Annotated in this window: 47 protein-coding genes, 3 tRNA genes and 1 pseudogene (1 of these 51 only partly in view); 24 read left to right on the forward strand and 27 right to left on the reverse strand. The window is 67.9% G+C overall.

Features of this window, described 5'->3' with window-relative positions; translation table 11 throughout:
* The 3 genes and pseudogenes from PHQ87_RS00005 to PHQ87_RS00015 all read right to left on the reverse strand — a co-directional run.
* Positions 1 to 509 (reverse strand): annotated as a pseudogene (locus tag PHQ87_RS00005) (serine--tRNA ligase); the annotation flags it as partial.
* 64 nt (positions 510 to 573) lie between these two features.
* Positions 574 to 1530 (reverse strand): 4-hydroxy-3-methylbut-2-enyl diphosphate reductase, encoded by a 957-nt coding sequence (ispH, locus tag PHQ87_RS00010; RefSeq protein WP_300229903.1) that lies wholly within the window; start codon positions 1528 to 1530, stop codon positions 574 to 576.
* Positions 1530 to 1976: an FKBP-type peptidyl-prolyl cis-trans isomerase gene (locus PHQ87_RS00015; protein WP_300229905.1), complete on the reverse strand. Its 447-nt coding sequence runs from the start codon at positions 1974 to 1976 to the stop codon at positions 1530 to 1532. The genes ispH and PHQ87_RS00015 overlap by 1 nt, the downstream gene beginning before the upstream one ends.
* Positions 1977 to 2134: 158 nt before the next feature.
* On the opposite strand from PHQ87_RS00015, the gene radC reads away from it, so the two are divergent.
* Entirely contained in the window at positions 2135 to 2800 is a 666-nt protein-coding gene (radC, locus tag PHQ87_RS00020; protein ID WP_300230016.1) for a DNA repair protein RadC, read from the forward strand.
* A gap of 48 nt (positions 2801 to 2848) precedes the next feature.
* On the forward strand, positions 2849 to 3523 hold the full coding sequence (locus PHQ87_RS00025; protein ID WP_300229907.1) for a Smr/MutS family protein: 675 nt from the start codon (positions 2849 to 2851) through the stop codon (positions 3521 to 3523).
* Here the strand turns inward: PHQ87_RS00025 and PHQ87_RS00030 are convergent, their stop codons facing one another.
* From PHQ87_RS00030 to PHQ87_RS00050, 5 genes are read right to left on the reverse strand one after another with little or no spacing between them, the layout of a single operon-like run.
* The gene (locus tag PHQ87_RS00030; RefSeq protein ID WP_300229910.1) at positions 3524 to 3748 is read right to left on the reverse strand and encodes a formate dehydrogenase subunit delta; all 225 of its coding nucleotides are present in this window, start codon (positions 3746 to 3748) and stop codon (positions 3524 to 3526) included. It lies immediately after the preceding gene.
* 14 nt (positions 3749 to 3762) lie between these two features.
* Positions 3763 to 4590, reverse strand: a complete 828-nt coding sequence (gene fdhD, locus PHQ87_RS00035; protein ID WP_300229913.1) for a formate dehydrogenase accessory sulfurtransferase FdhD — start codon at positions 4588 to 4590, stop codon at positions 3763 to 3765.
* On the reverse strand, positions 4587 to 7472 hold the full coding sequence (gene fdhF, locus PHQ87_RS00040; protein WP_300229916.1) for a formate dehydrogenase subunit alpha: 2886 nt from the start codon (positions 7470 to 7472) through the stop codon (positions 4587 to 4589). Before fdhF ends, fdhD begins: the two co-directional genes overlap by 4 nt.
* Positions 7473 to 7486: 14 nt before the next feature.
* Positions 7487 to 9076 (reverse strand): formate dehydrogenase beta subunit, encoded by a 1590-nt coding sequence (locus PHQ87_RS00045; RefSeq protein WP_300229918.1) that lies wholly within the window; start codon positions 9074 to 9076, stop codon positions 7487 to 7489.
* A complete protein-coding gene (locus PHQ87_RS00050; RefSeq protein WP_300229921.1) occupies positions 9073 to 9552 on the reverse strand; it encodes an NAD(P)H-dependent oxidoreductase subunit E in 480 nt (159 codons plus the stop codon). Before PHQ87_RS00050 ends, PHQ87_RS00045 begins: the two co-directional genes overlap by 4 nt.
* Positions 9553 to 9698: 146 nt before the next feature.
* Here PHQ87_RS00050 and PHQ87_RS00055 point away from each other — a divergent pair, with 146 nt between their 5' ends.
* A complete protein-coding gene (locus PHQ87_RS00055) occupies positions 9699 to 10766 on the forward strand; it encodes a substrate-binding domain-containing protein (RefSeq protein WP_300229923.1) in 1068 nt (355 codons plus the stop codon).
* A 9-nt stretch (positions 10767 to 10775) separates the two neighbouring features.
* On the opposite strand, the gene PHQ87_RS00060 is transcribed toward PHQ87_RS00055, so the two are convergent.
* The 8 genes from PHQ87_RS00060 to PHQ87_RS00095 all read right to left on the reverse strand — a co-directional run bounded on the left by PHQ87_RS00060 (position 10776) and on the right by PHQ87_RS00095 (position 20900).
* Positions 10776 to 11180 carry a group II truncated hemoglobin gene (locus tag PHQ87_RS00060; RefSeq protein ID WP_300229926.1) on the reverse strand — a complete coding sequence of 135 codons (405 nt, stop codon included), beginning with the start codon at positions 11178 to 11180 and terminating at the stop codon, positions 10776 to 10778.
* Between the two features lie 31 nt (positions 11181 to 11211).
* Positions 11212 to 11583 (reverse strand): TraR/DksA family transcriptional regulator, encoded by a 372-nt coding sequence (locus PHQ87_RS00065; RefSeq protein WP_300229929.1) that lies wholly within the window; start codon positions 11581 to 11583, stop codon positions 11212 to 11214.
* Between the two features lie 85 nt (positions 11584 to 11668).
* The gene (locus PHQ87_RS00070) at positions 11669 to 14203 is read right to left on the reverse strand and encodes an FtsX-like permease family protein (RefSeq protein ID WP_300229932.1); all 2535 of its coding nucleotides are present in this window, start codon (positions 14201 to 14203) and stop codon (positions 11669 to 11671) included.
* Positions 14204 to 14275: 72 nt separating this feature from the next.
* Complete coding sequence (gene upp, locus PHQ87_RS00075) at positions 14276 to 14908, reverse strand: uracil phosphoribosyltransferase (protein ID WP_300229935.1); 633 nt, start codon at positions 14906 to 14908, stop codon at positions 14276 to 14278.
* A gap of 199 nt (positions 14909 to 15107) precedes the next feature.
* On the reverse strand, positions 15108 to 16418 hold the full coding sequence (boxA, locus tag PHQ87_RS00080) for a benzoyl-CoA 2,3-epoxidase subunit BoxA (RefSeq protein ID WP_300229938.1): 1311 nt from the start codon (positions 16416 to 16418) through the stop codon (positions 15108 to 15110).
* A gap of 133 nt (positions 16419 to 16551) precedes the next feature.
* Positions 16552 to 17979, reverse strand: a complete 1428-nt coding sequence (gene boxB, locus PHQ87_RS00085) for a benzoyl-CoA 2,3-epoxidase subunit BoxB (protein ID WP_300229940.1) — start codon at positions 17977 to 17979, stop codon at positions 16552 to 16554.
* An 83-nt stretch (positions 17980 to 18062) separates the two neighbouring features.
* On the reverse strand, positions 18063 to 19730 hold the full coding sequence (gene boxC, locus PHQ87_RS00090; protein ID WP_300229942.1) for a 2,3-epoxybenzoyl-CoA dihydrolase: 1668 nt from the start codon (positions 19728 to 19730) through the stop codon (positions 18063 to 18065).
* Between the two features lie 237 nt (positions 19731 to 19967).
* Positions 19968 to 20900, reverse strand: a complete 933-nt coding sequence (locus PHQ87_RS00095; RefSeq protein WP_300229945.1) for a helix-turn-helix transcriptional regulator — start codon at positions 20898 to 20900, stop codon at positions 19968 to 19970.
* Between the two features lie 174 nt (positions 20901 to 21074).
* On the opposite strand from PHQ87_RS00095, the gene PHQ87_RS00100 reads away from it, so the two are divergent.
* The 3 genes from PHQ87_RS00100 (at position 21075) to PHQ87_RS00110 (ending at position 25541) form a co-directional block, all read left to right on the forward strand.
* Entirely contained in the window at positions 21075 to 22664 is a 1590-nt protein-coding gene (locus PHQ87_RS00100) for a 3,4-dehydroadipyl-CoA semialdehyde dehydrogenase (protein ID WP_300229948.1), read from the forward strand.
* 44 nt (positions 22665 to 22708) lie between these two features.
* Complete coding sequence (locus tag PHQ87_RS00105) at positions 22709 to 24286, forward strand: benzoate-CoA ligase family protein (protein WP_300229950.1); 1578 nt, start codon at positions 22709 to 22711, stop codon at positions 24284 to 24286.
* Positions 24287 to 24404: 118 nt separating this feature from the next.
* Positions 24405 to 25541: an ABC transporter substrate-binding protein gene (locus PHQ87_RS00110; RefSeq protein WP_300229953.1), complete on the forward strand. Its 1137-nt coding sequence runs from the start codon at positions 24405 to 24407 to the stop codon at positions 25539 to 25541.
* Between the two features lie 3 nt (positions 25542 to 25544).
* On the opposite strand, the gene apbC is transcribed toward PHQ87_RS00110, so the two are convergent.
* Positions 25545 to 26639, reverse strand: coding sequence for an iron-sulfur cluster carrier protein ApbC (gene apbC / locus PHQ87_RS00115; RefSeq protein ID WP_300229955.1), 1095 nt, complete (start codon positions 26637 to 26639; stop codon positions 25545 to 25547).
* 180 nt (positions 26640 to 26819) lie between these two features.
* Between apbC and metG the strand changes: the two genes are divergently transcribed.
* The 8 genes from metG to PHQ87_RS00155 all read left to right on the forward strand — a co-directional run bounded on the left by metG (position 26820) and on the right by PHQ87_RS00155 (position 37621).
* On the forward strand, positions 26820 to 28889 hold the full coding sequence (metG, locus tag PHQ87_RS00120; RefSeq protein WP_300229957.1) for a methionine--tRNA ligase: 2070 nt from the start codon (positions 26820 to 26822) through the stop codon (positions 28887 to 28889).
* Positions 28890 to 28907: 18 nt separating this feature from the next.
* Positions 28908 to 29648, forward strand: coding sequence for a YoaK family protein (locus PHQ87_RS00125; protein WP_300229959.1), 741 nt, complete (start codon positions 28908 to 28910; stop codon positions 29646 to 29648).
* 89 nt (positions 29649 to 29737) lie between these two features.
* Entirely contained in the window at positions 29738 to 31381 is a 1644-nt protein-coding gene (locus PHQ87_RS00130) for a SulP family inorganic anion transporter (RefSeq protein ID WP_300229961.1), read from the forward strand.
* Positions 31382 to 31403: 22 nt separating this feature from the next.
* Positions 31404 to 32486, forward strand: a complete 1083-nt coding sequence (locus tag PHQ87_RS00135) for a hypothetical protein (protein ID WP_300229963.1) — start codon at positions 31404 to 31406, stop codon at positions 32484 to 32486.
* A gap of 49 nt (positions 32487 to 32535) precedes the next feature.
* Positions 32536 to 32748 carry a DUF3460 family protein gene (locus tag PHQ87_RS00140; RefSeq protein WP_300229965.1) on the forward strand — a complete coding sequence of 71 codons (213 nt, stop codon included), beginning with the start codon at positions 32536 to 32538 and terminating at the stop codon, positions 32746 to 32748.
* 43 nt (positions 32749 to 32791) lie between these two features.
* Entirely contained in the window at positions 32792 to 33649 is an 858-nt protein-coding gene (locus PHQ87_RS00145; protein ID WP_300229966.1) for a ScpA family protein, read from the forward strand.
* Positions 33650 to 33679: 30 nt separating this feature from the next.
* Positions 33680 to 35284 (forward strand): L-aspartate oxidase, encoded by a 1605-nt coding sequence (gene nadB / locus PHQ87_RS00150; protein ID WP_300229968.1) that lies wholly within the window; start codon positions 33680 to 33682, stop codon positions 35282 to 35284.
* Positions 35285 to 35362: 78 nt separating this feature from the next.
* Positions 35363 to 37621: a bifunctional (p)ppGpp synthetase/guanosine-3',5'-bis(diphosphate) 3'-pyrophosphohydrolase gene (locus PHQ87_RS00155; RefSeq protein ID WP_300229970.1), complete on the forward strand. Its 2259-nt coding sequence runs from the start codon at positions 35363 to 35365 to the stop codon at positions 37619 to 37621.
* 31 nt (positions 37622 to 37652) lie between these two features.
* Here PHQ87_RS00155 and greB read toward each other — a convergent pair whose 3' ends face one another.
* The 5 genes from greB to PHQ87_RS00180 form a co-directional block, all read right to left on the reverse strand.
* Positions 37653 to 38210 (reverse strand): transcription elongation factor GreB, encoded by a 558-nt coding sequence (gene greB / locus PHQ87_RS00160; RefSeq protein ID WP_300229972.1) that lies wholly within the window; start codon positions 38208 to 38210, stop codon positions 37653 to 37655.
* Between the two features lie 51 nt (positions 38211 to 38261).
* Positions 38262 to 39296, reverse strand: coding sequence for a DctP family TRAP transporter solute-binding subunit (locus PHQ87_RS00165; protein ID WP_300229974.1), 1035 nt, complete (start codon positions 39294 to 39296; stop codon positions 38262 to 38264).
* Between the two features lie 44 nt (positions 39297 to 39340).
* Complete coding sequence (locus tag PHQ87_RS00170; protein WP_300229976.1) at positions 39341 to 40639, reverse strand: TRAP transporter large permease; 1299 nt, start codon at positions 40637 to 40639, stop codon at positions 39341 to 39343.
* The gene (locus PHQ87_RS00175; RefSeq protein ID WP_300229978.1) at positions 40636 to 41193 is read right to left on the reverse strand and encodes a TRAP transporter small permease; all 558 of its coding nucleotides are present in this window, start codon (positions 41191 to 41193) and stop codon (positions 40636 to 40638) included. Before PHQ87_RS00175 ends, PHQ87_RS00170 begins: the two co-directional genes overlap by 4 nt.
* A gap of 223 nt (positions 41194 to 41416) precedes the next feature.
* A tRNA-Arg gene (locus tag PHQ87_RS00180) sits at positions 41417 to 41493 on the reverse strand.
* Between the two features lie 201 nt (positions 41494 to 41694).
* On the opposite strand from PHQ87_RS00180, the gene PHQ87_RS00185 reads away from it, so the two are divergent.
* Positions 41695 to 42177: a hemerythrin domain-containing protein gene (locus PHQ87_RS00185; RefSeq protein ID WP_300229980.1), complete on the forward strand. Its 483-nt coding sequence runs from the start codon at positions 41695 to 41697 to the stop codon at positions 42175 to 42177.
* Complete coding sequence (gene nadC / locus PHQ87_RS00190; protein ID WP_300229982.1) at positions 42174 to 43070, forward strand: carboxylating nicotinate-nucleotide diphosphorylase; 897 nt, start codon at positions 42174 to 42176, stop codon at positions 43068 to 43070. Before PHQ87_RS00185 ends, nadC begins: the two co-directional genes overlap by 4 nt.
* A 61-nt stretch (positions 43071 to 43131) precedes the next feature.
* Here nadC and PHQ87_RS00195 read toward each other — a convergent pair.
* Positions 43132 to 43208, reverse strand: a tRNA-Ile gene (locus tag PHQ87_RS00195).
* A gap of 35 nt (positions 43209 to 43243) precedes the next feature.
* Positions 43244 to 44260 carry a heat-inducible transcriptional repressor HrcA gene (hrcA, locus tag PHQ87_RS00200; RefSeq protein ID WP_300229984.1) on the reverse strand — a complete coding sequence of 339 codons (1017 nt, stop codon included), beginning with the start codon at positions 44258 to 44260 and terminating at the stop codon, positions 43244 to 43246.
* 98 nt (positions 44261 to 44358) lie between these two features.
* Here hrcA and PHQ87_RS00205 point away from each other — a divergent pair, with 98 nt between their 5' ends.
* The 3 genes from PHQ87_RS00205 to rapZ are packed head-to-tail and all read left to right on the forward strand — an operon-like array spanning position 44359 to position 47941.
* Positions 44359 to 45276, forward strand: a complete 918-nt coding sequence (locus tag PHQ87_RS00205; protein WP_300229986.1) for an NAD kinase — start codon at positions 44359 to 44361, stop codon at positions 45274 to 45276.
* Between the two features lie 57 nt (positions 45277 to 45333).
* The gene (gene recN, locus PHQ87_RS00210; RefSeq protein ID WP_300229988.1) at positions 45334 to 46977 is read left to right on the forward strand and encodes a DNA repair protein RecN; all 1644 of its coding nucleotides are present in this window, start codon (positions 45334 to 45336) and stop codon (positions 46975 to 46977) included.
* Position 46978: 1 nt separating this feature from the next.
* A complete protein-coding gene (gene rapZ / locus PHQ87_RS00215; protein WP_300229990.1) occupies positions 46979 to 47941 on the forward strand; it encodes an RNase adapter RapZ in 963 nt (320 codons plus the stop codon).
* Between the two features lie 49 nt (positions 47942 to 47990).
* Here the strand turns inward: rapZ and mutY are convergent, their stop codons facing one another.
* From mutY to mutM, 3 genes are all read right to left on the reverse strand, one after another.
* Positions 47991 to 49079, reverse strand: a complete 1089-nt coding sequence (gene mutY / locus PHQ87_RS00220; RefSeq protein WP_300229992.1) for an A/G-specific adenine glycosylase — start codon at positions 49077 to 49079, stop codon at positions 47991 to 47993.
* Entirely contained in the window at positions 49076 to 51019 is a 1944-nt protein-coding gene (locus tag PHQ87_RS00225) for a dynamin family protein (RefSeq protein ID WP_300229994.1), read from the reverse strand. Before PHQ87_RS00225 ends, mutY begins: the two co-directional genes overlap by 4 nt.
* Before the next feature lie 77 nt (positions 51020 to 51096).
* Positions 51097 to 51912: a bifunctional DNA-formamidopyrimidine glycosylase/DNA-(apurinic or apyrimidinic site) lyase gene (gene mutM / locus PHQ87_RS00230; protein WP_300229996.1), complete on the reverse strand. Its 816-nt coding sequence runs from the start codon at positions 51910 to 51912 to the stop codon at positions 51097 to 51099.
* Positions 51913 to 52006: 94 nt separating this feature from the next.
* Between mutM and PHQ87_RS00235 the strand changes: the two genes are divergently transcribed.
* The 5 genes from PHQ87_RS00235 to PHQ87_RS00255 all read left to right on the forward strand — a co-directional run.
* On the forward strand, positions 52007 to 53800 hold the full coding sequence (locus PHQ87_RS00235; RefSeq protein WP_300229998.1) for a tetratricopeptide repeat protein: 1794 nt from the start codon (positions 52007 to 52009) through the stop codon (positions 53798 to 53800).
* Complete coding sequence (locus PHQ87_RS00240; protein WP_300230000.1) at positions 53797 to 54321, forward strand: outer membrane lipoprotein LolB; 525 nt, start codon at positions 53797 to 53799, stop codon at positions 54319 to 54321. The genes PHQ87_RS00235 and PHQ87_RS00240 overlap by 4 nt, the downstream gene beginning before the upstream one ends.
* 17 nt (positions 54322 to 54338) lie before the next feature.
* Positions 54339 to 55220, forward strand: coding sequence for a 4-(cytidine 5'-diphospho)-2-C-methyl-D-erythritol kinase (gene ispE, locus PHQ87_RS00245; RefSeq protein ID WP_300230018.1), 882 nt, complete (start codon positions 54339 to 54341; stop codon positions 55218 to 55220).
* A gap of 84 nt (positions 55221 to 55304) precedes the next feature.
* Positions 55305 to 55381 (forward strand) — tRNA-Gln (locus PHQ87_RS00250).
* A gap of 94 nt (positions 55382 to 55475) precedes the next feature.
* On the forward strand, positions 55476 to 56286 hold the 5' portion of the coding sequence (locus tag PHQ87_RS00255) for a ribose-phosphate pyrophosphokinase (protein ID WP_300230002.1). 182 nt of this gene lie beyond the right edge of the window; the window shows 811 of its 993 coding nt (coding positions 1-811); it begins with the start codon at positions 55476 to 55478; its stop codon lies off the right edge, out of view.

Genomic DNA, 56286 nt, shown 5'->3' on the forward strand with positions numbered 1-56286 from the left:
CGCATGAAGGTGAAGCGCGAGCCCGCGAGCTTGACGCCGGTGTCGAAATCGAGCCCGAGCTTTTCACCGATGTCCACATGGTCGCGCACCTCGAAATCGAAGCTGCGCGGTGTGCCCCACTCGCGCACGACCACGTTGCCGTGCTCGTCGGCGCCGACCGGTACGCTCTCGTGCGGCAGATTGGGCACGGCCAGCAGCAGGGACTGCAGCTCGGCCTGGATCACCTCGAGCCGGGCCGCCGAGCTGTCCAGCTCGGTCTTGATCTCGCCCACCTGGACCATCACCGCCTCGGCCTCGGCGTGCTGGCCCTTGCCCTTGAGCATGCCGATCTGCTTGGACAGGCTGTTGCGCTGCGCCTGCAACGATTCGGTGCGTGTCTGCAAGGTCTTGCGTTCGTGCTCGAGCGACTGGAACGCGGCCACATCCAGATAGGGCTGCGGCTGTTTGCGGGTTTCCAGGCGCGCGACGACGGCGTCCAGGTCTTTGCGGAGTTGGAAGATGTCTAGCATGGCAGGGATTGTAGGTTCGGGGCGGGCCGCCGGGGTCCGCGACAGCGGCACGCCGGCCCGCTGCTCAGCGCAGGTGGTCGACGGTGTCGTTGCCGTCCATCTTCAGCCCCTTGGGCAGCGGGAACTTGACCGTCTCGGCCAGGCCGTCCATGCGTCTCACGGCGACGGCACCCAGCTCGCGCAGCCGCTCGATCACCTGCTGCACCAGGATATCGGGTGCGGAGGCGCCCGCCGTCAGGCCAACGCGGGACTTGCCCTCGAACCACTCGGGCCGCAGCTCGCCCGCGTTGTCCACCATGTGGCCCGGCGTACCGAGCTTGGTAGCCAGCTCGCGCAGGCGGTTGCTGTTGGAGCTCGTGGGGCTGCCGACCACGATGACCACGTCCACCTGCGGGGCGAGGATCTTCACGGCATCCTGGCGGTTCTGCGTGGCGTAGCAGATGTCCTGCTGCTTGGGCTCGCGCACGTTCGGAAAGCGTGCGCGGATGGCCTGCTGGATGCCGGCGGCATCATCCACACTCAGCGTGGTCTGCGTGACGACGGCGAGCTTTTCCGTCTGGCGCGGCTGCACCCCGGCCACGTCGGCCTCGTCCTCGACCAGGTGGATGCCCTCGCTGAGCTGGCCCATGGTGCCCTCGACCTCGGGGTGCCCCTTGTGACCGATCATCAGGAATTCGTAGCCCTCCTTCGCGAGCTTGGCCACCTCGACATGCACCTTGGTCACCAGCGGGCAGGTCGCATCGAAGATGCGGAATCCGCGGCGTTCGGCCTCTTCCTGAACCGCCTTGCTCACGCCATGGGCCGAGAACACGAGCGTGGCGCCGGGGGGCACCTCGTCCAGTTCCTCGATGAAGATCGCGCCCTTGTTCCTGAGGTCATTGACCACGTAGGTGTTGTGCACGATCTCGTGGCGCACATAGATCGGACGGCCGAACTTGGCCAGCGCACGCTCAACGATCTCGATGGCGCGGTCCACGCCGGCACAGAACCCGCGCGGCTCGGCCAGAACGATCTCGTCCATCACAGCACCCCGATCAGTTGCACCTCGAAGCGCACCGGCTGGCCAGCCAGCGGGTGGTTGAAGTCGAACAACACCGCACCGTCGGCGCGCACCTCGCGCACGGCACCGGCGTAGCTGCCCAGACCGTCGGGCGTCGGGAACTGCACCACGTCGCCCAGGGCGTACTGCTCGTGCGGATCACCCAGCTCATTGAGCAGCTTGCGCGCCACCCACTGCACCATATCGGGCTGGCGCTCGCCAAAGGCCTCGCCCGGCGCCAGGTCGATGGTGGCATGGTCCCCCTCCTCCAGGCCGATCAGACGCTGCTCGATCGCGGGCGAGAGCTCGCCGCCGCCGATGCTCAGGGTGGCGGGCTGCCCCTCGAAGGTGTCGATCACCACCTGGCCGTCGGGGCCGGACAGACGGTAGTGCAGGGTCAGAAAGGAGCCTTCTTGGACGGTGGACATGGTGGTTTTCGCCTCCGGGGCGGGGATGGCGCCTGCCACACCGGGCAACGCGTCATCAAGCTGGGGGATGTGGCGCGGCGCCACGGCAGGCATCTATTGTAAAAACTAGGTCAACAGGGAGGAAACGCCACATGGATGCACCCGTGCGCACCGGGGTCATGGGTCTGCCGGCCGACGCTCGCCCGCGCGAGAAACTGCTGAGCCGGGGCGCCGGCAGCCTCAGCGACACGGAGCTGGTGGCCTTGCTGTTGCGCACGGGCATCCGGGGCAAGGGCGTCATGCAGCTGGCGGCCGACGTGCTGGACCAGTTGGGCGGCGTGGCAGGGCTGCTGCACGCTCCGCCCCGGGCGCTCGGCCAGGTCAAGGGCCTGGGGCCTGCCAAGCGCGCCGAGCTGTCGGCGGTGCTCGAACTCTCGCGCCGCGCCCTTGCGCAGCAACTGTGCCAGCAGCCCCTGTTCGACAGCCCGGCCGCCGTGCGCCAGTACCTGCAACTGCAACTGGGCGGCCGCGAGCACGAGGTGTTCTGCGTGCTGTTCCTTGACAGCCAGAACCGGCTCATCCTGCTGGAGGAGCTGTTTCGGGGCACCCTGACCCAGACCAGCGTCTATCCGCGCGAGGTGGTGCTGCGTGCCCTGCATCACCACGCTGCTGCCGTGGTGCTGGCCCACAACCACCCCAGCGGCCAGGCCCGCCCCTCGCGCGCCGACGAGGCGCTGACCCAGTCGCTCAAGGCCGCGCTGTCCCTGGTGGATGTGCGCGTGCTCGACCACTTCATTGTCACCCGCGAGCAGGCGGCCTCGATGGCCGAGATGGGCCTGGTCTGAGAACGCCGCGGCCCCTGGGGATTTGCCCCGTGGGCCACAATCCGGGCCATGAAGTGGAATTCATTGGCCGACTTGCGCACGCTGCGGGACACGCTGCAGGCGCGCGCCCGTGCGGCCGAGCTGGCCCGCGCCGCCGAGCAGGCGCGACGCGAGCGGGCCGAGCGCGAGCAGCGCCTGTTCGCGCTCAGCGTCGGACCGGTGCGCCCGCTGCGGGCGCCAGCGCGTGCCGAGCACGCCCCGCCGCGGCCGCAGCCCGTTCCCGTACAGCGCCAGCTCGACGAGGCGGCGGTGATGCGTGAGGCACTGTCGGACGAGTTCGACGTCGAGACCCTGCTGCACACCGACGAGCAACTGAGCTTCCGCCGCCCCGGCATCGGCCCCGACGTGAGCGCCCGGCTGCGCGCCGGACAGTGGAGCATTCAGCGCCAGATCGACCTGCACGGTCTGCGCACCGACGATGCGCGCGAGGCGCTGGGGCGCTTCATCACCGAATCGCATCGCGCCGGCCTGCGCTGCGTGCGCGTGGTACACGGCAAGGGCCTGGGCTCGCCGGGCCGCATGCCGGTGCTCAAGGGGCGCGTGCTGCGCTGGCTGGTGCAGAAAAAGGAGGTGCTGGCCTTTGTCCAGGCACGGCCGGCCGAAGGCGGGGCCGGCGCCCTCGTGGTGCTGCTGGGCCCGGCATCGCCAGCACCTCGGACCGGCAACGAGCCGGGCAAGGCCTGATCAGGCGATCTGCTCGCGCCGCGCCTGCGCGGCCTGCGCCACCAGGGGATGCAGGCCTTCGGTGCCGTGCGCATCGACATGCGCCAGCAGGGCATGGCGCATGCGGGGCTCCCAGAATTTGCGGATGTGCGTGGCCACACCCTCCACGGCTTCGGCGCGGTCGGGCATGGCCTCGAAGAACTGGCCGATGCGGTTGGCCATGCGGATGAGATTGGCGGTGTCCATCGTGTCGTCGTCCGTCAGGTCAGACGCTCGGGGTAGGTGTAGGTGACCAGCGAATTGCCGCGCACGAAGCCCATCAGCAGCACGCCACTGTCGCGCGCCACATCGACGGCCAGCGCGGTGGGTGCCGAGACGGCGGCCAGGGTGGCGATGCCGGCCACGGCACACTTTTGCACCATCTCGAAGCTGGCCCGGCTGGTGATGCAGACAAAACCCTGCGAGCCGTCGGTGCCCTGCGCCAGCAACGCACCGATCAGCTTGTCCAGCGCGTTGTGGCGCCCCACGTCCTCGCGCACCAGGCGCACCGCGCCATCCACGAGGTCGCACCAGGCAGCGGCGTGGGTCGCGCCGGTGCGCTGCTGCAGTGGCTGCCACGCGGGCATCGCGCGGTGCGCGTTCAGTACGGCGGGCGTGGGCACGGGAGCGCCACTCAGGCGCTGCAACGGCCGGTGCACCTGATCCAGGCTGTCGGTGCCGCACAAACCGCAGCCGGTGCGGCCGGCCAGCGTGCGGCGCCGCTCGCGCAGGCGCCACTCGGTTTGCGCCGACACCTGCACGCGCAATTCGACCCCCTGGACCACCGGCAGCACATCGACGCCGTACACGTCCGAGGGCGCATCGACCAGCCCTTCGGTGAAGACGAAGCCGCGCGCGAAATCCTCCAGGTCGCAGGGGCTGCAGAGCATGACGGCGTGCGAGATGCCGTTGATCACGAGCGCCACCGGCACTTCCTCGGCCAGGCAATCGGCACGCTCCTGCCCGGAAACATCGTGCACCCGGACCTCGCGCCAGGTCGGCGCGGCGTCGGCAGGCGCGTCAGGACGCATGTCGGTGGTTGCCGTCATTTGCCGACCACCTCGGCCTGGCGTGCCCGCGCCAGCAGGTCCCGCTGTTCGCGGTCGAACGCGGCGAAGCGTTGCTGCCAGCCCGAGGGCTGCATGACCTTGGCCACCTGCACCGCCGTCACCTTGTACTCGGGGCAGTTGGTCGCCCAGTCGGAGCTGTCGGTGGTGATGACGTTGGCACCGGACTCGGGGAAATGGAAGGTGGTCCAGACCACGCCCGGCTGCATGCTGTCGGTCACGCGCGCACGCAGCACCGTCTGGCCGGCGCGGCTTTCCACGCCCACCCAGTCGCCGTCGGCAATGCCGCGCTCTGCCGCGTCGTGCGGGTGGATGTCGAGCCGGTCCTCGTCGAACCACAGGCTGTTGGGGGTGCGGCGCGTTTGCGCGCCCACGTTGTACTGGGTGAGCGTGCGCCCGGTCGTCAGCAGCAACGGGAAACGCGGCGTGACCTTTTCGTCGCTGGGCACGTAGGCGGTATTGAAGAAGCGCCCCTTGCCGCGCACGAAACCGCCGACGTGCATGATGGCTGTGCCGGCTTCGTCGGTGGCCTCGTTGCAGGGCCACTGCACACTGCCCAGGCGTTCGATCTTCTCGTAGCTCACACCGGCGAAGCTGGGCGTCAGCGCGGCGATCTCCTGCATGATCTGCTCGGGGTGCTCATAGTGCATAGGATAGCCCAGCGCATTGGCCAGCTTCACCGTCACCTCCCAGTCGGCCAGACCGGCCAGTGGCGGCATCACCTGCCGCACGCGGCTGATGCGCCGCTCGGCGTTGGTGAAGGTGCCGTCCTTTTCCAGGAAGGAACTGCCCGGCAGCAGCACGTGCGCGTACTTGGCCGTTTCGTTCAGGAAGATGTCCTGCACCACGACGCACTCCATCGCCCCCAGCGCCGCGGCCACGTGCTGCGTGTCGGGGTCGCTCTGCACGATGTCCTCGCCCTGGCAGTACAGGCCCTTGAAGCTGCCGGCCAGCGCGGCGTCGAACATGTTCGGGATGCGCAAACCGGGCTCGGGACTGATCGCCACGCCCCAGGCGGCCTCGAACTGGCTGCGCACCGTCGTGTCGGCGACGTGGCGGTAGCCCGGCAGCTCGTGCGGGAAGCTGCCCATGTCGCAACTGCCCTGCACGTTGTTCTGGCCGCGCAGCGGGTTCACGCCCACGCCTTCGCGGCCGACCATGCCGCAGGCCATGGCCAGGTTGGCGATGCCGATGACCATGGTCGAACCCTGTGCGTGCTCGGTCACGCCGAGCCCGTAGTAGATGGCGGAGTTCGGCCCCTGCGCATACAGGCGCGCCGCAGCGCGCACCTCGGCGGCCGGCACGCCGGTCACGGCCTCGAAGGCCTCGGGCGCGTGTTCGGGCCGCGCCACGAAGTCGCGCCATTCGTCGAAGCTCTTGCGGTCGCAGCGCTCGGCCACATAGGCCTCGTTGACCAGGCCTTCGGTCACGACCACGTGCGCCATCGCGGTAATCAGCGCCACGTTGGTGCCGGGCCGCAGCGCCAGGTGGTGGGTGGCGCGCACGTGCGGCGCATCCACCAGCTCGGTGCGGCGCGGATCGACGACGATCAGCTTCGCGCCCTGCCGGATGCGCCGCTTCAGGCGCGAGGCGAACACCGGATGCGCGTCGCTGGGGTTGGCGCCGATCACCAGGATCACGTCGGCGTGGCGCACGCTGGCGAAGGTCTGCGTACCGGCGGAGGTCCCGAAGGTCTGGCCCAGGCCGTAGCCGGTGGGCGAGTGGCACACGCGCGCGCAGGTATCGACGTTGTTGGTGCCGAAGGCCGCGCGCACGAGCTTTTGCACCAGGTAGGTTTCCTCGTTGGTGCAGCGGCTGGAAGTGATGCCGCCGACCGCGTCCTTGCCGTACCGGGCCTGGATGCGCTTGAACTCGCCGGCCGCGTAGCGAAGAGCCTCGTCCCAGCCGACCTCGCGCCAGGGGTCGTGGATGCTGGCACGGATCATGGGGCGGGTGATGCGGTCCGGGTGCGTCGCGTAGCCCCAGGCAAAGCGGCCCTTGATGCAGCTGTGCCCTTCGTTGGCCTTGCCGTCCTTCCACGGCACCATGCGCACCACGGTGCTGCCCTTCATCTCGGCCTTGAACGCGCAACCGACACCGCAATAGGCGCAGGTGGTGATGACGCTGTGCTCGGGCTGGCCCAGTTCGATGACGGTCTTTTCCTCCAGCGTGGCTGTCGGGCAGGCCTGGACGCAGGCGCCGCAGCTCACGCAGTCGCTGTCCATGAAGACCTGGTCCTGGCCCGGCGAGACGCGGCTGTCGAAACCCCGGCCCGAGATGGCGAGGGCAAAGGTCCCCTGCACCTCCTCGCAGGCGCGCACGCAGCGGTTGCAGACGATGCACTTGGCCGGGTCGTAGGTGAAATAGGGGTTGGACTCGTCCTTGGCCGACTGCGTGTGGTGGGCACCGCAGACGCCATCCACCTCGGTGGCGCCCACGCCATAGCGCACCTCGCGCAGGCCGACCACGCCGGCCTGCGTCTGCAGCTCGCAGTTGCCGTTGGCGCTGCACGTGAGGCAATCGAGAGGATGGTCGCTGATGTACAGCTCCATCACGCCCTTGCGCAGTTGCTGCAGCTTGGGCGTCTGGGTGTGCACCACCATGCCGTCCTCGGCCGGCGTCGTGCAGCTCGCCGGGTAGCCGCGACGGCCCTCGATCTCGACCAGGCACAGGCGGCAGGAGCCGAAGGGCTCCAGCATGTCGGTCGCGCACAGCTTGGGCACCTGGATGCCGGCTTCCACCGCCGCCCGCATGAGCGAGGTCCCCCGGGGCACCTGCACGCGCTGGCCGTCGATGGACAGCGCCACGGTTTCCGTGGATTCGCTGGCCGGCGTGCCGTGGTCGATGTCGTGTTGCATCGTCATGATCGGTTCCTCCTTCAGGCGCGCTCGGCGGACGCCGGCTTGTCCTCAGCCACCGGGGCGAGGAAGTCCTGCGGGTAGTGGTCCAGCGCCGAAAGCACCGGGTAGGGGGTCATCCCCCCCATCGCGCACAGGCTGCCGTGCAGCATCGTGTCGCACAGTTCGCGCAGCAGCGTCACCTGCTGCTCGCGCCGCGCCCCGTCCGTGCGCGCGATGCGGTCGATCACCTCGACGCCGCGCGTGCTGCCGATGCGGCAGGGCGTGCACTTGCCGCAGCTCTCCAGCGCGCAAAACGCCATGGCATAGCGCGCCAGGCGGCGCATGTCGGCCCGGTCGTCGTGGACCACGATGCCACCGTGGCCAACCACGGCGCCCATGGCCGCGTAGGCCTCGTAGTCCAGCGGCACGTCCCACTGGTGCTCGGGCACGTAGGCCCCGAGCGGACCGCCCACCTGCACCGCCTTGATCGGGCGGCCGTTGCGCGTGCCGCCACCGAAGTCGGACAGCAGTTCGCGCAGCGTCAGGCCGAAGGCCTTTTCCACCAGGCCGCCGTGCCGCACATTGCCGGCGAGCTGGAACGGCAGTGTGCCGTGCGAGCGGCCAACGCCGAAATCACGGTAAAAGCCTGCCCCGCGTGCCAGCACCACCGGTACGGTAGCCAGGGTGATCACGTTGTTGATGACGGTGGGCTGCCCGAACAGGCCCGCCAGCGCCGGCAACGGTGGCTTGGCGCGCACCACGCCACGCCGCCCTTCAATACTTTCGAGCATCGCCGTTTCCTCGCCGCACACGTAGGCGCCGGCCGCCTTGCGCACCGTCAGGTGGAAGGCCTGCCCGGAGCCGGCCACGTCGCCACCCAGCCAGCCAGCGCGTGTGGCGCGGGCGATGGCCTCGTTCAACGTGCCGATGGCTTGCGGGTACTCGGCCCGCACGTAGACGACGCCTTGCGTCGCCCCGACCGCGATGCCGGCGATGGCCATGCCCTCGATGAGCATGTAGGGATCGCCCTCCATGACCATGCGGTCGGAAAACGTGCCGGAGTCGCCTTCGTCGGCGTTGCAGACCACGTACTTCTGCGCCGCCGTGGCCTGGCGCACCGTCTTCCACTTGATGCCCGCGGGAAAGGCCGCCCCGCCGCGCCCGCGCAGGCCCGATTCGGTGACCTCGGCCAGCACCGCCTCGCCGCCCAGCTGCAGGGCACGACGCAGGCCCTGCCAGCCGTCATGGGCCTCGTAGTCCTCCAGGCTGAGCGGATCGGTGATGCCCATGCGCCGGAAGGTCAGGCGCTCCTGCTTCGCCAGATACGGGATCTCCTCCGTCAGGCCATGGCCCAGCGGATGCGTGGCGCCGTCGAGAAAACCCGCATCGAACAGCGACGGTACATCGTCCACGCCAACCGGTCCGTAGGCCACACGTCCCTGCGCGGTCTGCACTTCCACCAGCGGCTCCAGCCAGAACAGGCCGCGCGAGCCGTTGCGCACCACGCGCACCGGCAGGCCGCGCGCCTGCGCGCAGGCCGCGATGGCGGCCGCCACCTCGTCCGCGCCCACCGCCCGCGCCGCCGAGTCGCACGGGACATACACCGTCGTCAGGCGATCCGCGCTCATGGCCGCACCCCCAGCGACTGCATCAGCGCGCCCAGCCGCGACGGGCCGACCCGTCCATGGACACGGCCGTCGATCATGACCGCCGGCGAGGTGGCGCACAGGCCCAGGCAGTAGACCGGCTCCAGCGTGACACACTCGCGGCCTGATTCACTGTCGGCCAGCGCCCGCGCCGCCGCCATCAGCTCGCCCGCGCCACAGGCCTGGCAGGCCTCGGCCTGGCACACCTGCACCACATGGGGCTTGGGCGGTGTGGAGCGGAAGAAATGGTAGAAGGTGATCACCCCATGCACCTCGGCCCGCGACAGCCCCAATGCACGTGCGATCGGCTCCACCGCCTCACCAGGCACGTGACCCAGCGCTTCCTGCACGTCGTGCAGCAGCGGCAGCAGCGCACCGGGCGTGTTCCGGTGACGCCCGATCAGGGAGGACAGCAGGGCGGCATGGTCCTGCGACAGGGTCTGTGGATTCGTGGGCATGGTCTTGTCGAAAGCTGCCGGCCGCGATCGCCAATAATCCATCGCCACGGCAGGCCTTTGCCCAATGGTCCTGCATCACGGCCGATGGCGCAATATGAGCGTCCGCGCCACTGAACCGGAAGTCCGGTTCATAAGGGTCAACCCCCATGAAACAGATTTCGATTCGCCCCACTTGGACCATCCAGGACCCGGACGGCCCACCCCTGTCGCCGAGGCTCATCGAGCTGCTGGTGCAGGTGCACGCCTCGGGCAGCCTGACCACGGCAGCGCGCAAGCTGGACCTGTCGTACCGCCATGCCTGGGATCTGGTGCGACAGGGCGAAGCGCATTTCAAGGCCCCCCTGCTGCACATGGCCCGGGGCAAGGGCTCGACCCTGACCGCGCTCGGCGAAAAGATCGTCTGGGCCGACCACCGCATCCTCGCGCGGCTCAAGCCCGCTCTCGACTCGCTGGCCTCCGAGCTGGCCGCGGAGTTGCACCGCACACTCTCGGACCAGGCACCACTGCTGCGCGTGCACGCGAGCCACGGCTTTGCCATCGAGCGCTTGATCGAGCATCTGGGCGCCCATGGCCAGCGGCCCGAGCTGACCTACGCCAGCACCTCGGCCGCCATGGCCGCGCTGCACGATGGCGACGCCGACCTGGCGGGCCTGCACCTGCCCGTCGGACCGCTGCACGACGAACTGCTGGCGCACTACACGCGCTGGCTGCCCGACGAGCCGCTGACCGTGATCGACATCGCGCGCCGGCGCCTGGGCCTGATGGTGCGCGCCGGCAATCCGCAGGAGGTCTTCCGCCTGCGCGACCTGGCGCGCAGCGACGTGCGCTTCATCAACCGGCAAAGCGGATCGGGCACGCGACTGCTGCTGGAGGTGCTGCTGCGCCAGGAGGGGGTGGACCCGGCCGGCATCGCCGGCTTCGAGCAGGGCGAATTCACCCATGCCGCCGTCGCCGCCTACGTGGCCAGCGGCATGGCCGACGTCGGTTTCGGGCTGGAGCCGCCCGCGCGCCAGTTCCGGCTCGATTTCATCCCGGTGATCACCGAGCGCTATTTCCTGCTCTGCCGCACGGCGGCCATCGATACGCCGGTCATCCGGCGGGTGATCGAGGCCTTGCGCGACCCGGCCATGCAGACCCAGCTCGCCGCCCTGCCCGGGTACGACCCGGCCGACAGCGGCAAGCTCAGCGACTGGCGGAGCATCGCCCCGCGCTGACGCGCCCGCTCAGGCTGGTGTGTTGCGCATCCAGTCGGCAGTTTTGAAGAAGCTCTCGCGCAGCCGCACGCGCAGGTCTTCGGGCACGCCCGTTTCGCCCATGGCCTGGTCCATGCAGGCCAGCCACTGGTCGCGTTCACGGATGCCGATCGCAAAAGGCATGTGCCGCATGCGCAGGCGCGGGTGGCCAAAACGGTCTTCGTAGTAGGAGGGGCCACCCAGCCAGCCGCAAAGGAACCAGAACAGCTTCTGGCGTGCCGTGTCGAGCGTGTTGCCATGCGTGGCGCGCAACTCGGCATAGGCCGGCTCGATGTCCATGAGGTCGTAAAAGCGCTCGACCAGCGCGCGCACACGCTCCTCGCCCCCGATCCACTCGAAGGGGGTGCTGTGCCGGGGTTTCTCTTCGATCTGCATGCTGCTCCGTCAAGACGGCGCAGCCAGATGTTCAGCGCGCCGCCGCTGCCGATTCTGCCTTGGACTGGCAATTGATGCAGCGCAGCGCGGCCGGAAAGGCCTGCAGGCGCTGCAGGCCAATATCGGCGCCACAGTCGATGCACGCGCCGTAGCTGCCCTCGTCCAGGCGCTGCAGCGCGGCACGCACGGCCACCAGCTCATCGTGGTCGCGGCGTGCCTCGGCGTCGCGCACGGCTTCCTGTGCCACCTCGTTGGCCTCGGTCGCAAAGGCGTTCTGCGGCGAGTTGTCGGCGTTGGAGACACGCTCGGCATGGCCCTGCCGCACTTCGTCGAGTTCGCTCAGCAGTTGTTCCCTGCGTGCCTCCAGCACGGCACGCAGCGCCTGTCGTTGGGTATCGTTCATCGTCGTCATGTGATCAAGCATGCCATGAATTTCGGCAACCGGCCAGTGCCTGGGCGCAAGCCCACGGCACATACCCGCAGCGGCCTCAGGCCGCCTCGCGCAGGGTCTGCATCACCGGCGTCTGCAAAATGCCACGCAGGCCCCACCAGCCTGCCACCAGCGCCAGCACGCCGCCGGTCAGGCTGCCCGCCACCGGTACCAGCAGCGGTGGCTGCCAGGCGAACTGGAACGCATAACGGGCCAGCGCCCAGCCCACGGCCATGGCCACGAGCGAGGCCAGGAAACCCGCCAGCGCGCCCACGCCCAGCAGTTCGATCCGCTGGACCTGGCGCAGCAAGGCCGAACGGGCACCCAGTGCACGCAGCACCGCGAACTCGTGCTCGCGCTCGCCGCGGGTGGCGGTGATGGTGGCCAGCAGCACGACCAGCCCCGCGACCAGCGCGAAACCGAACAGGAACTCCACCGCCCGAATGACCTGCCCCAGCACACGCTGCACCTGGGCGATGGTCTGACTCAGATCGACATGGGTGATGTTCGGAAACGCGCGCACCAGGGCGTTGTCGAAGCCGGTATCACCGGCCGGCGCGCGGAAAGCCGTGATGTAGGTCACGGGCGCCTCCGGCAGGGCCGAGACCGGGAAAATGACGAAGAAGTTGACGCGCATCGATCCCCAGTCGACCTTGCGCAGACTGGTGATGCGGCGCTCGAACAACTGCCCCGAGATGTCGAAACCCAGCCGGTCACCGAGCTGGAGCCCCAACTCCTTGGCCAGTCCCTCCTCCACGCTCAGTCCGTCGGCCTCCTGGGGTGTCCACTGCCCGCCCGTGATCTGGTTGTGCGAGGGCATGTCGACGGCATGCGAGAGGTTGAACTCGCGCTCGACCAGACGCTGCGCGCGGTCGGTGGTGAAGCGCTCGGGTTGCGTCGCCTGGCCGTTGATGGCAACCAGTCGGCCACGGATCATCGGATACCAGTCGTAGCGGGTGACACCCGCATCCTGCAGGGTCTGCTGGAACGGCGCCGCCTGGTCGGGCTGGATGTTGATGACGATGCGGTCCGGCGCGTCGGGCGGGGTGGCACTGCGCCAGCTGGCAATCAGGTCGGTGCGCAGCAGCACCAGCAGCACCAGCGCCAGCAGGCCGACGGCGAGCGCACTGATCTGTACCACGGCGAACACCGGCCGGGCCGAAAATTGGCGCGTCGCCAGCACCAGGGCGCGCGGGGCCGTGGCTTCATTGACGCTGGCGCGCAGCACCCGGACCACCACCCAGCCGGCCAGGGCGAACAGCGCCACGGCGACCGCGAACCCCCCCACGGCAATACCGCCCAGCACCAGGTCGCGACTGGCCACGATCAGCAGCACGGCAAAGCCGGCGACGCCCAGGCCGAGCACCGCCAGCGTCGCCGGCCTGAGCTGCCCCACCTCGCGCCGGATCACCCGCAGCGGCGGGACACGCGCCAGTTGCAGCACCGGCGGCAAACCGAACGCCACCATCAACGTCAGCCCCATGCCCATGCCCAGCAGCACCGGCCAGACCGATGGCGCGGGCAGGGCCGTCTCGACCAGGCCGGCCAGCAGCCAGACGAACACGTGGTGCACCGCATAGCCGATCGCCACCCCCAGCACACTGGCCGCCACACCGACCAGCAGGAACTCGATCGCATAGGCGCGCGCCATCACCGGCTGCGACACGCCCAGCACGCGCAGCATGGCGCAGTCGTCCAGGTGCCGCTGCGCGAAGCCGCGCGCGGCGATGGCCACGGCCACCGCCGACAGCAGCGCGGCCAGCAGCGCCACCAGATTCAGGAATTTCTCGGCACGTGTCAGGGTCTGCTGCATCTGCGGACTGCCGCCCTCGAGCGACTCCAGGCGCATGCCACGCACGTCGGGCCGCGCCACCTCGGTGTCGGCCCAGTCGGCAAAGGCACGGACCGTCTGGTCGTCATCACCGGCCACCGCGAAGCGCCAGGTGATGCGGCTGGCGGGCTGCACCAGCCCGGTGGCCGCCAGGTCGTCGGCATGGATCATCACCCGGGGTGCGAAACTCATGAAGCCAGCACCACGATCCGGTTCCAGCGCGATCACCTGCGAGATGCGAAAGCGGCTGTCGCCCAGCCACAGGTCCTGCCCGACCCGCAGCTCCAGCGCCGCCAGCAGCGCGGCATCGACCCAGGTCGTGCCCGGTGCCGGCACGGCGTCGGTCGGCGCATCGGGCACGCCGGGCGACGGTGCCACGCGCAGGCTGCCCCGCAGCGGGTAGCCGGGCGCCACCACCTTGAGCGCCACCAGGCGCGCCGCGCCGCCCTGCTCGTCGGGTGCGCGCCCCATGGTCGGGAACACCAGCGTCTGCACGCTGCGCAGGCCCAGCGCCTGCGCCCGTTCGGCAAACCGTGCAGGCACCTCGTGATCGCTGGCCACGACCACGTCACCACCGATCAAAGCCCGTGCGTCACGGTGCAGGCCGTTTTGCAGCCGGTCGGCAAAGAACCCCACCGCCGTCAGCGCGGCCACCGCCAGCGTCACCGCCACCAGCAGCAGCCGCAACTCGCCCGCGCGCCAGTCGCGCCACAAGGTGCGCCAGCCCAGGGACCAGGACGTGACGGAAAGAGCAGAAGCCATACGAGAACCATACCGCATCAGGCCGATCTCCGCCGGTCCAGGGGCGCCGCGTCAGCGGCGCGGGGGAGTCCCTTACTTCGTGCCGAAGATGCGGTCGCCGGCGTCGCCCAGACCGGGCACGATGTAGCCATGGTCGTTCAGGCCACGGTCGATGGCCGGGGTGTAGATCGGCACATCCGGGTGGGCGTCGTGGAAGGTCTTGATGCCTTGCGGGCAGGTCACCAGGCAGACGAAGCGGATGGAACGCGGATTCGTCTGCTTGAGGCGGTCCACCGCCGCCACCGCCGAATTGCCCGTGGCCAGCATCGGATCGAGCACGATGACGTCGCGCTCCTCCATGCCCTGGGGCATCTTGAAGTAGTACTCCACCGCTTGCAGTGTCTCGGGGTCGCGATACAGACCGATATGGCCCACGCGTGCGCCGGGAATGATCTGCAGCATGCCGTCGAGAAAACCGTTGCCGGCGCGCAGGATGGAGGCCAGCACGATCTTCTTGCCGTCGATGACGCGCGAGGTCATTTGCTCCAGCGGCGTCTCGATTTCGATTTCCTGCATCGGCATGTCACGCGTGATCTCGTAGGCCAGCAGGGCGGACACCTCGTGCACCAGTTCGCGAAAGCTCTTGGTGCTGGTGTCCTTCTTGCGCATCAGCGTAAGTTTGTGCTGGACCAGGGGGTGATCGATGACATGGACGTCGCGACTCATCGGGCGTTCTTTCGGTGTGTTTGGACAGGCAGAAACCGGCGGAACGCCAAGTGTATAACCCGCGGCCCTGCCTCCTTGTCTCACCCAGAGGGAGCGGGAGCACAACCCGCCACGAAAGCAGTGCCCCAGCGCCAGGCACCCACGGAACCGGCCTGGCCGGACCGTCGGGTGCGTCCCCCTCGAAGCGCCGCAGGGGGAGTCAGTAAGTCTCCAGGTGCAGGCGCCCCTCGCGCTTGAGGGCGGCCCCGACTTCTTCCCAGTTCATGCCGGCGTCGGTGGCGACGTCGCGCAGCGCCAGCACCACGCCCTCCTCCATGGACTTGAGCCCGCAGACGTAGAAGCAGGTGTTCGGATCCTTGAGCAGCAGCGCCAGGTCGGCCGCGCGCTCGCGCATGGCGTCCTGCACGTAGCGCTTGGGCTGGCCGGGCGTGCGGCTGAAGGCGAAGTTGATGTCGATGAAATCCTTGGGCAGGTTCTGCAACGGCCCGAAGTACGGCAGTTCCTCCTGGGTGCGGGCACCGAAGAACAGCATCAGCTTGCCACTCTCGAACTTGCCTGTCTTGCGCAGGCGGCGTCGCCACTCGGTCATCGCACGCATCGGCGCGCTGCCGGTGCCGGTGCAGATCATCACGATGTGGCTCTTCGGGTGGTTGGGCATCAGGAAGCTGGCGCCGAAGGGCCCGATCACTTCCACCTTGTCGCCCACCTGGAGGTCGCACATGTAGTTGCTGGCCACACCGCGCACCGGCTTGCCGTCGTGGTCCTCGAGCACGCGCTTGATCGTCAGCGACAGGTTGTTGTAACCCGGGCGTTCGCCATTGCGCGGGCTGGCAATGCTGTACTGGCGGGCATGGTGCGGCCTGCCCTTGTCATCGGTACCCGGTGCAATGATGCCGATGCTCTGGCCTTCGAGCACGGGGAAAGGCATCTGGCCGAAGTCCAGCACGATGTGGTGGGTGTCGTAGTCCTTGCCGACCGCCGTCACGCGGACGTTGCCGGTGACCGTGGCCGTGACGGTGGTTTGCGCAGCGCGCGGGCCGTACAGGTTGGTGTAGGCGTGGGCTGCGCTCCAGGGCGGGATGGTGGCGCCGTACTGGGCCGAGTTGAAGGCCTCCTGGCCGGTCGGGTCGGGCCGGGCGTCCGGCTCCTGCCCGGCGGCGGGTGCATCCTCGGCCTGTTCAGCCGGGGCGTCCACACCGGCCACGTCGGCCGACATGTCGTTCAGCTCGGCATTCGACAGTTCGGGCGGCAGCTCGTCCCAGCCCAGTTGCTCGTCGAGCGTGTAGGCGCGCCCGCGCACCACACGGCGGTAGTTGTCGATCGAGCCGGTGGGGCATGGCGAGATGCAATCGTTGCACCAGTTGCACTTGTCCACGTCGACCACGTAGTTGCGGGAGTCGTGCGTGATGGCCCCCACCGGGCAGATGGATTCGCAGGTATTGCACCGGATGCAGATCTCCGGATCGATCAGGTGCTGTTTGATGATGAGGGCTTCGGCGGGGGCATTCATCGGGGTCTCCGGTTTTCTCGTCTCTGGCGCGATTGTCCGACGGGCTGCGCTGCCATGGGGCATCCCCCTGGCAGCCCTTCCGGCGCACGTGGCGCCCTTGGAAGGGAACTGCGCGCAACCGCGCGGAAGGCCGTCAGTTGAAGCGGACGTACTCGAAGTTCACCGGCTGACGGTTGATGCCGATCACCGGCGGCGCGATCCAGTTGGCAAACTTGCCCGGCTCGACCACACGGCCCATCAGGCTCGCGACGTAGGCGCGGTCCTGGTCGGTCGGCAGCCATTCGGCGACCTTGGCATTCCATTCGCTGTCGGACACCACGCGACCATCCGGGCTGACCTTGGCGCCGGCCAGGGAGCCGATATTGCGGTGGAAGGCCTTGTGCGGCACCGTCAGGCGGAAGTCGATGCCGGCCTTTTCGATGATGCGGTTCCAGCGCTCCACGCCGCCGACCGAGTCCTTGATGTAGTCGTCGCGCAGCACTTCGTTGAGGGCGTTGAGCATCGGCACCTCCTTCTCCGTGAGTTGCCCGTCGACCACGTCCAGGATCTTGTAGGACTGGCCCTTGAGGATGTGGTCGTCGTTGCGCTTGCCTTCCTCGTAGCGGCCCTTGAGGCCCGAGCTGTAGAAGGTGGCGGCGTTGGACGACTGGTCGGCGCCAAACAGGTCGATGGTCACCGAGAAGTGGAAGTTCAGGTAGCGCTGGATCGTGGGCAGGTCGATCACGCCGGCGGCGCGCAGCTTGCCCACGTCGTCCGTCTTGAGCTGGTTCATCATCTCGCAGGTGCGGCTGATGACACGGCCCACGCCCGACTCGCCCACGAACATGTGGTGCGCTTCCTCGGTCAGCATGAACTTGGTCGTGCGGGCCAGCGGGTCGAACGCCGACTCGGCCAGCGCGCACAGCTGGAACTTGCCGTCACGGTCGGTGAAGTAGGTGAACATGAAGAAGCTCAGCCAATCGGGCGTCTTCTCGTTGAAGGCCTGCAGGATGCGCGGGTTGTCGGCGTTGCCGCTGTTGCGCTCGAGCAGGGCCTCGGCCTCTTCGCGGCCGTCCTTGCCGAAGAACTTGTGCAGCAGGTAGACCATCGCCCACAGATGGCGGCCTTCCTCCACGTTCACCTGGAACAGGTTGCGCAGGTCGTACTGGCTGGGCGCGGTCAGGCCCAGGTGGCGCTGCTGTTCGACCGAGGCGGGCTCGGTATCGCCCTGGGTGACGATGATGCGGCGCAGGTTGGCGCGGTGCTCCCCCGGCACATCCTGCCAGGCGGCTTCACCCAGGTGGTCGCCGAAATGGATCTTGCGGTCCTGCTCGGCGGGGTTGAGAAAGATGCCCCAGCGGTAGTCGGGCATCTTCACATGGCCGAACTGCGCCCAGCCCTGCGGGTCCACGCTGACGGCGGTGCGCAGGTAGACATCGAAGTTCTGCGAACCTTCGGGGCCCATGTCCTGCCACCACTGCAGGTAGTTCGGCTGCCAGTGCTCCAGCGCGCGCTGCAGCGTGCGGTCCTCGCTGAGGTTGACGTTGTTGGGGATCTTCTCGCTGTAGTTGATGCTGGACATGACGGTCTCCTGAAGAGGAAAGGAAAGAATGCTGGAGTGAAGAGGGTCCGCAGGTCAGCCGCACCCGCGGCACACGGAAGCGGTCACACCCGGTTCCAGTCAAAGGCTGCTTTTTCACCCTTGCCGTAGACCTTCAAGGCCCCTTTCTCGCCCACGGCGTTGGGTCGCTGGAAGATCCAGTTCTGCCAGGCGGTCAGACGACCGAAGATGCGGGTGAGCATGTTCTCCTTCTGGGCAAAGCGCAAGTTGGCTTCCAGGCCGGTGAGCGCGTCGGGCGACATGGCGGCACGCTCTTCCAGCACCAGGCGGATCTCGTCGGCCCAGTCGATATCGTCGGGGGCGGCCGTGACCAGGCCCAGCTTGACAGCGGCATCGCCGTCCAGCGCCTGGCCGATGGCGCTGCGCGCCGCGTCCATCGGGCCGGCCTCTTCATAGAAGCGGCGCGCCAGACGCGACTGGCCGTTGACCATGGGGAAAAAGCCGAAATTCATCTCCGACAGCGTCAGCGTGGGCTGCTTCTCGGGCTCGTCGGGCAGCACGAGCTGGTAGCTGCGGTCGGCGCAGAAGGCCAGCTCGGCCAGCGTGCCGGCGAAGCACGAGCCGGGCTCGATCAGGGCGAACAGGCTGCGCGAGGACACGTCCAGGCGCGCCAGCGTGCGGCGCAGCATGCCGATGGTTTCGTTGACGAACCAGTGGTCCTTGTGCGCCAGCAAGGTGGCGTCCATGGCCAGCACCGCGGCCGCATCGCCCTCGGTCTTGAGGACCCAGGTGCCGATGTCGAGCTCGTTGGTGCGCATGTGCAGGATGGCGTCGTCCAGTTCGCGGATCATCGCCAGCGGGTACCAGGCGGCAGCGGCGGCCTCGATGCCGGCGATGTCGGCCGGCTGTGCGCCCTGGGGGGCCTTGACGGTGAACGTGGCAACACGCTTGGCGCGGTCGATCTCGACCACCACATTCGCGTACACCACGCGATCGGCCTCGAACGTGCGCTGCAGCGGCGTCAGTTCAACACCCTTGGCATCCGCCGGACGGCTGCTGCCTGCCGCCAGCTTCTCGGCACGCTCGCGCACCACCTGCTGGAACTGCGCCGGCTTGGCGATGGCATCGACCAGGCGCCAGTCCACCGCCTTCTGGCCGCGCACGCCCTCGGCGCTGGTGCAGAAGATGTCGGCCAGATCGTGACGCACATGGCGCTTGTCGGTCACGCGGGTCAGACCGCCGGTGCCGGGCAGCACGCCCAGCAAGGGCACTTCGGGCAGGCTCACGGCGCTGGAGCGGTCGTCCACCAGCACGATGTCGTCGCAGGCCAGCGCCAGTTCATAGCCGCCACCGGCGCAGGCACCGTTGAGCGCGGCCACGAATTTCAGGCCGGAATGCTGCGAGGCGTCCTCGATGCCGTTGCGGGTTTCGTTGGTGAACTTGCAGAAGTTGACCTTCCAGCCATGGCTCGACAGGCCCAGCATGAAGATGTTGGCACCCGAGCAGAACACGCGATCCTTCAGGCTGGTGACGACCACCGTACGCACCTCCGGATGCTCGAAGCGAATGCGCTGCAGCGCATCGTGCAGCTCGATGTCCACGCCCAGGTCGTAGCTGTTGAGCTTGAGTTTGTAACCGGGGCGCAGGCCGGCGTCTTCGTTGATGGCCAGCGACAACGTGGCGATCGGGCCATCGAAGCTCAGTTGCACATGCTGGTAACGCGAAGGATGGGTCTGGTAATCGACGCGGGGGGCGGCGGCGGTGGCGGTCATGCGGGTCTCCTCGGATCGGAACGGCGGTTGCAGTGGGGTTCAGAAAGCGGGCTGCGGCGCAGCGTGATGTGAATAATAATTCATATTCCTGAGCCAAGTCAAATGCAATTTACTGCATAACATCAGGAAAAACCCTGGCTTCACCTCCAACGCCAGGGCAGCGCCCAGCCGGCCCGGCCGGCCACGGGCGTCAGCCCTGCAGGTGCCCGCGATGCCGCCGAAGCAGCCAGGCCACCGTCACACCGGCAGCCGGAGCAACTGGCGCACCTCGGACCGCAGCCGCAGAAAACTCTCTTCCAGCGGCTGCGCACTGGTATTGAAGCTCAGATCGGCCTTGGAGTAGAAGGCCGACCGTCCCTCCAGAATCCGCTTGAGGTCTTCCATGGCCTCCCGGCTGGCCGCCATCGGCCGCAAGTCGCCCTGCGCCGCCACGCGCGCCATGTGATCGGCCGGATCGGCCTGCAGCCACACCGTGGTGCAATGCTGCAGCAACAGGTTGAAGTTGGCCGAGTCGGCCACCAGCCCGCCGGGCGTCGCGATCACCACCTCGGGGTAGATCTGGATCGCTTCTTCCAGCGCACGTCGCTCGTAGCGGCGGTAGGCGTTGGCGCCATACAGGTTGTGGATCTCGCTGATGCTGCAACCGGCGAACTGCTCGATCTCGCGGCTCAGCTCGATGAACGGATAACCCAGGTCATCGGCCAGACGCTGACCCAGCGTCGATTTGCCGGCCCCGCGCAAGCCGATCAGGGCCACGCGCGCCAGCCGGCCCTGCGCGTCCACGCCGCCGCTGGCACCCAGCAGCTCGGCCAGTTGCATCCGCGCGCGGCGCAAATCGGCCTCGTCGCGCCCCTGCAGCAACTCGCGGATCAGCAGCCACTCGGGTGAAGAGGTGGTGACGTCGCCGATCAGCTCGGCGAGCGAGCACTGCAGGGCCTGCGCCACCTGCAGCAACACCAGAATGGACGCATTGCCGGTGCCATATTCCAGGTTGGCCAGATGACGCTCGGACACATCGGCCGCCAGGGCCACGGCCTTGCGCGTCATGCCCTTGCGCGAACGCAGGGTGCGCACACGCTCACCCAATGCCACCAGAAAGGGGTGGCGCTCTTCTTCGCTGGTGCCGGCATGGGCGGCCGGGTGATGAATCACGGTGTCGCTGGCGGTCATGGCGCAGGCGCCTTTCGTCTGTTGTTGAGCCGACTCAGGGAAAACCCCCGGTCACAATGGCCCCCACGAATATGCACTTTAATGCATACTTGCAGAGAAGCAAGATAGTGCATTTATACCGTCATTCCGTGATCCCGGCCACGGTTGCCACGAAAACCACTGCATCCACCGACCATGAGCACCCACGCCACCTCCCTCACCCTGCTCCCCAATTTTTTCGCTGGCCGCTGGCAGAGTGGCACCGGCACCGGATCGACCCTGGTGGACCCGGTGCTGGGCACCGAGCTGGTGCGCGTGGGCAACGAAGGACTCGATCTGGCCGAGGGCTTCGCCTTCGCCCGCGACCAGGGCGGCCAGGCGCTGCGTGCCATGAGCTACGGCCAGCGCGCTGCCATGCTCGGTGCCATCGTCAAGGTGCTGCAGGCCAACCGTGACGCGTACTACGACATCGCCACCCGCAATGCCGGCACCACCACCAAAGACTCGGCGGTCGACATCGACGGCGGCATCTTCACCCTGGGCTACTACGCCAGGCAGGGCGAGGCCCTGGGCGAGGCACACCTGCTGCTCGACGGCGAGCGCATCCGCATGGGCAAGGACCCGGCATTCCAGACCCAGCACGTGCTCACGCCCACACGGGGCGTGGCGCTGTTCATCAATGCCTTCAACTTCCCGGCCTGGGGCCTGTGGGAAAAGGCCGCACCGGCCCTGCTCTCGGGTGTGCCGGTCATCGTCAAGCCGGCCACGGCCACGGCCTGGCTGACCCAGCGCATGGTGGCCGATGTGGTCGAGGCCGGCGTGGTCCCGGCCGGCGCGCTGTCGGTGATCTGCGGGTCCTCGGCCGGCCTGATGGACCAGCTCCAGCCCTTCGACGTGGTCAGCTTCACCGGGTCGGCCGACACCGCGCGCATCATCCGCAGTCATCCGGCGGTGGCCCAGCGCTCGGTACGTTGCAACATCGAGGCCGACAGCCTCAACAGCGCCCTGCTCGACCCGAGCGCCACCGAGGGCAGCGAGGCCTTCCATCTGCTGGTCAGCGAGGTGGTGCGCGAGATGACGGTCAAGAGCGGCCAGAAATGCACCGCCATCCGCCGCGTGTTCGTCCCGCGAGCGCTGTACCAGGCCGCCGCACAGGCGATCGGCGCCAAACTGGCCAACACCACCGTGGGCAACCCGCGCAACGAGGCCGTGCGCATGGGCGCGCTGGTCAGCCGTGCGCAGTACGAGGGCGTGCTGGCCGGACTGGCGCAGCTCAAGACCGAGGCCGAAGTGCTGTTCGACGGCAGCCGCGTACCGCTGGTGGATGCCGACCCTGCCGTCGCCGCCTGCGTGGCCCCCACCCTGCTGGGCACACCCAAGCCCGTGGACGCCCGCGTGCTGCACGAGGTCGAGGTGTTCGGCCCCGTCGCCACGCTCATGCCCTACGACAGCGAGGCGCAGGCCTACGAATTGATCCGTCGCGGCGAGGGATCGCTGGTCGTCTCGGTCTACAGCGCCGATCCGGCCTTCATCGCGCGCGCCGCCGCCGAACTGGGCGACAGCCATGGCCGCGTCCATGCCATCAGCCCCGACGTGGCGGCCAGCCAGACCGGCCATGGCAATGTCATGCCCATGAGCCTGCACGGCGGGCCGGGCCGGGCCGGCGGCGGCGAGGAGCTGGGCGGCCTGCGCGCGCTGGCGTTTTACCATCGGCGCAGCGCGGTGCAGGCCAGTGCCGCCGCCCTGGACGCACTGGCCGCAGGCGGGGCGCCCTGCGCCTGGTAATTCCCCCAACGTGGCATCACATACCGGAGAGGAGACAAAGACCCATGCAACGCACCGAACTCACCCCGCCACCGCCGCGGTTCAACTTCGCCCGCCATCTGATGGCCGCCAATGCCGCTCGCGCCGGCAAGACCGCGCTCATCGATGATGCAGGCACCCTGAGTTATGGCCAGCTGGCCGACCAGGTGGCACGCTTTTCCGCCGCGCTGCACGCCCTGGGCCTGCGCCGCGAAGACCGGGTGCTGCTGCTGATGCACGACAGCAGCGACTGGATCGTGAGCTTCCTGGGCGCGCTGTACGCGGGCGTGGTGCCGGTGTGCGTGAACACCCTGCTCACCGCCAGGGACTACGCCTACATGCTGGCCGACAGCCGCGCGCAGGGCGCCATCGTCTCGGGCGCGCTGCTGCCCACCCTGCAGACCGCCATGGCCGACGGCGGGCATGAAGTGCAACAGGTCATCGTCTCGCGCAGTACCGACCCGGTGCCCGCCGGCGCCCACGACTGGGCGACCCTGGTGGCCGGGCAGGCGCCCGGCCAGGGCGTGGACACGCATGGCGATGAACCCGCCTTCTGGCTGTATTCCAGCGGCTCCACCGGCGCCCCCAAGGGCACGGTACACACCCAGGCCAACCTGTGGTGGACCGCCGAGCTGTACGGCAAGCCGGTGCTGGGTCTGACCGAAAACGACACGGTGTTCTCGGCCGCCAAGCTGTTCTTCGCCTACGGCCTGGGCAATGCGCTGAGCTTCCCCCTGAGTGTGGGCGCGAGCGTGGTGCTGATGGCCGAGCGCGCCACCCCCCAGGCCTGCTTCCGGCGCTTCATCGACCACCAGCCCACGGTGTTCTACGGAGCACCGACCGGCTACAGCGGCATGCTCGCCAGCCCCGATCTGCCCGCGCGCGAGCAGGTGGCGCTGCGCCTGTGCTCCTCGGCCGGCGAGGCACTGCCGCGCGACATCGGCGAGCGCTGGACGGCCCATTTCGGTTGCGAAATCATCGACGGCATCGGCTCCACCGAGATGCTGCACGTGTTCCTGTCCAACCGCCCCGGCGACGTGCGCTACGGCACCACCGGCAAGCCGGTGCCCGGCTACGATGTGCAGTTGCGCGACGAGGACGGCAGCGTGATCGAAGGCCACAACCAGATCGGCGACCTCTACATCCAGGGCCCCAGCGCCGCATTGCTGTACTGGAACAACCGCGCCAAATCACGGGAGACCTTCCAGGGTGCCTGGACCAAGAGCGGCGACAAGTACGTGCGCGACCCCGACGGTTACTACACCTACGCCGGCCGCAACGACGACATGCTCAAGGTCAGTGGCATCTACGTCAGCCCGTTCGAGGTCGAGGCCACGCTGGTGCAGCACCCGGCGGTGCTGGAGGCGGCCGTGATCGGCAAGACCGACGATGACGGTCTGACCAAGACCAAGGCCTTCGTGGTGCTCAAGCCCGGCCTGCAGGCCAGCGAGGCCGAGCTGCAGGCCTTCGTGAAGGAAAAGCTCGCGCCCTACAAGTACCCGCGATTCATCGAGTTCGTGGCCGAGCTGCCCAAGACCGCCACCGGCAAGATCCAGCGCTTCAAGCTGCGTGATCTGGAGAATCAGCGGCTGTTCGGCCAGTGACCGTCACCTGAGCCGGCCTGTCCACGCGGGGAAAACCCTGACGAGTCATATCTTGTATCGGTTACATAATATAACCACACTCGTCAAATGGTCAAAAACGAATCCAGGGAGGAGACTCATGAGGTTCTGGCAAGGCATGCTGACACTGGCCATGGGGGTCGGTGCAGCTTTGGCGCATGCCGGTGACGCGGGCGTGACGGCCACCGAGATCCGTCTGGGCACCTCTGCCGTGCTGACAGGCCCGCTCGGTCCGCAGACCATCCAGTACGGAGAGGGCGCCCGGCTGCTGTTCGACAGCATCAACGCCAAGGGCGGCATCCATGGCCGCAAGATCACGCTGACCTCGCTGGACGACGCCTTCGACGTCAAACGCGCCGCCGACAACACCCGCCGGCTGGTCGAAGATGACAAGGTCTTCCTGCTGTTCAACAACACCGGGACGGCGCACACGGGCGCCGTCCTGCCCTACCTGGACGAGCAAAAGACCATCCTGTTCGGCCCGGTGACGGGCGCGTCGCAGTTCCGCGACCGTTACATCCGCCACCTGTTCCACGTACGCGCCAGCTATGCCAATGAGGCGGACAAGATCGTGACGCAGTTGCGCCAGATCGGCGTCACCCGCGTGGCGGCTTTCTACCAGGATGATGCCTTCGGCAAGGCGCTGCTGGATGAGGTCCGGCGTTCGTCCCAGAAGGAAGGCCAGCCCCTGGTGGCCGAGATTGCGCTCGACCCGGCCAAGCCCGACTTCGCCGCCGCAGCGGCCGCCACCGCCAAGGCCTCCCCCCAGGCGGTCATCATCTGCTCGGCAGGCACCACCTTCCCGCAGTACGTCGCCGCCGTCCAAGCCACTTCGGCACGCCCGACGTTCTACGGTTTTTCCGTGGCCACGCTCGACAGCATCACCGGCGCCCTGAAAGACAAGGCCCGCGGCATCGTGCTGGCGCAGATCATGCCCTCACTGCGCAACAAGACGATCCCGGTCGTGCGCGAATACCTCCAGGCACTCCAGGCCAAGGATCCGAACGCCATCCCCTCAACCGCCCAGTTCGAAGGTTTCGTGCACGCCCGTGTCCTGGCCGAAGGGCTGCGTCGCACGGGGCGCGACCTGAGCACCGAATCCTTCATCCGGACCATGGAAACGTCCGGCGAGATCTCGTTCGGTCGCTTCACGGCGCGCTATACGCCGCAGTTGCACCATGGCTCCGACTATGTCGAGCTGGCCATCATCGACGCCAGCGGCCAGCTCCGGTACTGATGCTCAGGTGTCCTTCGAGATCTTGATGCTCGGGAACTTGCTCGAATAGTCCTTCGATTTGGCGGCGATGGTCACCGCCACCTTGCGCGCCACGGTGCGGTAGATCGCGGCGATCTCGCCATCGGGCTCGGCAGCCACGGTGGGCACTCCGCTGTCGGCCTGCACGCGGATCGACATGTTCAGTGGCAGCGACCCCAGAAAGTCCACCCCCAGTTCCTGCGCCATCTGCCGGCCGCCGTCGGCGCCGAAGATGTGCTCGATGTGACCGCAGTTCGGGCAGCAGTACACCGCCATGTTCTCGACAATGCCCAGGATCGGCACGCCCACCTTGTCGAACATGCGGATGCCCTTGCGCGCATCGAGCAGCGCGATGTCCTGCGGCGTGGTGACGATGACCGCGCCGGTCACCGGCACGCGCTGGCTGAGCGTGAGCTGGATGTCACCGGTGCCGGGCGGCATGTCCACCAGCAGGTAGTCCAGGTCTTTCCAGTGGGTCTGGCGCAGCAGTTGCTCGAGTGCCTGCGTGGCCATCGGCCCGCGCCAGATCATGGCCTCGTTGCGGTCCACCAGGAAGCCGATCGAGTTGACCTGCACGCCATGGTTCTGCAAAGGCTCCATGCTCTTGCCATCGAGGCTTTCGGGCCGGCCCTCGATGCCCATCATCATCGGCTGGCTCGGACCGTAGATGTCGGCATCCAGGATGCCCACCCGCGCGCCCTCGGCCGCCAGCGCCAGCGCCAGGTTGGCCGTGGTCGTGCTCTTGCCGACCCCGCCCTTGCCCGAGGCCACGGCGATGATGTTCTTGACACCAGGCAGCAACTGCACACCGCGCTGCACCGCGTGGGCAATGATGCGGCTGTCGATCTGCACCGACACGTTGTCCACGCCCGGCACGCTGCGCGCCGCCTCGATCAGCCCCCGGCGCAACGCGGCCACCTGGCTCCTGGCGGGGTAGCCCAGCTCCACCTCGAAAGACACGTCCCCGCCCTGCACCTGCAGGTTCTTCAAGGCCTTGGTGGACACGAAATCCTGACCCGTGTTGGGGTCGATCACGGTCTGCAGGGCATCGAGCAGGGCTTGTGGGTCGGCAGCGGCCATGAAGGGGACTCTCCTGTGAGGGGTGGGGTACCGGGAAGACGCGGGCAAATAGCCGCGCGGGCCTGAAAGTCTACCCCCGGGCCATCCGGGGGCGCGATTCACCCACCCACCATGGGGGCTTGCCCGCCCTAGAATAGAGGGTTGCCCAGCGATCACGACCAGACCAGAAAGAAAGCTGCCATGCGCCAGCGCCGCATTTTCGTCACCACCGCCCTGCCCTACGCCAACGGCACCTTCCATATCGGCCACATCATGGAGTACATCCAGGCCGACACCTGGGTGCGTTTCCAGCGCATGCAGGGCCACCGGGTGGACTTCATGGGCGCGGATGACGCCCACGGCGCGCCGATCATGATTGCCGCCGAGAAGGCCGGCAAGACGCCCGAGCAGTTCGTGGCCGACATCGCCGCCGGCCGCAAGCAGTACCTGGAAGGCTTCCACATCAGCCATGATCACTGGTACTCGACCCACAGCCCGGAGAACACCGAACTGGCGCAGGCGATCTACAAGGACCTGAAGGCCGCCGGCCTGATCGAGTCCCGCACCATCGAGCAGTTCTTCGACCCGGACAAGGGCATGTTCCTGCCCGACCGCTTCATCAAGGGCGAGTGCCCGCGCTGCCACGCCAAGGACCAGTACGGCGACAACTGCGAGGTCTGCGGCGCCGTTTACGCCCCCACCGAGCTGATCGAGCCGTACTCGGCCCTCTCGGGTGCCAAACCAGTCATCAGGCAGTCCGAGCACTTCTTCTTCAAGCTGTCCGACCCGCGCTGCGTCGAATTCCTGCAGGCGTGGACGCAGGACGGCATCCACGTGCAGCCCGAGGTGGCCAACAAGGTCAAGGAATGGTTCTCCGTGCGCGAGAACCCCGACGGCAGCCAGAGCGAAGGTTTGGGCGACTGGGACATCAGCCGCGATGCACCCTACTTCGGCATCGAAATCCCCGACGCGCCGGGCAAGTACTTCTACGTCTGGCTGGACGCGCCCATCGGCTATCTGGCCGCGCTCAAGAACCACCTGAGCCGCCGCGGCGAGGACTACGCGGCCTACATGGCCGACCCGAACCTGGAGCAGGTGCACTTCATCGGCAAGGACATCGTCACCTTCCACACCCTGTTCTGGCCCGCGATGCTCAAGTTCAGTGGCCGCAAGACACCCGACCGCATCTGCGTGCACGGCTTCCTGACCGTCAACAACGGCGAGAAGATGAGCAAGAGCCGCGGCACCGGCCTGGACCCGCTCAAGTACCTGAGCCTGGGCATGAATGCCGAATGGCTGCGCTACTACATCGCTGCCAAGCTCAACGGCCGCAACGAGGACATCGACTTCAACCCCGAGGACTTCATGGCACGCGTGAACGCCGACCTCGTGGGCAAGTTCATCAACATCGCCTCACGCGCGGCCGGCTTCCTCAGCAAGCGCTTCAGCGGCCGGCTGGGCGCACCCGACACCGAAGGCCAGGCGCTGCTGGCCGCCATGCAGGCGCAGGCCGGGCCTCTGGCCGAGGCCTATGAAAAGCGTGACACCGCACGCGCCGTGCGCGAGATCATGCTGCTGGCCGACCGGGTCAACGAATACGTCAACGAGCACAAGCCCTGGGAACTGGCCAGGAAGGAAGGTGCCGAGGCGCAGTTGCAGGCCGTGTGCACCACCTGCATCCAGGCCTTCCGCCTGCTCTCGCTGTACCTCAAGCCCGTGCTGCCCGCGCTGGCCGTGCAGGTCGAGACCTTCCTCAAGGTCGGTCCCCTGGACTGGGCCGACGCCGCCAGCCTGCTGCCGGCCGGCCACGTCATCGGCACCTACCAGCACCTGATGCAGCGCGTGACACCCGAACAGCTCGACGCCCTGTTCGAGCCCCCGGCCGCGCCCGAGCCGGAGAAGATCGCCCCGGGTGGCGAGGAACTGGCACCCACCATCACCATCGACGACTTCGCCAGGGTCGACTTGCGCATTGCGCAGATCGTCAACTGCGAGGCGGTCGAGGGCTCGACCAAGCTGCTGCGCCTGACGCTGGACGTGGGCGAGGGACGTCATCGCAACGTGTTCAGTGGCATCGCCAGCGCCTACAAGCCCGAAGACCTGATCGGCAAGCTCACGGTCATGGTCGCCAATCTGGCCCCGCGCAAGATGAAGTTCGGCGTCAGCGAGGGCATGGTGCTGGCGGCCAGCCACGGCGACGAAAAGGCCCACCCGGGCATCTTCGTGCTGCAGCCCTGGCCCGGCGCCACCCCGGGCATGCGGGTGCGCTGAGCACACCGGCGCAGCCGCATGTTCGCCCCCATCCGCGGCTTCACCAGCGTGCAGCGCACGCCGGAGGCGGATCTGCGGCTGGGCACGGTGCTGGCCTTCGTGGCCGGCGCCGCCAACGCCGGCGGCTTTCTGGCCGTGGGGCAATACACCTCGCACATGACGGGCATCGTCTCTTCGGTGGCCGACAACCTGGTGCTGGGCCAGATGGCGCTGGTGCTGGCCGGCCTGGGGGCCTTCCTGGCTTTCCTGCTCGGCGCGATGACCACCGCCTGGACGGTCAACTGGGGCATGCGGCGCCATCTGCGCAGCGCCTATGGCCTGCCGCTGATGATCGAATCCCTCCTGCTGCTGGTCTTCGGGCTTTTCGGCGCCGCCATCAGCCAGCAGGTCGCCATCCTGCTGCCGGCCACCGTCATCCTGCTGTGTTTCATCATGGGCCTGCAGAACGCCGTCATCACCAAGATCTCCAGGGCCACCATCCGCACCACCCACGTCACCGGCCTGGTCACCGACCTGGGCATCGAACTGGGCAAGCTGCTGTATGTGAACCAACGGGCCGGTGCCGCACCGGTGCTGGCCGACCGGCGCCGGCTGCACGTGCACATCCGCCTGATCATCGCCTTCTTTGGCGGTGGCGTCGCCGGTGCCCTGGGCTTCAAGGCCTTCGGCTACATCAGCACCGTGCCGCTGGCCATCGCCCTGCTGCTGCTGGTGCTGCGCCCCGCACTGGACGATTGGCGGCGCCTGCACGCCAACTGATCCCCCGCGCCGAAGGTGGCGGCAGGCAGATCATGCCGCGGCGCTTACCACGTTTCGCCCTTGGCCGTTGCAGGCGGTAACATTGACCCATGTCGATGAATCTCCCGCCCCTGGCTTCCTTCAGACCACGACTGCTGGCCGACCTGCGCGGCTACACCAGGGAGCGTCTCGGCAAGGACATCGGCGCGGGCGCCACCGTCGGTATCGTGGCCCTGCCCCTGGCCATGGCCTTTGCCATTGCATCAGGCCTCAAGCCCGAAGCCGGGTTGTGGACGGCCATCATTGCCGGCTTTCTCATTGCCGTCCTGGGCGGCACCTCGGTGCAGATCGGCGGGCCGGCCGGCGCCTTCATCGTCATTGTCTACGGCATCGTCGAGCGGTACGGCGTCGCCAATCTGCTCATCGCCACCGCCAGTGCCGGCGTGCTGCTGTTCCTCATGGGCCTGTTCCGACTCGGTTCCCTGGTGCGCTACGTGCCGGTGAGCGTGGTCATCGGCTTCACCAACGGCATTGCCGTGCTGATCGGCCTGTCGCAACTGCGCGACCTGCTGGGCCTGCAGATCGAGAAGATGCCGGCCGATTTCTTCAACCAGATCGGCACCGTGGCCCGACACATCCAGGACCTCAACCCCTGGGCCTTCGCACTGGGTGCCCTGTGTGTCATCGGGCTGTTCATCTGGCCGCGCCTGTGGTCGGTCGACTCGCAGTTCCGCCGCCAGCTCGACCAGCTCGAAGTGGTCTCGGCGCTGCGCGCCACCTCGCGCCTGCCGGCGCCGGTGGTGGCGCTGGTCACACTCACCCTCGCCGCCTGGCTGCTGGAGCTGCCGGTGGAGACCATCGGCACCCGCTTCGGTGGCATTCCGCAGTCGCCGCCGGCCTTCACGCTGCCCGATTTCTCCTGGGAAACGGTGCGCCTGCTGGTCACGCCCACACTCACGCTGGCCATCCTCGGCGCCATCGAGTCGCTGCTGTGCGCGCGCGTCGCCGACCAGCTCAGCAACACCCCCAAGCACGACCCCAACCAGGAGCTCATGGCGCAGGGCGTGGCCAATGCCGTCGTGCCCTTCTTCGGCGGCATGCCGGCCACCGGCACCATTGCGCGCACCGTCACCAACATCCGTGCCGGTGCCACCTCGCCGATCGCCGGCGTCGTGCATGCGCTGACGCTGGCCGTCGTGGTGCTGGCGGCGGCACCACTGGCGCAGCACATTCCGCTGGCCGTGCTGGCCGGCGTGCTGCTGTTCGTGGCCTGGAACATGGGCGAATGGAAAGAATTCGCCCGCCTGCGCCACTTCAGCAACCACTACCGTCTGATGATGGTGTCCACCTTCCTGGTCACCATCGTGTTCGACCTGACCGTGGCGGTGGAGCTCGGCCTGGTGCTGGCCTTCGTACTGTTCGTGCGGCGCCAGAGCAACATCTTCCGCGTGGACCCGGTCTCCCGGGACGGCCGGCAGGTGGTCTACCGGCTGTACGGATCCCTCTTCTTCGGCGCCGTGGCCAAGATCGACCCGCTCACGGCCGAGATGGAGTGGGCCCCCCCGGGCACGCATCTGGTGCTCGACGCCAGCCACCTCATCTCGCTGGACACCACCGGACTGGACGCGCTCGAGCAGTTGCAGCAGACGCTGGAAAAGCGCGACGGCAAGCTCAGCATGACCGGGCTCAACGAGCAGCCGCTGTCGCTGATACGGCGCTCCGGCTTCGCACAGAAGCTCCACCCCGGCCTCTGAACGGGACCGGTGGGGAGATGACATGCCGACCACGGTCCATCACCGCCCCATCCAGGAACGCATCGACTGGCTGTTCGACCTGGCGCACCGCCACGCGGGCGAATACGCCAGCCCCGAGGCCTGGCTCGCGCGCCAGCGCTACCTGGCCAACCACCCCACGGCCATCCTGGTGCTCAAGTGCATGGACGGCCGCATCAACATCCCCGTGGCCACATCCACACCCAAGGGGATCATCCTGCCGTTCCGCAACCTCGGCGGCATCTTCCACCTCGGCTGGCCACACCTGGGCGAAACGCTGACCGCCGCGGTCGGCAAGGTGGTCGGCAGCGGCCGCCAGGCCCTGCTCATGATCACCTACCACTATTCCCGAGGGGACGAGCGCCGCGGCTGTGCCGGTTTCCATTACCGTACCGCCGACGCCCGGGCCCACACCTTCGGCATCCGCGCCGAGGTCTCCTCCCTGTTCGGTGCCGATCACGGCACCGTCTACCCACTGGTCTGCGGCTTCGAGACCGACGAGGAAGCCCTGGTGCTGCATGGCCACAACGGCCAGGTCCTGTCCATGGCGAACGTGGGCGCAGCAGACCTGCCAGGCCTGCCGGCACGCCTGCAACAACTCCTGCCCGACATGCCCGCCCGCATGCGGTCCGACCTGCTGCCCCTGCTCGACGGCAACCTGGCGCACATCCTGGCCCTGCGGCAGACCGAGCGTGCGCTGGACATCGAGCACCGCGAATGGATGATCTGCGTCGGCCGCGGCTTCGACTGGCTGCACCTGCCCAACGTCGCCCTGATCATCGGTCCGTACAGCCCCGACCTGGCCGATCCGATCCGCCAGGCGGCAGCCATCATCGAGGGCAACATGGCTTCCGGCCGCATCCCCTCCGACGGCTTCCTCATCCTGTCCTCCGTGCCCTACGAGGACATCGGCGTCGACCGGGCCCGTGCCGAGCTCAAGTCCCGCTTCATGGCCCGGTTCGCTGCCGACGTGATCCGGCGCGATTTCCCCTCGCTGGCGCCCGGAATGACCGTACGCGAGACCGTGCTCAACTGGGACAGCCGCTCGGTCGAACCCCTGCCCCGCACGTGCGCGCCGGACCGGTAAAATCCCTGGTTCCCCCTCTGTTGGTCCCCAACTCCCTAGAGAGACGCGCATGTCCATTTTCGGTCGCCCGCACTACACCTCCGATGTCACCCAGTTCATCGAGCAGCTCAAGTCCAGCCGCCCGCACCTGGAGCAAGAGCAGCATCAGGGCCGCGCCCTGCTCTGGGACAAGCAGATCGACCGCGATTTCCAGCAGCAGGCGGAGCGGGCCCGCGTACCCCAGAAGCCCTACGTCTACCAGACGGAGCCCGGCCCCTACTGAGCGAGTGGCGCCTGTCTGTCGATAACGCCGGGCGCACGAAGGCATGAAGCCGCAGGACAATCCGGTCCTCGTCGATCCACCCGATGGGCTGGACGCCGTCCTGCCCGCCGTGGTGGACCATGTGGCCGTGGCACGCCTGTATGGCGAGCCGCTGTTCGACCTGCCACGCGACCTGTACATCCCGCCCGATGCGCTGCAGGTCTTCCTGGAGGCCTTCGAGGGTCCGCTCGATCTGCTGCTGTACCTGATCCGCAAGCAGAACTTCAACATCCTCGACATCCCGATGGCGGCGGTCACCCGCCAGTACCTGAGCTACGTCGAGGAGATCCGCGCGTCCAACCTCGAACTGGCGGCCGAGTACCTGCTCATGGCGGCCATGCTCATCGAGATCAAGTCGCGCATGCTGCTGCCACCGAAGAAAAGCGACGATGGCGAGGACGAGGTCGACCCGCGTGCCGAACTGGTGCGCCGCCTGCTCGAATACGAGCAGATGAAAATCGCCGCCCAGCGCCTGTCCGACCTGCCCCAGTACGGGCGCGACTTCCTCCGTGCCCAGGTGTATGTCGAGCAATCGCTGGCACCGCGCTTCCCCGACGTGACCCCCGCCGACCTGCAGGCAGCCTGGCGTGACATCCTCAAGCGTGCGCGCCTCGTGCAACACCACCGCATCAGCCGCGAGGAGCTGTCGGTGCGTGAGCACATGAGCATCGTGCTGCGCCGGCTGCAAGGCCGGCGTTTTGTCGAATTCGGCGAGCTGTTCGACCCGAGCCTGGGTGCGCCGGTGCTGGTGGTCACCTTCATCGCCATGCTGGAGCTGGCCAAGGAAACGCTGATCGAGCTGACCCAGGCCGAAGCCTTCGCCCCCATCTACGTGCGCCTGGCCTACACCCCGAATGCCTGAAGCCCCACGCGCCGCCTCCGTACCATCACCATGACCTCCACCCATCAGTTCGACGTCCTCATCATCGGCAGCGGCCTGGCCGGCCTGACCGCAGCACTGCACCTGGCACCCCAGTACCGGGTCGCGGTGATCACCAAACGCGGTATCTCCGACGGCTCCAGCAACTGGGCCCAGGGCGGCATCGCCGCGGTGCTGGCGGAGGGCGACAGCTACGCCGCCCATGTGGACGACACCCTGGTCGCCGGCGCCGGCCTGTGCGACCTGGAGGCCACGCGCTTCACTGTCGAGCACGCTCCCTCCGCGATCGCCTGGCTGCGCGAAATGGGTGTGCCCTTCTCGACCGAGAACGGTGAGCTGCACCTGACACGCGAGGGCGGCCACAGCCACCGGCGTATCGTGCACGTGACCGACGCCACCGGCGCGGCCGTGCAGGCCACGCTGAGCGAGCGCGCACGCGCCACGCCTGGCATCACCTTCTTCGAGAACCACATGCTGGTCGACCTCATCGTCGACAGCAAGCTGCCCGGCATGCCGGCGGATGGCAGCCAGCCCCGCTGCCACGGCGCCTACGTGCTCGATGTGGAACGCGACACGGTCGATACGTTCAGTGCCACCCACACCCTGCTGTGCACCGGGGGCGCCGGCAAGGTCTACCTCTACACCACCAACCCGGATACCGCCACCGGCGACGGCATCGCTGCCGCCTGGCGTGCCGGCTGCCGCGTCGGCAACATGGAGTTCATCCAGTTCCACCCGACCTGCCTCTACCACCCGCACGTCAAGAATTTCCTGATCTCGGAGGCCGTGCGCGGCGAAGGCGGCCAGTTGCGGCTGCCCGCGCACCTGGGCGAACACCGCTTCATGCCCGACCACGACCCGCGCGCCGAGCTGGCGCCGCGCGACATCGTGGCCCGCGCCATCGACGCGGAGATGAAAAAGCACGGGCTGGATTGCGTGTACCTGGACATCTCCCACCAGCCGGCCGCGTTCATCCGCGAACACTTCCCGAACATCCTGGCGCGCTGTGCCGAACTGGGTATCGACATCACGCGCGAGCCCATTCCCGTCGTGCCGGCCGCCCACTACACCTGCGGCGGCATCGTCACCGACCTGGAGGGCCACACCGATCTGGCCGGCCTGTATGCCATCGGCGAGGCCACCTGCACCGGTCTGCACGGCGCCAACCGGCTGGCCAGCAATTCACTGGTGGAGTGCATGGTGTTCGCGCGCGCGGCCGTCGCCAACATCCGCCGCCAGACACCGACCGCCACACCGGCGCTGCCCCTGTGGGACGACAGCCAGGTGACCGATGCCGACGAGCAGGTCGTCATCTCGCACAACTGGGACGAATTGCGCCGCTTCATGTGGGACTACGTGGGCATCGTGCGCACCAACAAACGCCTGGAGCGCGCCGCCCACCGCATCGCGCTGCTGCAAAGCGAAATCCAGGAGTTCTATTCGCAGTTCCACGTCACGCGCGACCTGCTGGAGTTGCGCAACCTGGTGCAGGTGGCCGATCTGATCGTGCGCTCGGCCATGCAACGGAAAGAAAGCCGCGGACTGCATTTCAGCCGCGACTACCCGGACAAGCTGCCCGAGGCCAGGCCCACGATCCTGGTACCACCCCAGCGGTGAGGCGCGCCTGCACGGCCCCGGGGTCGGAAAACACACGCAGCGGCACGAAGGTGTTTCATTTCAGGCTAAAGTAGGGACATGTCCAGCTTTGCCGAGCCCGCCACCCACGCCGGAGCCGACGCCGCGCAGGCGGCATCGGCCAGCGCATCCGCGGCCAGCTTTGCTGTGCTGCTGGGCAAGCTCGACTACCTCAATGCGGCGGAAGTCGAGCAGGTGCGCCAGGCCTACCGCCTGGCCGACCAGGCGCATCTCGGCCAGATGCGCAAGAACGGCGATCCCTACATCACCCACCCGATCGCCGTGGCCGCCCAGTGCGCCGAATGGAAGCTCGACGCCCAGGCGCTCATGGCCGCGCTCATGCACGATGTCATCGAGGACTGCGGCGTCACCAAGGCCGACCTGACCGAGCGCTTCGGCATCACCGTGGCCGACCTGGTCGATGGCCTCACCAAGCTGGAAAAGCTCGAGTTCGACAGCCGGGAACAGAATCAGGCCGAAAGCTTCCGCAAGATGCTGCTGGCCATGGCCAAGGACGTTCGCGTCATCCTGGTCAAGCTGGCCGACCGCACCCACAACATGCGCACCATGTCCGACATGCCGCGCAGCAAATGGAAGCGCATCAGCAGCGAGACGCTGGAAATTTACGCCCCCATTGCCCACCGCCTCGGTCTGAACTTCACCTACCGCGAACTGCAGGACCTGTCCTTCCGCTTTCTCCACCCCTGGCGCTACGAGGTGCTGTCCAAGGCCCTGAGCAAGTCCCGTACGCGGCGCAAAGACCTCATCGCCCGCGTCCAGGGCGAGGTCGAGGCGGTGTTCCGGCAGCACGGCATGCAGGTCCGCATCATGGGGCGCGAGAAGACCCTGTACTCGGTCTACCGCAAGATGGACAGCAAGCATCTGTCGTTTTCGCAGGTCACGGACATCTACGGCTTCCGCATCATCGTGCCCGAGTTGCTCGACAGCTACACCGGCCTGGGCATCCTGCACCAGTTGTACAAACCGGTACCGGGCAAGTTCCGCGACTACGTGGCCATCCCCAAGCTCAACGGTTACCAGTCGCTGCACACCACCCTGATCGGCCCGTTCGGCACCAACATCGAGTTCCAGTTGCGCACGCACGCCATGGATGTGGTGGCCGAATCGGGTGTCGCCGCCCACTGGCTCTACAAGGCCAACGAGCCAGGCAGCGAAACCTCCGAACGCCTGGGCACCCAGTGGCTGCAGTCGCTGCTGGACATCCAGCAGGAGACCCGCGATGCGGCCGAGTTCTGGGACCACGTCAAGATCGACCTGTTCCCTGACGCCGTCTACGTCTTCACACCCAAGAGCAAGATCCTGTCGCTGCCGCGCGGCGCCACCGCGCTGGACTTTGCCTACGCCATCCACAGCGACGTGGGCAACAGCGCCGTCGGTGCGGTGGTCAACGGCGAACAACGCCCGCTGCGCACCGAGCTCAACAACGGTGACGTCGTCGAGATCGTCACGGGCGACCACGCCGAGCCCAACCCGGCGTGGCTGTCCTTCGCCAAGACGGGGCGCGCGCGCTCCAAGCTGCGCCACCACCTCAAGACCGTGGCGCAGGAAAAGGCTGTCGAGCTGGGCGAACGCATGCTGCTGCAGGCCTTGCGCTCCGAGGGCTTCGCCCAATTGCCGGCCGAGGCCGGAGAATACCGCGCCACCTGGGACAAACTGCTGCGCTTTGCCGGGAGCAAGTCACGCGCCGAACTGCTGTCCGACATCGGCATGGGCAAGCGCATCGCCAGCATGATCGGCAAGAAGCTGGCCGTGCTGCTGACCGAAACCGGCGTCAAGCCCGACACCCTGCTCATCAGCCGCGAACGCTTCGGCGGTGACCATGAGGACCAGTTGGCTCAGGGCAGCGTGAGCCTGGATGGCTCCGAAGGGGCCTCGGTGCAGTACGCCAGTTGTTGCCGGCCCATCCCCGGAGACCGCATCATCGGCTATCTCGGCCAGGGTGAAGGCCTGGTGGTGCACGTGGAGGATTGCCCCAATGGCAAGCGCCTGCTGGCACGCGACAGGGAGCGATTCCTGCCGGTCGAATGGGCCGAGGAGGCTGTCCGCACGTTCGACAGCGACGTGATGGTGACGGTCACCAACGGCAAGGGCGTGCTGGCCCGCGTGGCCTCGGCGATTGCCCAGGCAGAGGCCGACATCCTGCACGTGCACATGGGCGACGACCCGGCCCAGGCCACCATCGACATCCGCTTCACGCTCTCGGTGCGCGACCGCCAGCACCTGGCCGCCGTGCTGCGCAACCTGCGCCGCACGGCCTCGGTGGTCAGGGCCCAGCGTTACAAGCCCGGCGCCGGCTGACGCCCGGCCCCCGAGGGATACGAACGTCCCTTCAGGCGCCCGGTGCCGGGTAGCTCACCTCCAGCACCTCCAGCTCCTGCAGGCCACCGGGCAGCATCAGCCGCACGACGTCACCCACCCGCGCCTTGAGCAGCGCACGTGCCACGGGCGAGATCCAGCTGATCTGGCCTTGCGCACTGTCGGCCTCGTCGACGCCGAGAATGGTGACCTGCGTTTCCGTGCCGTCCGCATCGGCATAGGTCACGGTGGCACCAAAGAACACCTGGTCGCCGCCATGATGCAGCGACGGATCGACCACCTCGGCGATCTCCAGCCGGCGTGTCAGGAAGCGGATGCGGCGGTCGATCTCGCGCAGGCGCTTCTTGCCATAGAGGTAATCGCCGTTTTCCGAGCGGTCACCGTTGCTGGCCGCCCAGTGCACCACCTCGACGACCCGGGGGCGCTCCTCGTCGATGAGCTGCATCAGCTCGGCACGCAGGCGGTCGTAGCCGGCGCGGGTGATGTAGTTTTTGCCACCCGGCAGCGGCGCCGCTGCCGGGAGGTCTTCCTCGGTGTCCTGGTCGGTTTCCTTGGTGAATGCCTTGCTCATGCCGCGACTTTACCGCGACACCGCCCGGCCATGACCAGGACCCCCGACCGTTCACTTCGCGTGGGCAGCCACCGTTTTCTCGGCCAGGTCCACCAGGTCGGTGCCGATCTGGCCCTTCCACTTGCTGACCACGCCACGGGTGGCCTTGACGAACTCGGCCCGTTCGGCCGGGCTCAGCTCGGTCACCGTGACGCCGTGCGAGGCCAGCTCCTTGTGCAGCGGCTTGTCGGCCTCGATCACACCCTTGCGCGCGATCGCGATCTGCTCCTTGCCGGCCTCGATGGCGGCCTGCCTGACGATCTCGCGGTCGGCCGGCGTCCAGCTGTTCCACACGTCCTTGTTGACCACGAAGATCAGCGGGTCGTTCATGTAACCCCACATCGTCACGTGCTTCTGCGCCACGGTGTAGAGCTTGGCCGCCATGTAGACCGACAGCGGGTTTTCCTGGCCATCGACGGCACCGCTGGCCATGGCCGGTTGCGCATCGGCCCAGCTCATCTGCGTGGGGTTGGCGCCCAGGGCCGTGAAGGTGTCCAGGAACAGGGGCGAGCCGACCACGCGGATCTTCATGCCCTTGAGGTCGGCCGGCGACTTGATCGCCTTCTTCGAGTTGGAGATCTCGCGGTAGCCGTTCTCGCCCCAGGCCAGCGGCACCACACCGGCCTTTTCCAGCCGCTGGAACAGGCGCTTGCCCACCTCGCCCTGGGTCAGCGCATCCACCGCCGCGTAGTTGGGCATCAGGAAGGGCAGCGAGAACAGGTTCAGCTCCTTGACCTGCGGCGACCAGTTGATGGTCGAGCCGATCGCCATGTCGATCACGCCCTGGCGCAGTGCCGGGAATTCGCGCGTCTGGTCACCCTGGATCAGCGACACGCCGGGGTACAGCTTGATGTTGATGCGCCCCTGGGTGCGCTCGCGCACCTTGTCGGCCCAGATCTCGCCACCCTTGCCCCAGGGGAATGCCGTGCCCAGCACCAGCGACATGCGGTACTCGGAGCGGTAGTTGCTCTGGGCCATGGCCTGGGAGCCGAAGGTCAGCGCGGCAGCGGCGCACACGGCGGTGGTCAGGAAGGTACGCAGTTTCATGAGGCAGGTCTCCTTGGGTGAAAAAACGATTCTGGCAAAAGCGGTCAGTAACCCAGCCTGGCTGGCAGCCACAACGCCAGTGGCGGGAAGGCGATCACCAGCAGCATCACCGCGCCCATGGCCAGCAGCATCGGCCAGACCCAGCGCACGGTCGACTCCATGCGCACCCCGGCAATGCGGCACGATACCATCAGGTTCACCGCCAGCGGCGGCGTGAACTGGCCCAGCGCCACCTTCAGGGTCAGGATCACGCCGAACCAGACCGGGTCCCACCGGTAGTGCTCCATGATGGGCATGAGCAGCGGCACGAAGATCAGGAAGATCGAGATGCCGTCCAGGAACATGCCCACCGTGATCAGCAGCAGGATCAGCAGCAGCAGCACGCCATACTCGCCCAGGCCCGAGTTCACGATGGCGGAGGCCACCGGATCGATCACGCCCAGCGTGGACAGCGAGAACGCGAAAATGCCGGCCAGCGACACCACCAGCAGGATCACCGCCGACAGCTCGCCGGCCTCGCGCAGGATGTCGAACAGGTCGCGCCAGTGGATCGTCCGGTAAATGACCATGCCCACGAACAGGCCGTAGAACACCGCCACCACGGCCGCCTCGGTGGGCGTGAACCAGCCGGCCCGCATGCCGCCGAGGATCAGCACCGGCGCGGCCAGACCCCATGAGGCCTCGCGCAGGCTTTTCCACAGCGGTGGGCGCGGCATGTCGGCCTCCAGGGCGCCCATGCGGTGGCGCCGCGCCATCCACACCGCCGGTACGATCAGCGCCAGACCGGCCAGCACGCCCGGTACCATGCCGGCCGCGAACAGCGCCGGCACCGAGGCGCCCGGCACCAGCACCGAATAGATGATGAAGGCCACCGAGGGCGGGATCAGGATGTCGGTGGCCGCGGCGGCCCCCACCACGCTGGCCGAAAAGCTGGGCGGGTAGCCGGCACGGCGCATCGCCGCGATCATCACCCCGCCCACGGCCGCCGCATTGGCCGGGCCCGAGCCCGAGATGCCGCCCAGGAACATGGCCACGGCAATCGCCACCAGCGGCAACATGCCCGGGCCGCGCCCGACGATGGCCACCGCGAAATTGACCAGCCGCGCCGCCACGCCCGAGCGGTCGAAGATCGAGCCGACCAGCACGAACATGGGCACCGCCAGCAAGGTGTACTTGCCCAGGCCGGCAAAGAAATTCTGCGGCACGGCCAGCAGCCCCATCCAGGTGATGTCGGCGTTGGCGATGGCGATGGCCACCGTGCCAGCCAGCCCCAGCGCCGCGCCGATGGGCACGCCGATGACCATGGCCACGATGAACAGCGCGAACAGCAGCGTGGCGGTCATCGGGCGGTCTCCGTGCGGTCGTCGTCGCGGCGCAGCTTGCGCGCAAACACCTGCAGCGCCCGCCCGGCAATCAGCGCGCTGAACACCGGCAACCAGATCGAGTACCACCATTGCGGCACACCGATGCCCGGTGAGGTCTCCTCGTACTGGTACTGGTCCCAGACCACGGGCAGGCTGAGCACGCCAATGGTGATGAACAACAGCGCCACCAGCAACGCACCGATCTGTGCCAGCCGCCGCCGGCGCCCACTGCTGCCCGCATCGGCAAAGAACTCGATGCGGATGTGCGCCTCGCGCACCACCGCCGATGCGCCGCCCACCAGCGCCAGCACGATCATGAGAAACGTGGAGATTTCTTCCGTCCAGGCAAACGACACATCGGTGAAGTAGCGCACCAGCACATTGGCGAAGGTGATGAGGGCCAGGGCCGCCATCACGCCCACGGTCAGCCAGTCCTCGAACAGCCGCTTTTGCCCCGGGGGGGTGTCGTGGGCGGCCTCGGGCCGGGCATGGGCCGCCATGTCCTGTGGTGGATGTTTGTCGTCGATAGCCATGATGCGCCCGGACATTGTCCGGTCAGAATGCGGGCCGGCACCAGCGGGAAAACGCCATCGGCCCCGCAGGCACAGGGCCGCGCGGTGTTGCCGCATCTCACGCCGGACCCGACCCGGGTCACGTCCGCTGCACGAGCCGCGGCGCGGATATCGCAGTGCGCAGGCGGTGCACAAGGCAAAACGGGCCAGTCCTTGTGAGACTGACCCGTTTGTACCTTCTGTATGGCGCGGCTGGCAGGATTCGAACCCACGACCCCTTGGTTCGTAGCCAAGTACTCTATCCAACTGAGCTACAGCCGCTGAAGCATGCAGTATAGCACGGTTTTTTGGGCGCCTCTTTGCAGGTCTGAACAAAAAAATCACCAACGCGCCACACGATCGCGCTTGGCAACGGCCAAGTCCCCACCCATGCGAAGCGACAACCCGCCCGGACGAGCCGGGTGTTCCGCGGTATCCTTCCATTTTTCCCGCGCAACCCGGCCCCTGAGACCGCACAACGACATGAACCCGAATACCGCCGAGCCCGATGTCCAGTCCTTTGGCTGGAGCAATGACCTATTGCTGGGCTACCCCCCCATGGACCGCACCCACCAGGCATTCACCGAGGTGGTGTGCGCCCTGCGGGACGCACCCGACGAGGACCTCGCCGTGCGCCTGCAAGCGGTCATCACCCACCTGGAAGAGCATTTCGGTGAAGAAGATCGCTGGATGGACGACACCGAATTTCCGGCCCGTGAATGCCATCGCGACGAGCACGCTGCCGTGTTGACGTCGGCACGGCAGGTCCAGGAGCGGCTGGCCACGGGCGACGCCGCACTGTGCCGCCGGTTCACCCAGGAGCTGATCCGCTGGTTCCCTGGTCACGCCGACTACCTGGATGCGGCCCTGTCGCACTGGATGGTCAAGCGATCGGCGGGCGGCAAGCCCGTGGTATTCAAGAAGGACCTGCGCTTCCCCACCGCCAGCCCGATCGAAAAAGCATGAGCGAGACACACGCACCCGGACCCCTCGACGCGCCACCGCCGGAGCAGGTTCTGCGCGACGTGGAGCGCGCACTGCAGGAAGATGTCGGCACCGGCGACGTCACCGCCGCGCTGATCCCGGCCGAGAACATGGCCGTGGCCCGCATCACCTGCCGCGAGTCCGCCGTGATCTGCGGTCGCCCCTGGGTGGACGAGGTGCTGCGCCAGGTTTCGCCCGCCAGCACCGTGCGTTGGCTGGTCGACGACGGTGGCCGCTGCGAACCGGGCCAGGTCGTGGTCGAGATCACCGGACCGGCACGTGAGCTGCTGACCGCCGAGCGCACCTGCCTGAACTTCCTGCAGACGCTCAGCGGCGTTGCCACCAAGACGGCCCGCTACGTCGAGGCGGTGGCAGGCACCCGCGCGGCCATCCTCGACACACGCAAGACCATCCCGGGCCTGCGCGTCGCCCAGAAGTACGCCGTGCGCTGCGGTGGCGGCCGCAACCACCGCATGGGCCTGTACGACGCCATCCTCATCAAGGAAAACCACATCGCCGCCGCCGGTGGCCTCACGCAGGCTTTCCGCGCCGCCCAGGCGATCGGCCAGCACGTGGCCTTCATCCAGGTGGAGGTGGAGACCCTGACCCAGTTGCAGGAAGCACTGGACGCCGGCGTCACCATGGTGTTGCTCGACAACATGGACGTGCCCACCATCCGGCAAGCCGTCGACATGGCCCAGGGCCGCTGCAGCCTGGAAGTCTCCGGCGGCGTCACGCTGGACACCGTGCCCGCGCTGGCCGCCACCGGCGTGGACCGCATCTCGGTGGGCGCCCTCATCAAGGACGTCAAGGCCGTCGATTTCTCGATGCGCTTCAACCCCAGGCCGGTGGAAGCCGCACGCACGGCCGCCTGAAGGCCATCCCGCCACGAAAAAAGGGGTTGCCAGCTTGCGCGGCAACCCCTTTTGCATGCATTGGTAGGCCGTGCTGGGCTCGAACCAGCGACCAAGGGATTATGAGTCCCCTGCTCTGACCAACTGAGCTAACGGCCCACCGAACCGGCTATTGTAGATGGCCGGCGGCCCGCTCACTTGCCGTGGCTCAGTGCATTGCTCACCAGCTTGGCCGTCACGTCGACAATCTGGATCATCCGGTCGTAAGGCATGCGCTGCGGGCCGATCACGCCCAGCGTGCCGACCACCTGGCCATCGACTTCGTAAGGCGCGGTGACCACCGACAGGTCCTCATACGGCACGACCTGGCTCTCGCCGCCGATGTAGATGCGCACGCCATCGGCCTGGGCCGAGACGTCCAGCAGGCGCGCCAGCTGGGTCTTCTGCTCGAACAGGTCGAACAACCGGCGCAGGTTGCCCATGTCGCTGGAGAACTCGCTGACCGACAGCAGGTTGCGCTCGCCGGCGACGACGACCTGGTCCTGCTCACGTGCGGCGTCCACATCGACCGCAGCCTTCATCAGCTCGGCGATTTCGCCGCGCAGGGCCTCCAGCTCGGTCTTGAGCCGCTCGCGCACGGCGTCCATGGTCAGACCCGCGTAGTGCGTATTGAAGAAGTTGGCGGCCTCCTGCAACTGCGATTGCGTGAACACCGCCTGGGTGTGGATGATGCGGTTCTGCACCTCACCATCGGGTGACACCAGGATGACCAGCACCCGGTGCTCGGACAGATTCAGGAATTCGATATGCCGGAACACGGTGGCCATGCGTGGCGCCATCACCACGCCCACAAACTGCGACAGACTCGACAGCATCTGCGCCGCATGGCTGATGACGCGCTGCGGCTGCGCCCCCTCCAGGGCCTGCTGGCGACCCAGCCCGCCCATGCCCGGCAGCTCATCACGCCGCACCGTCAGCATGGTGTCCACAAACAGGCGGTAGCCGCGCGCCGTCGGGATGCGGCCGGCCGAGGTGTGGGGGCTGGCGATCAGGCCCAGCTCCTCCAGATCGCTCATCACGTTGCGGATGGTGGCCGGCGACAGCTCCAGACCCGTGGCCTTGGCCAGCGTGCGCGAACCCACCGGCTGCCCGTCGGCAATGTAGCGCTCGACCAGCGCCTTGAGCAGCAACTTGGAACGTTCATCCAGCATGATGCGGCCATTGTACGGACGAAGGGCGCCACGTGCCGGCGCCGCCGTCAAGGGTTTGCCAGGGGAAAGGCAAGGACCCGCTATGCTGTAATCCACGCATGATCCCGACTCCCGTCCAGCGGATGGATACCCCGAAAACAAAGCGTCCCCTGCACTTCACCCATGTGGCCATCATCGGCAAATACCAGATGCCGGGATCGCGCCATGCCGTTGAGGAGCTCGCGCACTTCCTGCATGACCAGGGCTGCGATGTCTCGCTTGAAACCGACACCGCCCACAACACCGGGCTGACCCAGTACACCACACTGGATGTGCCTGCCATCGGGCGCGACTGCGATCTGGCGCTGGTCATCGGCGGCGACGGCACCATGCTGGGCATCGGCCGGCAACTGGCCAGCTATGGCGTACCGCTGATCGGCATCAACCAGGGCCGCCTGGGCTTCATCACCGACATCCCGTTCGACGACTTTCGCGCACGGCTGCACGCCATGCTGCACGGTGCCTTCGAGGAAGAGGCACGAACCCTGATCGCGGCCAGCGTGTGGCGCGACGGGCGCTGCGTGTTCGAGGCCACCGCCCTCAACGACGTGGTGGTCAACCGCGGCGGTGCCGCCAGCATGATCGAGCTGCGTGTCGAGGTCGATGGCCATTTCGTGGCCAACCAGCGTGCCGACGGCCTGATCATCGCCACCCCCACGGGCTCGACCGCCTACGCCCTGTCGGCCGGCGGCCCCATGCTGCACCCGGCGATCGATGGCTGGGTGATGGTGCCGATCGCGCCACACACGCTGTCCAACCGGCCGGTGGTGCTGTCCTCGCGCAGCGAGATCGCGGTCGAGATCGTCTCCGGCAAGGATGCCAACGCCAACTTCGACATGCAGTCGCTGACCAGCCTGTTGCATGGCGACCGCGTCGTGGTACGGCGCTCGCCCCATGCGCTGCGTCTGCTGCACCCGGTGGGCTGGAGCTATTTCGACACCCTGCGCATGAAACTGCACTGGAACGAAGGGGCCTGAATTCCGGGCCACAATACGCGGCATCTGCATTGCTTTGCCGAGACACGCCGCACCGCCATGAGCCTTCGCCGCATCGCCCTGCGCGACTTCGTGATCGTTCCCGAGCTGGAGCTCGACATCGAGCCGGGTTTCAGCGTGCTCACCGGTGAAACCGGTGCCGGCAAGTCGATCCTGATCGACGCCCTGCAGCTCGTGCTGGGCGCGCGTGCCGACACCGGCGTGGTGCGCGAGGGCGCCGGCCGCTGCGAGATCAGCGCCGAGTTCGACACGCCCGCCGGCCTGCGAGCGTGGCTCGATGAACAGGGTTTCGAGGCGGACGACGCGCTGCTGCTGCGCCGCACGGTGGACGCCGAGGGCCGCAGCCGCGGCTGGATCAACGGCAGTGCCGCCACCATGGCGCAGCTCAAGGCCGCCGCCGACCATCTGGTGGACATCCACGGCCAGCACGCCTGGCAGAGCCTCACCCGCCCCGAGGCGGTGCGGCAGTTGCTCGACGCCTACGCCGGCGTGGACACTTCCCGGGCCACGCAACTGTGGTCGGCCTGGCGCCAGCAGCGCCGCAGGCTGGAAGAGGCCCGCGAACGCCAGGACAGCCTGCAGCAGGAAAGCGAACGTCTGGCCTGGCAGATCGGCGAGCTCGACAAGCTGGCCCCCGGTGCGGACGAGTGGGAGGAACTGAACACCCGGCACAGCCGCCTGGCCCATGCGCAGGCGCTGCAGGACGCCGCGCAGCAGGCCATCGCCCTGCTCGACGAGGCAGACGACAACGCCGCCGGCCTGATCCACCGGGCCCTGCAGGGCCTGCAGGCGCAGGCCGCCATCGAGCCCGCCTTTGCCGCCCCCATCGAGGCGCTGGAAGGCGCGCTGGCACAGGTGCAGGACACGGTGCACAGCCTGCACCAGTACGGCCGCCGCGGCGACCTCGACCCGTCCGACCTCGCCGCACTGGACGAGCGGCTGTCACTGTGGCTGTCGCTGGCCCGGCGCTTCCGTCGCGCGCCGGAAGAGTTGCCAGGCTTGCTGGAGCAATGGAAGACCGAACTCGCCCGGCTTGACCAGGCACTCGACATCGACAGCCTGCAGGCCGCCGAGCGGCAGGCCTGGAAACAGTTCGATGCCGAATCCAGGCGCCTGGGCAAACAGCGCGCCGAGGCCGCCCCGCGCCTGGCCAGGGCCGTCACCGGGGCCATGCAGGAGTTGGGCATGCAGGGTGGCCGCTTCGAAATTGCGCTGCAGCGGCTCGACGAACCCCAGGCCCATGGCTGGGAACAGGTGGAATTTCTCGTCGCCGGCCATGCCGGCGTCACCCCGCGTCCGGTTGGCAAGGTGGCCTCGGGTGGCGAGCTCTCGCGCATCGCGCTGGCCCTGTCCGTGGTCACGAGCGAGCTGGGCCAGGCCCCGACGCTGATCTTCGACGAGGTCGACTCCGGCATCGGCGGCGCCGTGGCCCATACCGTGGGCCGGCTGCTGCAGCGCCTGGGGCGCGATCGCCAGGTGCTGGCGGTCACCCACCTGGCGCAAGTGGCTGCCTGTGCCAACCACCACCTGCTGGTCAGCAAGCGCCAGCAGGGCCAGCAGACCGAAAGCGGCGTGCGCCGCATCGACGACGAGCACCGTGTGAAGGAACTCGCCCGCATGCTGGGCGGCAGCGAGCAGTCGGCCGCATCGCTGGCGCATGCGCGCGAGTTGCTGGGAGCCTGAAATGCCGAACGACAGAGACACCCTGCCAGCCATCGAGCTGGTTCTCATCACCGGCATGTCCGGCTCGGGCAAGTCGGTGGCGATCACGGCGCTGGAGGACCTGGGCTACTACTGCGTGGACAACCTGCCGCCCGAGTTGCTGGACAGCTTCATCTCGCTGGAGCAAAGCCACCGCGCCGAGAGGGTCGCCATCGCCATGGACGTGCGCAGTGCACCATCCCTGCCCGGACTGCCCGCCAGACTCGCGGCGCTGCAGCAGCACCCGACGCGGCGTGTGCACCTGACCACACTGTTCCTCGACGCGTCCACCGACACCCTGGTGCGGCGTTTTTCGGAAACCCGCCGGCGCCACCCGCTGTCGCTCAAATCGTCCGACGATCAGCGACGCGCCCTGACCGACGCCATCGAGCATGAGCGCGAGTTGCTGGCCGAGCTGCGCGACCACGCCCTGGTGCTCGACACCAGCCTGATCCGCCCGGCGCAACTGCGCCGCCAGCTCAAGGAAATGCTGGGCGACACGCAGTCGCCGCTGACCCTGGTGTTCGAGTCCTTCGCATTCAAGCGCGGCATCCCGACCGACGCCGATTTCGTCTTCGATGTGCGCATGCTGCCCAATCCGCACTACGACCCGCAATTGCGCCCGCTGACCGGGCGCGACGCACCGGTGGCCGAGTTCCTCGCCACCCAGCCGGAGGTCGGCCAGATGATCGGACACATCGACGCCTTCCTGCGCCACTGGCTGCCCCTGATGCTCGAGGACCACCGCAGCTACGCCACCGTGGCCATCGGCTGCACGGGTGGACAACACCGCTCCGTCTACATCGCCGAGGAATTGGCCAAGGCATTCGCCACTGACTGGAAGGCCCGCATCCGCCACCGCGAGGCCGACGGCTGGCCCACGCCGCCCGCGCGCCCGGTGGCATCGGACGGTCAGGACCGGGCCGGACCGGAAGGCACGCCCTGAGGCACAGGCGCCGGGGCCCCTGGAACCACCGCCAGGCCCGCCCCGGGCGTCAACGCAGCGCGGCCAGCAACTGGCGCACCGGGGCCGGCAGGCCCATGTCGCCCATGCCGGACAACGCATGCCAGGCACCGTCGGCAGCCGGCGCGGCGCCGGTCATGGGCAACTCCACCAGCAGGGGATGCAAACGCAACTCCCGGTGCGTCAGCGCGTGCGCAATGGCTGGCATCTCGCGCACGGCGGTACCACCGCCCGGCACGACGGCCCGGGCCGCCGCCTCGCTGGCCGCCACCGGCACGCACTGCAGGCCGGCCCAGATGCCCGGCGCCGGCCGTCGCTGCAGCCACACCTGCCGTTGCGAGCCAACGCCGCGCAGCATCACGGCCAGCCACCAGCTTTCATGGCGGCGCACCAGGCGCCGGCTTTTGACGGGGTAGCGCAGCGGGTCCCCGTCGGCACGCGCCCGACACACCTGGCCGACCGGACAAGGTTCGCAGGCCGGCCGGCTGCGCGTGCAGACCGTTGCCCCCAGGTCCATCAATCCCTGGGTATAGGCCTGCATGTCGGAGTGGGACGGCGCCACGGGCAGCAGGGCCTGAGCCAGTGCCCACAGGCGCTTCTGCGGTCCGGTCTGGGCCAGGTCCTCGTCGAAGGCGAGCAGGCGCGAGAGCACCCGCCGCACGTTGCCATCGACGATCGACACCCGCTGGCCATGGCAGAAAGCGGCGATCGCAGCCGCCGTCGAGGCACCGATACCGGGCAGCGTCGCCAGATCGTCGGCACGATCGGGAAAGCGTCCGCCATGCTCGCGCACCACCACCTGCGCGCAGCGGTGCATGTTGCGGGCACGGCTGTAGTAGCCCAGCCCGCTCCACAGCGCCATCACCTCGTCCTCACCCGCCCCGGCCAGCGCACGCACGTCCGGGAAGCGCTCCAGGAAGCGCGGGTAGTAGGCCAGCACCGTCGCCACCTGGGTCTGCTGCAACATGATTTCGGACAGCCAGACCCGATAGGGATCGCGCGTGGCCTGCCAGGGCAGACCGTGCCGGCCACTGTGCCGCTGCCAGGCGATCAGGGCTGGCGCAAAGCTCTGGCGAATGGCATCGGGAATCGCCGCGCCATCGTCTGCCGGCGGCTTCATGCCACCCGCGCCACGGGCGCGGCACCGTCCTGCGCGGCCATCAGCACCGCGGTCAGCTCGTCAAGCTTGCTGTCCAGCACCTGCAGTTGCGCCTGCTGCGCCTGCAGCTCGCGAATGCGCTCGTCCAGGCCGCCCGCGGCCTGCTGGATACGGGACACCGCCTCGATGCGCCGCGAGAAATTGCGCCGCCGCTCGCGCAACTGGGCATCCAGTTGCGAGGCCGCCGATTTGTTCCACAGTTCCACGTCGTTGACGGCCGCATCGTAGATCACCCGCAGGCGGCTCATCAGCGCGCGCGACAGGCGTTCACCAAACTCGGGTTGCGCCAGACGCAGCGCGTTGCCCAGGCTGAGGTACTGCAGGTGGCTTTTCTCGACCTGCTGCAGGTCCGTCATGTAGCGCTCGAGCTGGGGCGCCGCCGGCGCCTGCAACGAAAAGCCGTATTCCGCGTTGAGGCCACGAAAACTGCCCTCGAGCATCGACTGGATCTCGCCGATCAGCTGGCGCGCGCTGTCCAGATCGGCGCGCAGGCGCCCGAAGGTGTCATCGTAGACGCGCCGCACACCCAGCTTGATGCCCGGCTGCCTGAGCGCCTTGGCCATCGCCGAGGCTTCCTTTTTCAGGTGCGAACTGCTCAGCAGCGCGAACAACTCGCGCAGCAGGCGCAGGTGCACCGACCGTACCGCCTGGATGCGGGCGCCGCTGGCATCGAAGTCGGCCTGTTCCTGCTCGATGCGCAGACGCATCTGTTTGATCGTGCTGCTGTTCTTGCCACGCAGGCCTTCGAGTTCCTGGATCTGTTCGAGGATGTCGCGATGGCGGGTATGCACCAGACGGCGGCTGTCCGCCCGCAGGGCCTCGATACCGTTGGCCACCGCAGCCTGCAGAATGCTGCGGCGCTGCCCCAGCAGGCCGGCCCCCAGGGCGGCCTCCAGCTCGGGCAGGCGGCTGGCCTGCAGCAGCGCCTCATCCCGGTTGACCTTGGCCAGCAGGCCTTTTTGCGCCGACACCGCCAGCACCTGCGACGGCGGGATGCCCAGCACCTCGGCCGAGTCGGTGCGCTGGGCCGCGATCTGCAGCTGCACCTGCTCGGGCGAGCTGAGTTCGTCCCACATCGTGTCAATCTTGTTGAGCACCACCAGGCGCGATTCGGGCGCATGGCCCAGGGCGTTCAGATGCTGGCGCCAGATCGTCAGGTCGGACTTGGTCACGCCGGTGTCGGCGGCCAGGATGAACACCACGGCATGCGCCTGCGGCAGCAGACTGACCGTCAGCTCGGGCTCGGCACCGATGGCGTTGAGCCCCGGCGTGTCCAGGATCACCAGGCCCTGCTTGAGCAGCGGATGGGCCATGTTGATCAGCGCATGACGCCACTTGGGCACCTCCACCAGGCCATCGGCCCCGGGAATCGGGTTGTCGTCGGGCAGCTCGTCGCTCCAGAAGCCCAGCGCCCGCGCCTCGTCCTGACTGACGCGCCGGACCTCGGACACTTTCTGGATCGCCCTGGCCAGTTGCCTGGGATCGTTGACGTCCAGATCGACACGCTCCCACTTGTCCGGTGCGTTGCGCCACTCCAGCAGCGACTGCGGCTGCAGGCGGGTTTCGATCGGCAGCAGGCGGATGCATGGCGGCACCTCGGCGTCGTAGCCCAGTTCGGTCGGGCACATGGTGGTCCGCCCGGCGCTGGCCGGCATGATGCGCCGGCCGTAGCCGGCGAAGAACATCGCGTTGATCAGCTCGGATTTGCCACGCGAAAACTCGGCCACGAAGGCCACCATGATCCTGTCTTCCTTGACCTGCGCATGCAACTGGTCCAGGCGCTCGCGGATGCCGGGTCCCATCAGGTCGTGGTCGCTGAGCCATTCGCCCAGCAGCTTGAGCCGCAAGGCGAACTGCCTGCGCCAGGCGCCGTGTTCATCCAGTTCCTGATTGAATGTCATGGGTACTTTCCTGTTCAAGCCAATATAGCATCGCGGGCCGTCCGTTCTGCCTCTGCCGGCCTCCGCCGGCGCCTGGATCAGGGCTTCTGGCACACCGGGCACCAGAAGGTGGAGCGTTGCCCCTGGCGCAGCATGCGCACCGGCGTTGCGCACACCCGGCAGGGCTGGCCGGCGCGGCCGTACACCATGGCATCAAGCTGGAAGTAGCCGTTCTGCCCCTGTGCGCTGCTGAAATCGCGCAGCGTGCTGCCGCCCAGAGCCAGCGCCCGGCCGAGCACCGTCACGATGGCCTGGTGCAGGCGGCGCGCACGCGGGCGGCTGATGCGGTCGGCACGGGTCGTGGGCCGGATGCCGGCGGCAAACAGCGCCTCGCTGGCGTAGATGTTGCCCACCCCGACCACCACATCGCCCGCCAGCAGCACCTGTTTGATCGGCGCGCGGCGCTTTTGCAGTGCGCCATGGAAGGCCAGCGGATCGAAGCCTGGCCCGAACGGCTCGACGCCCAGGCCGCCGAGCAGCTTGCGCGCCGCGGGATCGTCCTCGCTGTCGGCGTAGACCAGCGCCCCAAAGCGCCGCGGATCGTGCAGGCGCAGGATGCCGCGACTGGTCTTCATGTCCACATGATCATGCACCCCGGCCGGCGGCAGCTCTGGCGCGAAACGGATACTGCCCGACATGCCCAGGTGCAGCAACAGCAGTCCCTCGTCGAGCCGCAGCAGCAGGTACTTGCCACGCCGGTCCACCGACCGCACCGTGCGTCCCACCAGGTCGGCCGGCTCGCACCCCAGCGGCCAGCGCAGGGGCTTGCCCAGGCGCACGGCATCGATGCGACCGCCCGCGATGCGGTCGGCAAAACTCAGACGTGTGACCTCGACCTCGGGCAACTCGGGCATGGGATACGACAGGATGATGGGAACGTCCGGGCGTGACGGGCATCAGAACCTTGAGCCGCCGGTCACCCGGCCAGGTGGCTATAGTAGCAACGCTATGGACCTCACCACCCCACACCTGCCCGGCCGCACCCGCCCGGCACGCCGCCTGGCAGGCCTGATCACCGCCCCTTTGCTGCTGACGGCCTCGCTGGCCCTGGCCCAGCCGGACAGCCGTGGCGGCGCGGGCCCGGCCGCCGGGGAGCCCGTGCGCAACTCCCGGCTCACGGCCCCCCTGTTCTACCAGTTGCTGCTGGGTGAGCTGAGCCTGGGCGCCGGCGACGCAGGTGCGGGCTACGCCATGTTCCTGGAGGCCGCCCAGCGCGAGCATGACCCCATGCTGTACCAGCGTGCGATCGAGATCGCCCTGCAGGGGCGCGCGGGCGATTCGGCCCTGATCGCGGCCAGGGCCTGGGCCCGGGACATGCCCGAGTCCGTCGAGGCCGCCCGATTCGTGCTGCAGATCCAGTTGCTGCTCGACCGTCCGGGCGACTCCGCGGCCGTGCTGCGCACCATCGTCACCCGCACCCCCGACAGCGAGCGGGTCGACATGATCAACGCGATTCCCCAGGCCTATGCCCGCGTCAGCAACAAGGCCCTGGCGCTGCAGGAGGTCCGCAAAGCCCTGGCGGACGAACTCACGCGCAGCGACACCGGCCCAGCCGCCTGGACCTCCATCGGTCGGCTGGAACTGGCGGGCAACCGTATCCCCTCCGCACTCGAGGCGGCGAACCGGGGCATGCAACTCGACCCGGCATCGCCCTACCCGGCTCTGCTGGCCGTGGAACTGATGGAACACGGCCAGACCCAGGCCGAGACCCTCGTGCACCGTCACCTGGCGGCGCTGGAGCCAGCGGCCCGCTCGCCGGTACGCCTGGCCTATGCACGTCTGCTGCTGGACCTGCAACGCCATGGCGAGGCGCGCGCGCTGCTCCACCAGATCATGGCCCTGGACCCGTCGCTGGCCGAGCCCTGGCTGCTGCTGGGTTCACTGCAACTGCAGGACAACGCCGATGCCGAGGCCGGGCGCTCGCTGGAGCGCTACCTGCAACTGGCCCGGCCGGCACCCCGCGGCGCGAACGACACCGGCCTCACGCAGGCGTATCTCATGATGGCCCAGCTCGCCGAACGGCGCGCCGACTACCCGTCGGCCCATGCCTGGCTCGACCGCATCGAGAACAGCACCGACATCATGGCCGTCCAGATGCGCCGTGCCTCCATGCTGGCGCGCCAGGGTCGCATGGATGACGCACGTGCCCTGCTGCGCGCCTTCCCGGAAAGCCGCCCCGAGATCGGCCGGCTCAAGCTGGTGGCCGAGGCGCGGCTGCTGCGCGATTTCAAGGCCTGGGAGCAGGCCTACGAGGTCTTCGGGCAGGCCGTCGAGCGCTTCCCCGACGACACCGACCTGCTCTACGACCAGGCCATGATGGCCGAGAAGGCCGACCGTTTCGATGCAATGGAACGTCTGCTGCGCCAGCTCATCGAGCTCGACCCCGAGCACCACCACGCCTACAACGCGCTGGGCTACGCCCTGGCCGACCGCAACATCCGTCTGGCCGAAGCGCGCCAGCTCATCGAGAAGGCCGTGTCCCTGGCACCGCAGGACGCCTACATCCAGGACAGCCTGGCCTGGGTCGAGTTCCGTCAGGGCAACGTGCCGCGGGCGCTCGACATCCTGCAGGCCGCCTACGCCCGGCAGCCGGACCCCGAGATCGCGGCCCACCTGGGTGAGATCCTCTGGGTATCGGGCAGACGCGACGACGCCATCCGCATCTGGAAGGAAGGCCTGACCCTGGCCAGCGACAACGAGACGCTGCAGGCAACCCTGCGCCGCCTCAAGGTACAGCCATGATGCCCCGCCTTCAACGCCCGCGCCGACCCGCCCGGCGCGCCTGGCTGTGCGGCACCGGTGTGGTGGCGATGCTGGTGCTGGCCGGCTGCGCCACACCGGCCGCGCCGCTGCACATGGGTGCCGAGCGCACCGAATGGAACGGCCGTCTGGGCCTGACGGTGGACAGCGAACCACCCCAGGCCTTCCAGGCCGCTTTCGAGCTGCGCGGCAACCCGACCCGGGGCGAACTGGTGCTGAGCACGCCACTGGGTACCCGGCTGGCCAGCGTGCGCTGGCAGCCCGAAGGCGCCGAACTCCGGCAGGGCAACGACCTCAGCCGGCACGAGAGCGTGGAGGCGCTGACCGCGCAAATCAGCGGCGCTCCGCTGCCGGTGACGGCGCTGTTCGACTGGCTGCAGGGCCGCCAGGCCGACGTGGCAGGCTGGCAGGCCGATCTCGCCCGCCAGCCCGAAGGGCGCATCAGCGCGCAACGCACACACCCGGCCCCCGAGGCGACCCTGCGCATCGTGCTCGATCCATGACACCACCCGACCATCCCGTGCGCGAGCTGACCGGCCTGCCGGCGCCCGCCAAGCTCAACCTGTTCCTGCACATCACCGGTCGCCGCGCCGACGGCTACCACCTGCTGCAGTCCGTCTTCATGCTGGTGGACTGGCAGGACACCATCGACCTCGTGCTGCGCGAGGATGGTCAGCTTTCGCGCGAAGACAGCGGCACCCGCCTGGCACTGCCCGACAACGACCTGTGCGTGCGGGCCGCCGATGCGCTGCGGCAGGCCACGGGCTGCACGCTCGGCGCCCACATCCGGCTGCACAAGCAGATCCCGGCGGAAGCGGGCATGGGCGGCGGCTCGTCCGATGCCGCCACCTGCCTGATCGGCCTGAACCGCCTCTGGCACCTGGGCCTGGCGCGCGCCGAGCTTGCGCGCATCGGGCTGGCGCTGGGCGCCGATGTGCCTTTCTTCATCGGCGGACACAACGCCTGGGTCGAGGGTGTGGGCGAGCAACTCACGCCCGTGCACCTGCCACGCCGCCGTTTCGTGGTGGTCAAACCCCCCACCGGCGCATCGACGCCGAAAATTTTTGCATCGCCTGCTTTGAAACGCGACACAAAAACTGCTACAATGCAAGGCTTCGCTGCTGACGAAAACGCTGAGGCGATGCTGGATATGGAAAAGCTTTTTGCCCATACCCGCAACGATCTTCAGCCGGTGGCACAGGGCCTTTGCCCGGACATTGAGCGCTGCATCCTGTGGCTTTTCAGCCAGGGTCTGCAGGGCCGGATGACCGGATCAGGAAGCGCGGTGTTTGCACCGCTGCCAGACGCATTCGATGCACTGGCGCCGCTTCCCGAAGGCTGGGTGGCACGTATCTGCAGCAGCTTGGATGCTCATCCGCTGACCGACTGGATCTCAGGTTAAAATATGAGGCTCAGTTGGGATTCGATGGAATCCAGCGACAGTTTCGGTCGGTTGTCTGGCGCAAGCCGCACAATCGACCTGCGTAGGGGAGTCGCCAAGTTGGTCAAGGCACCGGATTTTGATTCCGGCATGCGAGGGTTCGAGTCCTTCCTCCCCTGCCAAACCCATTGAAAAAAGCCAGAGAGAGGCCGCGAGACGGAACGTTGAGCGGCCTATTTTTTATTGTTCGTTGAAGAAGCCGCCGGGGACCACGCCATGCCAGCCGGAAACACCACCAACGCCCAAACGCCGGATTTCATGATCTTCACCGGCAACGCCAACCCGGTGCTGGCCTCCGAGATCGCCCAGCACCTGAACATCCAGTTGGGTTCGGCGAATGTCGGCCGCTTCTCCGACGGCGAGGTCACCGTCGAGATCACCCAGAACGTGCGCACCCGCCACGTGTTCGTGATCCAGTCGACCTGTGCCCCCACGAACGACAACCTGATGGAGCTGCTCATCATGGTCGACGCGCTCAAGCGCGCCTCGGCCGAGCGCATCTCCGCCGTGATCCCCTACTACGGCTACGCCCGCCAGGACCGCCGTCCGCGTTCCAGCCGCGTGCCGATCTCGGCCAAGGTCGTGGCCAACATGCTGCAGACCGTGGGCGTGGACCGCGTGCTCACCATGGACCTGCACGCCGACCAGATCCAGGGCTTCTTCGACATCCCGGTCGACAACATCTACGCCTCGCCCGTGCTGCTGGGCGATCTGCGCCAGAAGAACTACCCCGACCTGCTGGTGGTCTCGCCCGACGTCGGTGGCGTGGTGCGCGCCCGTGCGCTGGCCAAGCAGCTCGGCTGCGACATGGCCATCATCGACAAGCGCCGTCCGAAGCCGAACGTCTCCGAGGTCATGCACGTCATCGGTGACATCGAGGGCCGCAACTGCGTGGTCATGGACGACATGATCGACACCGCCGGCACGCTGGTGAAGGCGGCCGAGGTCCTGAAGGAACGCGGCGCCAAGAGCGTGCACGCCTATTGCACGCACCCGATCTTCTCGGGCCCCGCCATCGACCGCATCG

This window comes from Hydrogenophaga sp. (assembly GCF_028698005.1).
Classification (GTDB): Bacteria; Pseudomonadota; Gammaproteobacteria; order Burkholderiales; family Burkholderiaceae_C; genus Hydrogenophaga.

Excerpts from the sequence above, each read along its gene's own strand:
- PHQ87_RS00015 (WP_300229905.1), bottom strand. The coding sequence starts at position 1,976 with ATGTCCACCGTCCAAGAAGGCTCCTTTCTGACCCTGCACTACCGTCTG.
- ispH (WP_300229903.1), bottom strand. The coding sequence starts at position 1,530 with ATGGACGAGATCGTTCTGGCCGAGCCGCGCGGGTTCTGTGCCGGCGTG.
- PHQ87_RS00125 (WP_300229959.1), top strand. The coding sequence starts at position 28,908 with ATGTTCGCCCCCATCCGCGGCTTCACCAGCGTGCAGCGCACGCCGGAG.
- greB (WP_300229972.1), bottom strand. The coding sequence starts at position 38,210 with ATGAGCAAGGCATTCACCAAGGAAACCGACCAGGACACCGAGGAAGAC.
- PHQ87_RS00145 (WP_300229966.1), top strand. The coding sequence starts at position 32,792 with ATGAAGCCGCAGGACAATCCGGTCCTCGTCGATCCACCCGATGGGCTG.
- PHQ87_RS00030 (WP_300229910.1), bottom strand. The coding sequence starts at position 3,748 with ATGGACACCGCCAATCTCATCCGCATGGCCAACCGCATCGGCCAGTTC.
- PHQ87_RS00110 (WP_300229953.1), top strand. The coding sequence starts at position 24,405 with ATGAGGTTCTGGCAAGGCATGCTGACACTGGCCATGGGGGTCGGTGCA.
- PHQ87_RS00155 (WP_300229970.1), top strand. The coding sequence starts at position 35,363 with ATGTCCAGCTTTGCCGAGCCCGCCACCCACGCCGGAGCCGACGCCGCG.
- radC (WP_300230016.1), top strand. The coding sequence starts at position 2,135 with ATGGGTCTGCCGGCCGACGCTCGCCCGCGCGAGAAACTGCTGAGCCGG.
- PHQ87_RS00175 (WP_300229978.1), bottom strand. The coding sequence starts at position 41,193 with ATGGCTATCGACGACAAACATCCACCACAGGACATGGCGGCCCATGCC.
- recN (WP_300229988.1), top strand. The coding sequence starts at position 45,334 with ATGAGCCTTCGCCGCATCGCCCTGCGCGACTTCGTGATCGTTCCCGAG.
- metG (WP_300229957.1), top strand. The coding sequence starts at position 26,820 with ATGCGCCAGCGCCGCATTTTCGTCACCACCGCCCTGCCCTACGCCAAC.
- PHQ87_RS00025 (WP_300229907.1), top strand. The coding sequence starts at position 2,849 with ATGAAGTGGAATTCATTGGCCGACTTGCGCACGCTGCGGGACACGCTG.
- boxA (WP_300229938.1), bottom strand. The coding sequence starts at position 16,418 with ATGAATGCCCCCGCCGAAGCCCTCATCATCAAACAGCACCTGATCGAT.
- hrcA (WP_300229984.1), bottom strand. The coding sequence starts at position 44,260 with ATGCTGGATGAACGTTCCAAGTTGCTGCTCAAGGCGCTGGTCGAGCGC.
- fdhF (WP_300229916.1), bottom strand. The coding sequence starts at position 7,472 with ATGACGATGCAACACGACATCGACCACGGCACGCCGGCCAGCGAATCC.
- PHQ87_RS00135 (WP_300229963.1), top strand. The coding sequence starts at position 31,404 with ATGCCGACCACGGTCCATCACCGCCCCATCCAGGAACGCATCGACTGG.
- PHQ87_RS00065 (WP_300229929.1), bottom strand. The coding sequence starts at position 11,583 with ATGAACGATACCCAACGACAGGCGCTGCGTGCCGTGCTGGAGGCACGC.
- upp (WP_300229935.1), bottom strand. The coding sequence starts at position 14,908 with ATGAGTCGCGACGTCCATGTCATCGATCACCCCCTGGTCCAGCACAAA.
- PHQ87_RS00170 (WP_300229976.1), bottom strand. The coding sequence starts at position 40,639 with ATGACCGCCACGCTGCTGTTCGCGCTGTTCATCGTGGCCATGGTCATC.
- PHQ87_RS00070 (WP_300229932.1), bottom strand. The coding sequence starts at position 14,203 with ATGGCTTCTGCTCTTTCCGTCACGTCCTGGTCCCTGGGCTGGCGCACC.
- boxB (WP_300229940.1), bottom strand. The coding sequence starts at position 17,979 with ATGTCCAGCATCAACTACAGCGAGAAGATCCCCAACAACGTCAACCTC.
- PHQ87_RS00185 (WP_300229980.1), top strand. The coding sequence starts at position 41,695 with ATGAACCCGAATACCGCCGAGCCCGATGTCCAGTCCTTTGGCTGGAGC.
- PHQ87_RS00225 (WP_300229994.1), bottom strand. The coding sequence starts at position 51,019 with ATGACATTCAATCAGGAACTGGATGAACACGGCGCCTGGCGCAGGCAG.
- PHQ87_RS00235 (WP_300229998.1), top strand. The coding sequence starts at position 52,007 with ATGGACCTCACCACCCCACACCTGCCCGGCCGCACCCGCCCGGCACGC.
- PHQ87_RS00165 (WP_300229974.1), bottom strand. The coding sequence starts at position 39,296 with ATGAAACTGCGTACCTTCCTGACCACCGCCGTGTGCGCCGCTGCCGCG.
- PHQ87_RS00095 (WP_300229945.1), bottom strand. The coding sequence starts at position 20,900 with ATGACCGCCAGCGACACCGTGATTCATCACCCGGCCGCCCATGCCGGC.
- nadC (WP_300229982.1), top strand. The coding sequence starts at position 42,174 with ATGAGCGAGACACACGCACCCGGACCCCTCGACGCGCCACCGCCGGAG.
- PHQ87_RS00045 (WP_300229918.1), bottom strand. The coding sequence starts at position 9,076 with ATGAGCGCGGATCGCCTGACGACGGTGTATGTCCCGTGCGACTCGGCG.
- nadB (WP_300229968.1), top strand. The coding sequence starts at position 33,680 with ATGACCTCCACCCATCAGTTCGACGTCCTCATCATCGGCAGCGGCCTG.
- PHQ87_RS00100 (WP_300229948.1), top strand. The coding sequence starts at position 21,075 with ATGAGCACCCACGCCACCTCCCTCACCCTGCTCCCCAATTTTTTCGCT.
- mutM (WP_300229996.1), bottom strand. The coding sequence starts at position 51,912 with ATGCCCGAGTTGCCCGAGGTCGAGGTCACACGTCTGAGTTTTGCCGAC.
- PHQ87_RS00105 (WP_300229950.1), top strand. The coding sequence starts at position 22,709 with ATGCAACGCACCGAACTCACCCCGCCACCGCCGCGGTTCAACTTCGCC.
- PHQ87_RS00205 (WP_300229986.1), top strand. The coding sequence starts at position 44,359 with ATGATCCCGACTCCCGTCCAGCGGATGGATACCCCGAAAACAAAGCGT.
- PHQ87_RS00140 (WP_300229965.1), top strand. The coding sequence starts at position 32,536 with ATGTCCATTTTCGGTCGCCCGCACTACACCTCCGATGTCACCCAGTTC.
- PHQ87_RS00060 (WP_300229926.1), bottom strand. The coding sequence starts at position 11,180 with ATGCAGATCGAAGAGAAACCCCGGCACAGCACCCCCTTCGAGTGGATC.
- mutY (WP_300229992.1), bottom strand. The coding sequence starts at position 49,079 with ATGAAGCCGCCGGCAGACGATGGCGCGGCGATTCCCGATGCCATTCGC.
- PHQ87_RS00130 (WP_300229961.1), top strand. The coding sequence starts at position 29,738 with ATGTCGATGAATCTCCCGCCCCTGGCTTCCTTCAGACCACGACTGCTG.
- boxC (WP_300229942.1), bottom strand. The coding sequence starts at position 19,730 with ATGACCGCCACCGCCGCCGCCCCCCGCGTCGATTACCAGACCCATCCT.
- apbC (WP_300229955.1), bottom strand. The coding sequence starts at position 26,639 with ATGGCCGCTGCCGACCCACAAGCCCTGCTCGATGCCCTGCAGACCGTG.
- rapZ (WP_300229990.1), top strand. The coding sequence starts at position 46,979 with ATGCCGAACGACAGAGACACCCTGCCAGCCATCGAGCTGGTTCTCATC.
- PHQ87_RS00055 (WP_300229923.1), top strand. The coding sequence starts at position 9,699 with ATGAAACAGATTTCGATTCGCCCCACTTGGACCATCCAGGACCCGGAC.
- fdhD (WP_300229913.1), bottom strand. The coding sequence starts at position 4,590 with ATGACGGCAACCACCGACATGCGTCCTGACGCGCCTGCCGACGCCGCG.
- PHQ87_RS00240 (WP_300230000.1), top strand. The coding sequence starts at position 53,797 with ATGATGCCCCGCCTTCAACGCCCGCGCCGACCCGCCCGGCGCGCCTGG.
- PHQ87_RS00050 (WP_300229921.1), bottom strand. The coding sequence starts at position 9,552 with ATGCCCACGAATCCACAGACCCTGTCGCAGGACCATGCCGCCCTGCTG.